This window comes from Pseudomonas moraviensis subsp. stanleyae (assembly GCF_036283065.1).
Classification (GTDB): domain Bacteria; phylum Pseudomonadota; class Gammaproteobacteria; order Pseudomonadales; family Pseudomonadaceae; genus Aquipseudomonas; species Aquipseudomonas stanleyae.
The window spans coordinates 57,044-112,499 of sequence record NZ_JAADJI010000012.1 but is presented as its reverse complement, the minus strand read 5'-3'; the positions used below and the strand labels follow the sequence as shown (position 1 = coordinate 112,499).

Sequence of the window (55,456 nt, the reverse complement as noted above, 5' to 3'; positions counted from 1 at the left end):
CCAGACCTCGAGCACTGTAGAACCGCGCCGCCAGTTCGTTGGCCAGCGCTTCGATATGAAGCAAACCATTGTCTTGGGCCAACTGAATGGCTTGCTCGTACTGCAACTCGGCTTCGAGCAACTGCCCGGTGATGCGCGCCACTTCCGCGCCGACCAGCGCCACCTGACTGGCGAAGGTTTCCGCACACAGGCGCGCCCACGTCTGCAACTGCGCATGGTGCTGGCCCAGGCGCTGCAACGCATCGCCATGAGTTTCGCCGTGCGCCGTCAAGGTCAGCGCCGCATAAAAATGGTATTCGGCCTCCTCGAAAAACGCCGAAATCACCCACAACAGTCCCTGCGCCTGTGCCGCGCACTCAGCGGCCGCCGCGTAATCTCCCGCCAGGTAGCGCGCCTGCAACTTGCGCACCCAGTACTTGCCGCGCGCCAGCGCCAGATCTGCCGAGCTGGCCAGATGCACCTCGACAGCTGTTTCGTCGAATCCGTCATCGTTGAAACAGCCAAAGTGCGGCGTCTGTCCGCGCATCGTGCGGATCAGTGCCAACTGGCAGCGCATGAAATCCGCCACCAACCCGAAACCGACCTTCTGCGCATAGGCCAGCCCTGCTTCAGCCTGAGCCTGCACCTCGGGCAGCGGCTCGCCGATATACAGCAGATCGGAAATCAGGCTGTTTCCGGCAAACGCTGCATATGGCAGATCCCCGCTGCGATGGGCCGCGTTGAGTGCACGGCGCAACAGCTCACGGCACTCGCGCACTGGCCGCATCCAGCGCACCACGAAGATCGAGAAACACAAATAGGTGCTCGCCTCGTAACGCGTGAGCCCACGTCGATCAACCAGATCGCAGCCCAGACGGCCAAATCGATAGCCGGCGGCATAATCGCCAAAACGCGGCCCCGACACGCGGCCGAAATTGGCGTAGAGCAGGCACGAGGCGTCACAGTTGCCATATTGCAGGCTCAGGCTGATCGCTTTGCAGATGGTCAGGCTGGCGAGGTTCAAGTTCGATTGCACTGCCGGCGCGAACAGTTTGCCCAGCGCATCGAGGGTCACCCGTGCGGCGGAGTCCTCCATCGGCGGCAAGTCGATCATCTGCTCGATAGCGCGTCCGTGCAGATGGGTCCAGACCTGCTGATACTCATCGTGTACCAGGGCATCGTCCGGATGCGCTGACCAATCGATGCCGACCTGACGCAGATAGGCCAGACACACCGCCACCGCACGGTCACTGCGATCAAGCAGCAGATAGACATCCATTTGCAGGCAGGCCACCGCCGCGCGCTCGACGGTGGTCACGGCGCGCTCGGCCAATGTCGCCAGGCGCGTGTCGGCCAGCGCCAATTGGCCGGTGAGAAATTCGCATTCGGCGCGGTTCAGCTCCAGAGCAAAACCCAGTTCATGACGACTGTCATAGCCCTGCTCGCCCAGCAGCTCTGCGCCGGCACCCAGATAGGTAAGCGCCGAGGTGTAGGCGGTCGAGGCCTTGGCGCGCTGACCAGCGAGCAGGTTGAATTCGGCGAGCTGCTCACGTTCGGCGCGCAGGCTGATCAGGTGCGCACCGCGATTTAGCTGGCCGACAATTTCGAAGATCGCTTCCTCGCGCCGCTCACCCTGTGTTTGTAGCGCCAGCAGGCGGCCGATGCGCAGATGCATTTGCGCCCGTTCGGTCTCAGCGATCAGCGAATACGCTGCTTCCTGGATGCGGTCATGCACAAACCTGTAGGCACCGTCCTGCCTCTCGACCAGCTCCAGCCGCACCGCCGGCCATATCGCCGCGTGGACGCGAGGTACCGGCAGGTCGAGGACAGTGGGCAGCGTGTCGAAACGTGCGACGTTGCCCAGGCAGGCCAGTTGTTGCAGGGCCAGGCGGGTCTCCAGCGGCAGCCGCGCCAATTTGCCGACCATCAGATCGACGACGTTGTCGGTGTAGCCCTTGCCGTTGATCAGGTGCACATCCCAACGCCAGCGATTGCGCTCAGGCTCGTAGATCAGCAGTTTTTCCTCGGCCAGGGCGTGGAAAAACTGGATGACGAAAAACGGATTGCCGGCAGTCTTGTCCAGCACCAGCCGCGCCAACGCGACGATACTCGCCGGCGGGCAGCGCAACGACTCGCTGATCAATTGTTCGATGTGCGCGCCAGCCAGAGGCGTCAGACGAATCTCGTCAATCTGCACGCCGGCATGACGCAGAGTGTTGAGGGTGCGGCTGAGTGGGTGATCGCAATCCACCTCGTTGTCGCGATAGGCGCCGACCAGCAGCAGATGAGGAATCTCGGCGCGGCTGAGCAAATCTTCAAGCAGATCGAGCGTGGCCGCGTCGAGCCACTGCAGGTCGTCAAGGAATAGTGCCAGCGGGTGCTCGGCCTGGGCGAACACACCGATGAACCGCTGCAAGGCCAGGAGGAAGCGCTGCTGCGCCTGCTGCGGTTCCAGCTCTGGCACGGCGGGCGGCTCGCCGATGATCAGCTTCAGCTCGGGGATCAGATCGGTGATCAATCGTGCATTCGGTTCCAGCGCCCGCACCAGTGTTGCGCGCCATTCAGCCAGCACTTCGGCGCGCTTGCCCAAAAGCGTGCGCACCAGGCCCTGAAACGCCTGCACCAATGTCGAATACGGCACGTCGCGCTGGTACTGGTCGAACTTGCCGGCGGCGAACAGGCCACGTGAAGGCACCAGCACTTTGTGCAGTTCACTGACCACCGACGATTTGCCGATGCCGGAGTAACCGGAAACCAGCACCAGCGCCGGCGCGCCTGTTTGCACCACACTGGCGAAGGCATCGATCAGTGTTTGCACTTCGTGTTCGCGGCCGTAGAGTTTTTCCGGGATCAGCAAGCGCTCGAAGGCGCCCTGCTCGTTCAGCGTAAAGGTCTCGATCTGCCGCGCCCGGCGCCATTCGTCGAGGCACCGGCGCAAGTCATGCTCGACGCCGGCTGCGGTCTGATAGCGTTCCTCGGCGGTCTTGGCCAGCAGCTTCATGACCACCCGGGAAAGCATCGCCGGCACCGTTGCCACTCTTTCGCACGCTGGCATCGGCAGCCGAGCGATGTGGCAATGCACCCACTCCATCGGCTCATTGGCGCTGAACGGCAGCGAACCGGTGAGCATCTGGTAAAGCGTTACGCCGAAGGCATACAGGTCACTGCGTGAATCGATCGAGCGATTCATCCGCCCGGTTTGCTCCGGCGCCATGTAGGCCAGCGTGCCGGCGATGGTCTCCGGCGGCGTGGGCGCTTGCCGTTCGCGGGGCAAGCGCGAGGCCAGACCGAAGCCGGTCAACCGCGCCGCGCCATCACGGCAATGGACGACGATGTGCTGTGGTTTCAGATCTTTGTGCACCAGACCACGCTGATGCAGATGGCCCAGCGCCCTGGCAATGTTCGCAGCCAGTTCCGGGCAGGTTTCGATGCCCAGCGGTGCGACCAGCAATCGCGACAACGGCTCGCCGCCCGGATCATCGAACAGCAGGCGAACCCGTGTGCCCGCGCGCTCGAAAGCAGTCGGCCGCAATGCCCAGGCAGGATCGAGGTCTTCCTTGAGGCTGTATTCGTGCGCGAGCCGGTCGAGGGTCGCCGGCAAAGGCTGACCCAGCGCCGGACGCATCGCCAATACGCTGCCCTCTCCCGAACCGCGCTCACGGGACAGCACCCGCTCGCCGTCGTCCCACAAAATCTGTTTTCTGCTGGCCATCTGCGTCGACACTGCTCAAGGTTCTTCTGCCGCACGGTGGCAAGACCTGCGGTTGCTCAACGATGCCTGTGATGCTCAGGGGCTGCGCTGCACAGGCTCGATGCCCAGCGCTTCAGCGATACGCACCAGATCGGCCACCGAACGCGCGGCCAGTTTGCGCATGACCTGACCGCGATGGACTTTGACCGTGACCTCACTGAGGTTGAGTTGCCCGGCAATCTGCTTGTTCATCAGTCCGGCAATGACGAAAGCGAGCACTTCGCGCTCACGGATGGTCAGGGTTTCGTAAGCCCGACGCAGTACGGCGCCGGAGTGTTCGGCGTCCAGCCGCGCACGGTCGCGGGCCAATGCACTGGCCACCGCATCGAGCATGTCCTGATCACGGAACGGCTTGGCCAGAAAATCTACCGCACCGGCCTTCATCGCCTTGACGCTCATGGCGATATCGCCGTGGCCAGTCATGAAGACCACGGGGATGCGCAAGCCGTTTTTTTCCATCTGCTCTTGAAAAGTCAGACCGCTTTCGCCGCGCAAGCGCACGTCGAGCACCAGACAACCGGGCACCTCACGTTGCGCTTGCGCGAGGAAATCCGCGGCACTGTCGAAGGTCTGCACTCGCAGACCGATCGAGCGCAGCAAGCTGTCGAGTGCCTGGCGCATCGAGGTGTCGTCATCGACCACGTACACCACCGGTTCGCTGAGCACAGCGGGACTTTGCGCAGGGCTGGAATGCGACCACACGGTCATGGTTTCTCCTCGGCGAGATCGCAGCACGCATCGGGCTGGTCAACAAATCTAGTTCAGGATGGCGACCGCAGCCAGCCACCGGCCGGACGGTCAGCGATCAGGCTAACAGTCGTCGCCATTGCCGGCCGGCCAGAAACCCCTGAAAATCGGCCAGGCTGAGGCAGTCCCGCCTTCGGCACTGCAAACAGGCAGGCCCGCGATGTCCACCCACCCCTCTTTTCCCTCTGCCCCGCGCGACGTGGTGTTCATCGCCTACCCGCGCATGAGCCTGCTCGATCTCAGCGGTGCGCAGACCGTGTTCTGGGCGGCGGGCAAAGCCCTGACTGAACGCGGTCAGCCCGGCTATCAACTGCACACCGCCAGCCTCAACGGCGGCATGATCCAGACCGTCGAAGGTCTGCCCATCGATACCCGGGCGTTGAGCACGCTCGACAGCGCCGCGCTGGACACGCTGGTCGTGCCCGGCGCGCCGGACATCTGCCAAAGCCTCGACGAGCACCGCGAACTGAGCGACTGGCTACGAGATCATGCCCACCGCGCCCGCCGCGTGGTTTCGGTGTGCAGCGGCGCCTTCCTGCTGGCCCAGGCCGGTTTGCTCGACGGCCGCCGCGCCGCCACCCACTGGGCGATGTGCGACGCTCTGCGCAATCGCTTTCCAGCGATCGAGGTGGATACTGATGCGATTTTCATTCAGCAAGGCAAGGTCTGGACCTCGGCCGGAGTCACCGCCGGCATCGATCTGGCGCTGGCGCTGGTCGAGGCAGATTGCGGCCGCGAAGTGACGCTGCAGGTCGCGCGGGAACTGGTGGTTTACATCAAACGCCCCGGCGGTCAGGCGCAATACAGCACGCTGCTGCAATCGCAGGCGCAGGACGGTTCGCTGTTCGATGATCTGCACCTGTGGTTGATGGACCGCCTCGGCGATCCCAACCTGACCGTGCAACGTCTGGCCGAGCAAGCCGCGATGAGCCTGCGCAACTTCACGCGCGTCTACAAAGCACGCACCGGGCGCACGCCCTCGAAAGCGCTCGAGCTGTTCCGACTCGAAGCGGCCAAACGCCTGCTGGAAAACTCCCCGCACAAAATCGAACGAATCGCCCGCCTGTGCGGCTTCAGCGATGAAGAACGCCTGCGCGCCTGCTTCCAGCGACACCTGTCGATTTCCCCACGCGACTACCGCAGCCGCTTCAGCCGCGATGGCTGAGCCGCTATACCTAGGTATAGTTTTGCCCGCAGGCCATCGGCGTATGGTGCAAGAACGACAGGAGTCACCAGCTCGGCCACCCGGCCCGGGAGCGTTATGCACAAGACGCATGTCATTGCGGTAGTGGACGACGACGAGGCAATGCGAACGTCGCTGAGCAGCCTGCTGCGGGCGTCGGGTTACCAGGTGCTCAGCTACGTCGGACCAGTGCAATACCTGGAATCCGAGGGGCCGGCGCAGACCGATTGTCTGATTTCCGATATTCAGATGCCGGGCATGACGGGTTTGCAGATGCATGCTGTGCTGCAGGCTCGAGGATTTGGCGTGCCGGTGATTTTTGTATCGGCGCATGCGGGCGATTTGCCTACCAGTGTGAACGGCGTCATTGCATGTCTGGCGAAGCCTTTTCTGGCCGAGCGTCTGCTCGCCTGCCTGGAGCACGCGCTGGGTTGACCCCGTCGCTTCATACCTTCGTATACCCCCCTTCCACCCATGCATACCCCCCCCCACACCGATGGACAACTGCGCCCGCCGCCTCCCCGCCCTAGCATGACTCTCGACAGCGAACGATTGAGCGCCAGGCAGTACGGCAAGCAGTTGCGGCGGCCAGTGATCGTCACGCCAGAGTCCGGATCGGGCTCGGGTTCATCCATCCATCAGCGTCAGGGAGCACATTATGAAACAGCAATTATTGGTGATCGGTGCGGGGTTCGGCGGGCTGTGGAGTGCGTTGAGCGCCGCGCGTTTGCTGGACATGCATGACCGTCAGGACGTGGAGATCACACTGCTCGCCCCGCAAGCTGAATTGCGCATTCGCCCGCGCTTCTACGAGCCGGACGTGCACAGCATGTACGCGCCGCTGGACGCGTTGTTCGATGCGGTGGGTGTGCGTTTCGTCAAAGGCACCGCTGACAGCATCGACGCCGAGGCGCGCCGAATCGGTTACCGCGACGAGGCCGGGCGTCCGGGTCAACTGAGCTACGACCGGCTGGTTCTCGCCAGCGGCAGCCAGCTCGCACGGCCGCCGGTTCCAGGGCTGAAGGAGCATGCGTTCGATGTCGATCAAATCGAATCCTCCGCGCGTCTGGAACGCCATCTCATCGCCCTCGCCGACCAACCGACCAGCGTTGGGCGCAACACCGTGGTGGTCGCCGGTGGCGGTTTCACCGGGATTGAAACCGCGACAGAAATGCCGGCGCGCCTGCGCGCGATTCTCGGTGAGGATCAAGACCTGCGCGTGATCATTGTTGATCGCAGCAAGGACATCGCCGCGACCATGGGCGACGGTATTCGTCCATCAATCATCGAAGCGTCAAACGAACTGGGTATCGAATGGATCGTCGACGCCAGCGTTGCCGCCGTGGATGCCAATGGCGTCACCCTCGCCGATCGCCGCCACATCGAAAGCCACACTGTTATCTGGACCGTGGGTTTCCGCGCCAGCCCGCTCACTGAACAGCTCGACGCCGAACGCGATACTCAGGGCCGCCTGCATGTCGACGGCAATCTCAAAGTACAAGGCATCGATCATGTATTCGCCGCCGGAGATGTCGCTCGCGCCGCCACTGATGACCTCGGCAACTACGCGGCAATGTCCTGCCAGCACGCCATCAGCCTCGGTCGTTACGCCGGCAACAACGCGGCGGCCGATCTGCTCGGCGTGGCTCCGACCACCTACCGCCAGCCGAAGTACGTGACGTGCCTTGACCTTGGCGCCTGGGGCGCGGTGTACACCGAGGGTTGGGATCGACAGCTGAAACTGGTCGGAGCCGAAGCCAAAGAGCTGAAGACACAAATCAACACTGTGTGGATCTACCCGCCGGCCGCCGATCGTCGCACCGCCCTCGCGGCTGCCGACCCGTTGATCCCGGTAGCCTGATTTCGCCCTCCGCTTTTGCCCTGAAAACAAGGAGAACACCATGACCCTGCATCTGGATTCCTTCACCGCCAATCGCGCCGTGACCCTGCAAACCCCGAGCGAAGAACTGGTGCCGTCGCGCTACGCACTGCGCCTGGGCGACATCGATGTGATGGTGATCAGCGACGGTGTTTTGCCGCTGCCGACCCAGACCATGTCGACCAACGCCGATCCCGCCGACCGTGCCGCCTGGTTCAAGGACATGTACCTGGGCCCCGATGCTTTCGACTGGGCGCTCAACGTGCTGGTGGTGCGCAGCGGCGAGCAAGTCATCCTCGTCGACGCCGGACTCGGTGGCCAGTTCCCCGGTTTCCCGCGCGCCGGGCAGTTTCCCAAGCGCCTGGCCGCTGCCGGTGTCGACCTCGCCGACATCACCGACATCGTCATCACCCACATGCACATGGACCATATCGGCGGCCTGCTGGTCGACTCGGTGAAAAGCCGTTTGCGCGACGACGTGCGCATCCACGTCACCGCCGCCGAAGTGAATTTCTGGACCACGCCGGATTTCACTTACACCGACATGCCCGCGCCGGTGCCGGACGTCCTGCGCAGCACCGCCAACGCGTTCATCGATCACTATGAAAGCAAGCTGCAGATCTTCGAAGACGAATGTCAGGTGGCACCCGGCGTGGTCGCCAGACTCACCGGCGGGCATACGCCAGGACACTGCGTGGTCTACGTCGACTCTGGCGGCGAGCGGCTGACCTTTGCCGGCGATGCGCTGTTCCCGGTCGCGTTCGATCATCCTGATTGGCACAACGGTTTCGAACACGACCCGGCCAAATCGGTGGAGGTGCGCGTACGTCTGCTCAAGGAAGCCGCCGCCAGCGGCGAGCTGTTCGTCGCCACGCACCTGGCCTTCCCTTCGGTGGGTCGGGTCGCGGTCAACGGTGATGCTTTCCGCTGGATTCCGGCGATCTGGGACTACTAGAGAGCGCCTGAAAGTCTTCGCCCGGCACCGGTCGGGCGAAGCTGTTTCCACCGCTGATGCTACCTGCAGCCGTGCGGGCGGTGACCCACCCTCGGTAGCTGTGTACCATTTCTGCATCAAACAAATCTGTGCAGAGGACAGAGCGTTGGCATATCTGGATTGGGTGCAATGGCCGGCGATGCTGGTCACCGTACTGGCCGCCTGGCTGATCGGTTCGCAACGACCGCAACGGCGCATGAGCGGCTTCGTTTTTTTCAGTCTGAGCAATTTGCTGTGGGTGATCTGGGGCGTCTATGCCGGGGCTTACGCGCTGATCGTTCTGCAGCTTTGCCTGTTCCTGATGAACCTGCGCGGCTTCATGAAGAACCGCGTTTTAGAGCGCTGAGTGACGCTGATCATCTGGCCAGAAAATCCTTTGAATTTTTCTTGTCGGACAAAATCATTTACGTATGAGCGTAAGGAGGAACTCATGCGTAGCACCGATATTTTCGTCATCGAATACAAACATCACGACCAGCCAAAATCATTCGTCATCCGCGCCAAGAGTATGCGCAACGCCGACGCTTGGCATTGGGCGAGCTGTGACGCCGGTATTGCGCCGATTCCGAAACCGGGTAAACCACCGTTGAAAGTGGTTTCCAAACCCCAGGCCGAGCGCTATGGGATCACCGAGGTGAAGTGGCGCGAAACCGCTGCGCTGAACTGGACGGAGGCTTAGGCAAACCGAATTGTTCAACTGATTTTGCAGGTCAGCCATGCGCCCCAGAACAGACTGCTGAAAAACCGGGTCACGTCGCCGAATCCGGCGTCATGCAACAACGCCTGAACCGCCGCCTCCGAGTGCGGCGGATCAGCGCCCTGCAAGATCTTCCCGAGTTTCGCCTGCACCTCGTCGGCGGTTGCGCCCTGCTGTCGCCAGCGCTGGCTCCAGGCTTGCAGCAGCAACGGTTGACTTGTGTAAGCGTAATGATTGCCGGCCACGATCAACGGCGCGCCGGGCTTGAGACGAGCCTGAATGGAGTGCAGGATTTGCTGCTTGGCTGCGTCGCCGCCCAAGTGGTGGAGCACGCCGATCAGCGTGGCGGCGTCAAATGACGCTTGCGCTGGCAAGTCCTCGACGTGGCCCAGATGTATCTGAGTTCTGTGCAATAAATCATTAGCGCGCAGATGCTCGGTTGCAGCCTCCAGCATCGGCTCGGAAGGATCGACCGCAGTGAAGCGCCATTCCGGCTCCAGCGCGGCCATGGCGATGATTTCCTGCGCGGTGCCGCCCGCGCCCACCACCAGCACGTTTGCCGAACGCGACGGACCGAGGCTGGCGGCGAGCATGCAGGCGGACAAGTCGTGACAAGCATCGTAACCCGCCAGGGCAATGCGGCTTTGTCGGGCGTATTCGTTGGCGCGAGAGGTGTCGAATTTGGCGGTGGAATCAGTGGCAGGTTGGGTCATGGCGATGCTCCTTGTCTTCACGGCACGCTACGCCGTGGGAGCGGAGATGAAAAATCCAATGTTTTCATAGGGGGCATTCCGCTGGGGAATGTGCAGTTGTTTAAATGGTTCGGCGCTGCTGTTTAAAAGACACGCCGCGTTACCGGCGCAAGACTACAACGTCTTGCGCCGCTACCTACGACTACGCCAGAATCCGCCGGCTTGTGCGTCTGGAGGCCCATCGGTAACTTGATTCGCGTCACTGATTTCCAGTGATCGGGTTTAGTAGCCCATGGCAAAAGAAGGTTGCACCGGTGTTCGTCACACAGGCTTTTTCAGGCCTGCACTTGATGGCGGCTGTGCGTAGGGCGCTTTCGGGCGCGCCGGCTTTCTTCTTTTCCCCGGTCTACTAACCTGCGTACAGCTGCCACCCCCTGTTTAGTAGCTCGGAGTGGCCGCTTCCAGACAGGAAAAAGAAGATCATGTTCAAACCCACACCGAATCCACCTGAAACAGACCCCACCTCCCCCTACGAATCCCTCGATTCAAAAAAACTCCACGAAGCCGCCGACCGCGCCCTCGACCATTACCTCTGCCCGCCCGGCTCCACCCCACCGCCGCAAAGCCCGCGCGCCATGTACGCCGTCACCGCCGACACCAAAAACGAAGATCTGCTGGCCAACGCCTGCGAAACCCTCGCCTCGGCGAAAACCATCGCCAAGGAATTCGCCGGGCTGATGAAGCCGTCGCAGCGCCGGACATTGATGGGAATTGCACAGCTGATCATGCTCAGTGAGCTAGCGGTAAATCGGGTGCTGGATAATCTTGAGTTGACGGGGTAATGCCGGCCGGCTGAGTTATTCGCTGTTCAAGCCGGCCTCTTCGCGAGCAGGCTCGCTCCCACAGTTTGACCGCGTTCCAGAGTGGGAGCGTGCCTGCTCGCGATGGACACATGAACAGGTTGACGGCTGTGCGCCGCTTCAGCGCCTGCGCGTGACCACTTTTCGGTGACAGTCGGCCGGGGTCAGCACCACGCCGGCCCTGGAGCGCACGGCGATGGTCTCAACGGGCTCGGCCCGTTCGTTGTCGAGCAGAATCGAGTGCTCCTCACCCTCCGCAAACAGAAAGCGCTCGCCCCACTGCCGCAGGCTGACGACGATGGGAAAGACCGCGCGGCCCATGTCGGTGAGCACGTACTCCTTGTAGGCACTGCCGTCCGACGCCGGTTGAATCTGCAGCACACCCAGCTCGACAAGCATTTTCAGTTTGACCGTGAGGATGTTCTTGGCCAGGCCCAGACGTTTCTGGAATTCGCTGAAACGGCGCACGTCATCGAACGCATCGCGGATGATCATCAACGCCCAGCGATCGCCGATGGCTTCAAGGGTTCGGGCCACCGGGCATTCGCTTTGGGCCAGTAATTGCTGTCGGGCCATGTTGCTCCAGGCTTGCTTTGACGGCTGAATGTGGTTGCATTTAACAACCTGAATGGATAAAGATCAACGCATCGGTTTCAATTCAAAACCACACTACGAGGAAGCAAGGATGCCCTGGCAGACGCAAACCCTGGTCAATGCGCAAGCCGCAGCTGGCAGCACAACGATTGGGCTGAGTCGCTTGCAGACTTTTCTCTTTGCAATCACCTGCGCCATGGCGGTGGCCAATGTTTACTTCGCCCAGCCGTTGCTGGAATCGATGGCCGCCAGCCTTGGGGTTTCGCCGGGAGCGATCGGCGTCGTGGTCACGGCGACACAGCTCGGATATGCCGCAGGCCTGTTGTTCATTGTGCCGCTGGGGGATCTGCTCGATCGCAAGAAACTCATCGTCAGCCAGTTGCTTTTGTCAGCGCTGGCGCTGTGTGCAGTCGGCCTGGCCGCGAGCTGGACCATGCTGCTCGGCGCGATGGTGCTGGTGGGTCTGCTGGCGGTGGTGGTGCAAGTGGTGGTCGCCTGTACCGCCAGCCTCGCAAACCCGGAGCAGCGCGGCGCCGCCGTGGGTACCGTCACCAGTGGCGTGGTGCTGGGGATATTGCTGGCGCGCTTCGTTTCCGGCGTAGTGGCTGATCTGGCCGGATGGCGCGCCGTGTATTTTGTCTCGGCAGGCATGATGATCGGCATGGCTTTGGTGCTTTGGCGCACCCTGCCCGCCTCGGCAAAACCGCCCGCGCAGGGCAGTTACTGGCAATTGCTGCGCTCGGTATTCCAACTGTTTTTGACTGAGCGGGTATTACGCATCCGCGGCATTTTCGCCCTGCTGATCTTCGCCGCATTCAGTGTGTTGTGGACGTCGATGGTACTGCCGCTCAGCGCGCCGCCCCTGTCGTTGTCCCATACGCAGATCGGCCTGTTCGGTCTGGCCGGGGTGGCAGGCGCGCTCGCCGCCGCCCGGGCCGGGCGACTTGCCGATCGCGGTTTGGGCAATCGCACTACTGGCATCGCATTGACCCTGTTGACGTTGTCCTGGCTGCCCATCGCATTTGTCGACCGTTCGCTGCTGGCGATGGCCGTCGGGGTGATCCTGCTCGACTTTGCCGTGCAAGCGGTGCACGTCACCAATCAAAGCCTGATCTTCGCCGCACGGCCCGATGCGCAGAGCCGACTGGTGGGCGCTTACATGTGTTTCTACTCGGTGGGCAGTGGTCTGGGGGCGATTGCGGCGACGTATACCTATGCGCAATCTGGCTGGGTCGCGGTGTGTTTTCTCGGGGGCGGGATCAGTGCTGTGGCGCTGCTGTACTGGGCATGGCTGGAATACGGCTACTCGAACTGAACCAGTGTGGGAGCGAGGCTGCTCGCGAAGACGGAGCATCCAGTCAGCAGCGAATTGTCTGACCTGACGCCTTCGCGAGCAGGCTCGCTCCCACAGGGATTATTTGCCAGCAGTTACTTGCTCTCCTCGGGCTTGTCGGTCTGCATTTGCACGGATGGCTTGCTCTTGTCGCCGTCCTTGTTCGGCGCATCGTTGGAATCGAAGCAGCCGCTCAACAGAAACATTGAGCAGAACCCCAGACACACACAGATTTTTTTCATGACGATCTCCTTTCAGCAGTGGTAGTGCCACCCGGTTCAAGCTTGACCTAGCATCGTTCACCTTCTTCCGGGATGTGCGCAAATTCATTCCAGGAATGCATCAGATTTTCAGCCCTTGCTGTGCTCCGGCGAAGAAGGCCCTTCCTTGATGCCCCGCGGCCCGGCGACGCCCCACACGATCAGGCCGAGCACCGGGAACACGATCAGACCGATCGCCCAAGCGGCTTTGACGCCGACGCTCTTGTTGCTGCGAAACACACTGACAATCGCCCACAGGTCGACCAGCAGAATGATCACCGCCACGGCGATGGAAAAATAACTCGCTGCCTCGTTCATTTCGCAATCCTCCGATGACTTGTAAGCATTGGGCTGCGAGGCGATTTCAGCGTTCAAAAAAAATGCGACCGCGCGGTACTAAAGGCTCAGCCGCCTTCCGGCTCCTGGCGGATCACCGAAATCTTGCCGTTGCGCTCGATGATCGCGAATTTGATCTGCTCGATGGTTTCTATGCCCTGACTGGAGCGCGCCGCCTCCATGACGTCCGCCTCGACCAGCCGCGCATGGCGCAGTCGGCGGTGCAACAGCTTGCCGTTCTCGACAATGATCGTCGGCTCGCCATCGATCAGCCGCGAGACCCAGCTCGAACGTTGCTTGAGCAGGGAAAAACCGACATCCACGGCAATCAGCGTAATGATCACCAGAAACGCATTGGTCAGGGAAAAATCATCGCCCAGCAACGCTTGCTGGGTGGCTTCGCCGATGATCATCAGCAAGACGAAATCGAACGTCGTCAGCTCGGCCAGCGAACGCCGGCCGGCAATTTTGAACAGCACCATCAGTGCCAGATACATCGCGAGGGCGCGCAAGACCGAATCCATGGGTCACCTATGGGTAAATGAATTGAGTGAGCTTCACTTCGCTGGAGCCCGGCGCCCGGATATGGCTGCGATACAGGCCCAGGCCGTCGCCGCGCAGGGTCAGGTAAAGCGTCGCCTGGCCCTGGGCATCCGCCTGCAACCACAAACGCATGCCCTGCGCTGAGCTGCGCATACGCACGGGTGCCGGTTGCATGGTTTCAATGCTGAAGCCATCGAGCATCTCACCGCCGATGTCCAGTTCGACGGTGGCTTCAGGCGTTGCGTGCACGCTGAGTTTCAGCGGATTGGTCGACCCATTGCGATGGAACATCTCGTATTCGACCTGGACTTTGCCATCATCGCTGCGGGCGTCCTGCGAACTGAGCACGCCACGGGAAAACAGCCCCAACAGGCCCAGCAGCATGCACACCACCAACAGATACCAACCGATGTGCTCGAAGCGCCAGACCTTCAGTTGGTAGGCCATGTCCTCCTGCACCGGGAAGTGCCTGCTGCGCAGATCGGGATGGTCAGTATCATCCTTCATGGGTGCCACCCTCCTTCACCGCGCAAGGCACGACGATGAAAACCCGGCAACTGCTGCAAGGCGAATTCCGAGGCTCGGGTCTGCACTTCGCTGCGCGATCCGGGAAACCATTGCCGGGTGCTGAACAGAAAATGTCGGTCATCGAACTGAAACGCCCAGGCGAAACACACCGTACCGGCCTTGATGCCGTCCATATCGTCGGGGCCGAGAATGCCGGTGGTGGCGACCGCGACGTTGGCGGTGCTGTCGCGCAGCGCACCGATGGCCATTTCACTGGCAACTTCAACGCTGGTCAGGTTGAAGATTTCCATGGTCGTCGGGCTGACGTGGAGCAAGCGCTGCTTGGCCTGCGGCGAATAGACCACGTAGCCGCATTCGATCAATTCACCGCTGCCGGGCACTTCCGACAGCAGCATGACGATTTCTCCTGCCGTACAGGACTCGGCGGTAGTGATCATCAGCGAATGTTGGCGCAGGTATTCAATCGTATCGTTGGCAATGGACATGGCGGCCTCTCGAAGCTTTTATTGCCGGTTGACCGCTCGCTGCGCTGATCATTCCGCCGGATTTGCCGGGCGTGCAAACGCCTCTTTCGAGAAAGTTTTCCGCCCCGTCCGGCGCGATCACCTACCCTCATAGACTGTGTGATCCATTCGAGCCCGCCGTCCCCATGCTTCGTTTATTCAAGTCTTTGTTTTTTGTCCTGTTCCTGCTGTCGATGGCGGGCAGCGCTGCGCTGTCGGCGGCGGACCTTCCGCCACCGGCAAACTCGAGCGCAGCGCCGTTACCGGTGATTTCGCAAAGTGATCTGCAAGCCCTGCAACAACGGCTCGACGGGCTCAAGCAGCAGATTTCGGCGGCGAACAATTACAACCAGCTCGAAGGCCCGCAGGATCGGGTGCAGGCGTTCATTCTCGACGTTGATCGGCTGTCGGCAGCGTTATTGCCGCAACAGGCGCAACTGGCGGTGCAACTGGGCGTGTTGGGGCCGGCGCCGGATGCCGAGGTGGGCGCCGAACAAGCCGATATCGTCAGGCAGCGGGCGGCACTGGCGGAGCAGAAAAGCAAGGTCGATGGCACGCTGAAAAGCCTCGCCGGACTGAAACAGAATGCTGCCGACCTGATCACGCAGATCGCCGGCATCCGCCGTACGTTGCTGGAAAGCGAACTGACCCTGAGCACCCGCAGCGTGCTGAGTCCGCATTTCTGGGCGCCCCTGATCAACCCAAGCGCGGACGACCGCCAGCGGCTGCGCCTGTTCGTTGCGCAGGTGGGTGACGTCTGGGCCACGGTCTGGGCGCCGGGCGAGCGGTTTTATACCTGCGTGTTGGTGCTGTTGGCGCTGCTCATCTGGACCTTCGGTCGACGTCTGGCTGAGCGCGGCCTGACCTGGTTCTGTATTCACCGCGTGGCGGAGGGCCGCTTGCGCCGCAGTGCCCTGGCTTTCGCCTCAGCCATCGCAACCTTCATCACCACCGCCATCGCCCTGAAACTGCTGTTCTACGCCTGCACCCGCCACGATGCCCTGCCGCCGGTGCTGGAAACCTTCTCCGAAGAGTTCGAAAAAGTCGTCTATGCCTGCGTGCTGATTACCGGGCTCAGCCGTGCATTGCTGTCGACAGAGCATCCATCCTGGCGCCTGCCGTCGATTGCCGATCCGGTGGCGCTGGCCCTCAAGCCTTATCCACGGATTCTCGCCTGTTCTTTGCTGATATTGGTGACGCTGGTGCAGGTCGGCAACGCCACGGGCATGAGCAGCCACATCGTAATGACCGGGCGCGGCGTGATTTCGATGGTGGTGCTGGCGATCATCGGCACCCTGCTTCTGCGCGTCGGCAAAGTGCGCAAGGCACTGGTGGCGGCCAATGACGCCTCTGCGGTAAACAGCATGTTCGCCGGGCTGATCTACAGCGTCGCCAGCGTCTCGATGTTTGTCACGGCCATTGCGCTGCTTGCCGGTTATGTGTCGCTGGCGCGGTTCATCAGCTATGAACTGGTCTGGAGCTACATCGTGCTGTCGGGCTTCTACTTGTTGATTCAGCTGGTCAAGGACGCCTGCGAACATCTGTTTTCACCGAAACACGCGAGCGGCCAGGCGCTCAAGCAACTGCTCGGAGTCAGTGATCGGCGCCTCGAGCAGACCTCGATCCTGTTGTCCGGCGTCAGCCGCGCGGGGCTGATGCTGATGGCGCTGATTTCGTTGTTTGTCGGCGGCATCGGCACCACGCTCGGTCAACTGCTCACCAACATCATGTCGATCCTCGGCGGCGCCGGTTTGCGCAAACTGAACATCGTCCCCGCGCATCTGCTCAATGCGTTGCTGGCGCTGCTGATCGGCATCTGGCTGATCCGCGCATTGAGCCGCTGGCTCGACAACGAGTTCCTGCCCAAGACCGACATGGATCCGGGCATGTGCGCGTCGCTGAGCACGCTGTTTTCCAACATCGGCTACGCCTTTGTGATCCTGCTGACGCTGTCGTCGCTGGGTGTGCAGTGGACGAATCTGGCGTGGATCGTCAGTGCGCTGTCGGTGGGCATTGGCTTTGGCCTGCAAGAGATCGTCAAGAACTTCGTCTCCGGCCTGATTCTGCTCACCGAGCGCCCGGTCAAGGTCGGCGACCTGATCAGCATCAGCGGCGTTGAGGGCGACATCCGCCGGATCAACGTGCGCGCCACGGAAATCCAGCTCAGCGACCGTTCGATCGTGATCGTGCCCAACTCGCAGTTGATCTCGCAGAACCTGCGCAACGTCACCCTCGGCGGCAGTGCACAGGGCGTGGCGTCGCTGGAGCTGATGTTTCCGCTGGATATCGACCCGGAGGAAGTCAAACAGCTGCTGCTCGATGCTTATCACGAAAATGAAACCATCCTCGATAAACCGGCGCCGTTCGTGCGCTTCAGCAAGTTGTCGCCGGACGGGATTACCTTGACGGTCACCGGGTATGTCGGCAGTCCGAGGATCGTCGGGCTGACCAAAAGTGATCTGTTGTTCGAAGTGCTCAAGCGCTTGGGCGCCGCGGGGATTGCGCTGGCGAAGCCGGCGGCGTGATTCGGTTAGCGCTTGCCCGAATTGTCGATGCTGGCGGTGCTGCTGCGTGGCGTCAGTTCAAACGGCAGGATGACATGCGTCTCTGCCAGCGGCCGTTTCTCGATCAGGGCAATCAGCAGCTCGACGGCTTTGGTCCCGAAGGCCTCGGCCGGCTGCGAAATGGTGGTCAGCGGCGGATCGCAGTACGCGGCCATGGGAATGTCGTCGAAGCCGACCAGGGAAATGTCCTCAGGCACACGCAATCCCGCTTGGCGGATGCGCTTGAGCGCACCGATGGCCATTTCATCGTTTTCACAGAACAGCGCCGTGGGCCGCTCAGCCATTGCGAGCATTTTTTCCGCGCCTGCGAAGCCGGCCTCGAGGGTGAAGTTGCCATGGCAGATCAGTGCCTCGTCGAAGGCGATATCGGCTTCGCGCAATGCCGCTTCGTAGCCTGCCAGGCGATCTAGGGTCAGCGGGCTGTTTTTCGAGCCTTTGATCAGGCCAATGCGGCGGTGTCCCAGTGCGATCAGGTGCTCGGTCATGGCTTTGGCGGCGGCGACGTTGTCCAGACTGATGGTTGGATAACGTCCGGCCTTGATCACTTCGCAGGCGTTGACGATGGGCGGCAGATCGGCGTCGGCCGGTGCGTTTTCGAACGGGTCGTAGGCGCGCAACTGGATGACGCCGTCGGCTTGATAGGCGTATACCAACTCGGCGAACTGCCGCTCCAGTTCTTCCCGGCCCTGGGTGTCGCAAAGCAGCAAGCGATAGCCGGCCGCCTGCGCCGCTTGCTGCGCGCCGCTGATCACCCGGGCGAAAAAGGTGTTGGCGATGGTCGGCACCAGAATCACCAGATTGCCGGTGCGCCGCGAACGGAACTGCACGGCCATCAGGTTCGGCCGATAGCCGGCCTGCTCCACCGCAGCCATCACACGCTCACGGGTTGGCGCGAGGACGCGCTCAGGGGACTTCAATGTCCTCGACACCGTCGCCACGGAAACGCCTGCCAGCCGGGCCACTTCGCGGATATTGGACAAAACCACCTCGTTGTTTCATGCCGATCAGGCGCGGAGCTTACCGCAGGCGACGCGCGTTCGAAACGCTGTCGATCATCCGCTGGCATTTGACACCAGGCTAATTCACGCCTAGATTTCGCCCACGATGTAACCGGTTACATCGCTCATCAGAATTGCATCCTGCTACCGAGACGACTGCCATGTACGCTGCCGCAACAAAAATAAGAATGGGTTTTGTCGGCGGCGGTGAAGGCTCCTTCATCGCCCGCGCCCACCGGCAAGCCGCCGGCCTCGATGGACGCTTCGAACTGGTCTGCGGCGCGTTCAGCCGCGACTCTGAAAATAACCAGCGCACCGCTGCTACGTTGGGTGTAGCCGCCGAGCGTTGTTACGACGATTGGCAAACCCTGCTCGCCCGCGAGGCCGCCCTGCCCGCCGAGCAGCGCATGCAATTGCTGATCATCGTCACGCCCAATCATTTGCACGCACCGATTGCCCATGAGGCCTTGAGCGGCGGTTTTCATGTGTTCAGTGAGAAACCGGCCGCGTTGAACCTGGCCGAGGTGCAGGCGCTGCATTCGGTAGTCATCAACAGCCAGCGCATCTATGGGCTGGCGCATACCTACCTCGGCTATGCGATGGTCTGGCAGGCCCGCGAGATGGTCGCCAGCGGCGTGCTCGGGCGCGTGCGCAAAGTCATCGTCGAGTACCCGCAAGGCTGGCTCAGCACCGACATTGCCGGGCAAGGCAACAAACAGGCCGGCTGGCGCGACGACCCGGCGCAATCCGGGATCGGCGGCTGCATCGGCGATATCGGCACCCATGCGTTTTCTCTTGCGGAATTCGTTGCCGGACAGTCCATCCAGTTCATCAGCGCGTTGCTCGGCTCGCATGTCGAGGGTCGGCAACTGGATGACGATGTGGCGATGCTATTCAAGATGCGCGATGGCGCCAGTGGCGTGTTGCTTGCCAGCCAGGTCTGCGCCGGTGAAGAGAATCCGCTGAAGATCCGCGTCTACGGCGACAAGGGTGGGCTGGAGTGGCGTCAGGAGGAGCCGGCCAGCCTGATTCATCGACCGCTGAACGAGCCGATGCGCATTCTGCGATCCGGAGTCGGTCAGCCGTGGTTATGTGCCGCCGCAACCCAGCGCATGCGCCTGCCCGCCGGGCATCCCGAAGGTTATCTGGAAGCCATGGCCAATCTGTACGGCGACCTCGCCGAGGCGATTTTACAAGGCGCCGAAGGCCGTCAGGCGCCGGGGGTTCCGGGCATTGAAACAGGCCTGCGCGGCATGGCGTTTATCGAAACCGCCATCGCCAATCACCTTGGCAACGAGAAGTGGAGCGAGATCCCCGGCCAACTGACAGGAGCCCCGCACAATGAACAGTAATCAGCAGAACGCCGCAGGTATGAAAGGCCCCGGCATCTTCCTCGCGCAGTTCATCGCTGACGAAGCGCCGTTCCACTCGCTCGCCAACATCGCCGAATGGGCGGCGTCGCAAGGCTACAAAGCCATCCAGGTACCGACCCTCGGCACTCGCTTCATCGATTTGCAGCGCGCCGCTGAAAGCCAGGATTATTGCGACGAGCTTATCGCCGTTTGCGCCCGTGCCGGCGTGGTCATCAGTGAGCTGTCGACGCACCTGCAAGGGCAACTGGTGGCGGTACATCCGGCGTTCGACAGCCTGTTCGACGACTTCGCCCCGTCCGCGCTCCGTGGCAAACCCCGCGAGCGCACCGAGTGGGCCATCGAGCAGTTGAAACTGGCCGCCCGCGCCAGCCAGCGTCTTGGGCTCACCGCCCACGCAACCTTTTCCGGCGCCCTGCTCTGGCCTTACGTTTACCCGTGGCCACAACGCCCGGCTGGACTGGTCGAGCAAGGCTTCGCCGAACTGGGCAAGCGCTGGCTGCCGATCCTCGACTGCTTCGAAGAGGCTGGCGTTGATCTGTGCTACGAAATCCACCCTGGCGAAGACTTGCATGATGGCGCGTCGTTCGAGCAGTTTCTCGAAGCGGTGAATCATCACCCCCGCGCCGCGATTCTCTACGACCCGAGTCATCTGCTGCTGCAGCAAATGGACTACCTCGGCTTCATCGATCGCTACCACCAGCGCATTCGCATGTTTCACGTCAAGGATGCCGAGTTCCGGCCCGATGCGCGCTCCGGCGTCTACGGCGGTTATCAGGGCTGGGTCGAACGTCCCGGGCGATTCCGCTCGCTGGGCGACGGCCAGATCGATTTCAAATCGATCTTCAGCAAATTGTGCCAATACGACTTCAACGGCTGGGCGGTGCTGGAATGGGAGTGCTGCCTCAAAGACTCTGCGCAGGGTGCCGCTGAAGGCGCGGCATTCATTGAGCAGCACATGATCCGCAAGACCGCCAAGGCCTTCGACGATTTCGCCGGGGTCAGCGCCGATGCTGCTTCGAACCGGCGCCTGCTCGGCCTGGCTGACGACTGATTCATCCGCGTTACCGACATAAAAACAATACGGTGATCTGAAATGAACGTAATGAATGCGCGACTCAGCGTGATGATGTTTTTGCAGTTCTTTATCTGGGGTGGCTGGTTCGTCACCCTCGGCACTTTTCTGGCGACAACGCTGGCTGCCAGCGGCGGTCAGGTCGGCATGGCCTTCGCCACGCAATCCTGGGGCGCGATTGTGGCGCCGTTTGTCATCGGCCTGATCGCCGACCGTTTCTTCAATGCCGAACGCATTCTGGCGGTGCTGCATCTGCTCGGCGCGGTGCTGCTCTTTCAGCTTTATCGCGCAGCGGATTTCAGTGCGTTTTATCCCTTTGTGCTCGCTTACATGATGGTCTACATGCCGACGCTGGCACTGGTCAACGCCGTGGCGTTCCGCCAGATCAAGGACCCGGCCCTGGAGTTCTCGCGCATTCGCGTGTGGGGCACAGTGGGCTGGATTGTCGCCGGTGTGGTGATCAGCTTCGTCTTCGCCTGGGACTCGCAGCAAAGCATTGCGGCGGGAGGCTTGCGCAACACTTTCCTGATGTCCGCCGTCGCGTCGCTGCTGTTAGGGCTTTACAGCTTCAGTCTGCCGAACACTGCGCCGCTGAAAACTGCAGCAGGCGCATCGAGCCTCAAGCAGATGCTCGGCGTCGATGCGTTGGGTTTGCTCAAGGATCGCAGCTATCTGGTGTTCTTCCTCGCCTCGATCCTGATCTGCATTCCGCTGGCCTTCTACTACCAGAATGCCAATCCGTTTCTGGCTGAGATCGGTGTGACTAATCCGACAGCGAAAATGGCCATCGGTCAGGTCTCGGAAGTGCTGTTCATGTTGCTGCTGCCGTTGTTCATCCATCGCTTCGGCATCAAGATCGCCCTGCTGGTCGGCATGGCTGCCTGGGCGTTGCGCTACGTGCTGTTTGCCTTCGGCAATAACGACGATCAGGCATTCATGCTGCTGATCGGTATTGCCCTGCACGGTGTTTGCTATGACTTCTTCTTCGTGTCCGGGCAGATCTACACCGATGCCAAGGCACCGGAACGCTTCCGCAGCTCGGCGCAAGGCTTGATCACTTTGGCCACGTACGGATTGGGCATGTTGATCGGGTTCTGGATTGCGGGACGGATCACTGACCACTTCACTTCAAGTGCGGGTCATGACTGGACAAGTATCTGGCTGTTTCCCGCCGGCTTTTCCGTGGCGGTGCTGCTGTGTTTCTGGGCGACATTCAAGGGCCGCGATCGCGACAAGGCTGTGTTGCCGAGTGCGGTTTAGAGCAGAGTGGTAATGCTTGAATAGAACGAATGCCGCCTGTGGTTGAGGCGGCATTCGTTATTGATGCTCATCGTCACGCTCAAGCAGTGCGGCGTTCGAGCAGACGGTCAGCGCCACCTTCGGCGACCCGATTGCCTTGCAGGTGGTCGGCACCGTCAGAGGCTACTGCATCGCTGAACAGTGGATCGGTTTCGGTCGCGGCTACGGCGTCGCTGAACAGCGGGTCGGTTTCGGTGGCGGCTACGGCGTCGCTGAACAGACGGTCTGTTTGAGTAGCGGCGACCGCGTCGCTGAACAGCGGGTCGGTTTCAGTGGCGGCGAAGGCATTCAGTGCAAAAACCGAGAAAGCGATACCGAGGATAGTCTGGCGTTTCATGATGATGTGCTCCGAGTTGCAGGGGTTGGGTATGGAGCCGATCTTACGCGGCGCCATGGATATGAGAACTTCATTGACTTAATGGTTGTTATTGAAGCAATCAATGATTGACCAAAGGCAGGCCGCTGTTCATCCCACCGGTAAGCTGTTGCTTACGTATCCAGGCGAAACGCCCTACAACATGGAAAGCGTAAAACTGACAAGTCGTATTTCTGACAGTTTTACTCGAGCAAAAAAAGACCCGAATCGATCGAAACCGAAACGGGTCTTCCCCACTCAGACGAGCCTTATTTCAGGTCGTCAAAGCGGTCTCGCAGGAACTCGTCAAAGCGCAAGGCTTTCAACAATCTCCATACAAGGCTCAGCGTACGCAGCAAAAGCTTCATACGTTTTGGCCTCCAGGGCTGGCGGCCAAACCTCCAGCAAACTTACCGGACCATGCGTGCTTTCAGCCTACATGTTGGTGTGGCTAGTGAGGCGGCCGGTTGAAATCCCTCCGAGACATCATTCCGGCGCGGGTGCGAATCCGCGTCAGAGGGCATGAAACCTTTTGCGCCCCCCAGCCAAACCTCACTGCTCTACCAACAAGATGAGCGCGGGCATCTTAACGCAGAAATCGGAAGAGAAAACCCGAGTAACCAAGGTTATCCTGCGGCTACGCCCGAACCTTTGTAAAATCGTATTTCTGACAATGTTTATTGACAGACCTGTATTCAGTTGCATGCGCTGGACGTTCCGAAAAAATGTCGCACGTCACGCTAAACCTACGTTGCACTGACGGGAGAAACTCAATACCATGCGCGGACATGTTGGTGTGGCTAGTGAAGCACACGACCTCGGCTCCAAACCGAGGTATGGAAGAACCGCCCCGCGAAGGCGGTTTTTTTTCGTCTGCGTTTTCTTGCGAAGTCCTCTCCCATCGCCTCACCCATCTCGATTACCCCATTCCACCTGCACAAATCTTCTAAACACTCTCCTCCCCCACGCGGTATGTTAAAAAACGCACCTGCTCAACCGCCCTCGGAGTACTCCCATGGACAAACGCAACTGGATCTCCCTGTCCCAGGATGTCGATACCGGGATCGAGTCGATTCGTGCGCATTTCCGTGGGCATGCCTACGATCCGCACTGGCATGACAGCTTTCTCGTCGGGGTCACCGAGCAAGGCGTGCAGCAGTTCAATTGCCGCCGCGTGCGTCATCGCAGTACGCCGGGGCATGTGTTCCTGCTCGAGCCGGGTGAAATCCACGATGGCCATGCGCCGACCGAGGATGGCTTTACCTATTCGATGCTGTATCTGGATCCACACTGGCTGGAGCGCGAACTGCACGCGCTGTTCGAAGAGGCGCCCGCTGACAGTCAGCCGGGCTTTGCCGACACCCTGAGCCACGATCCGCGCCTGTCGACGGCGATCGTGCAAGCCTTCCACGCGTTACATGACGGCGATCTGCGCATCGTCCGACAGACTGCGCTGGATGGCCTGCTGGCTTCCCTCACCCGCCATCTCGACTGGCGCAAGCGCCAGGATTTCGATCCGCGTCTGCCATTGGTTGCGCAGTTCGCGCGGGACTATCTGCATGCCCACACCTATGAAGACATCGGCCTCGATGATCTTGCGCAAGCCTGTGGCGTGGACCGCTTTCGCCTGACCCGCGCGTTCAAGGCCGCTTTCGGCCTGGCACCCCATGCTTACCTGATCCAGCTGCGCCTGGCCAAGGCGCGACAATTGCTCGCGCGCGGTGAGACACCGGCGCAGGTCGCCAGCGTGCTCGGTTTTGCCGACCAGAGCCATCTTGGTCGCTGGTTCCGCCGCGCCTATCAACTGACCCCGGCGGACTACCGCAAACGCTGCTCAAATCTTCCAGACTGAGGCCCCGCCGCTGACGATCATGGTGTCCTGTTTCGACTTTCAGGAATCTGCACCATGGCTTCTTTACTGCCCTTTCTGCTGTTCGCTTTCGTTGCCTCGATCACGCCGGGGCCGACCAATATTCTGGTGTTGAGCCACAGCTCGCGGCGCGGGCTGATCGCGACGTTGCCGATCATTTTTGGCGCCTGTGGGGCGGCGGCATTGATCGTGCTGGTGGTCGGGCTCGGTGCTGGCGAAACCCTGTTGCGCTTTCCCCGTGTGCAGCAAGCGATGGCCTGGGCGGGTGTGCTCTGGCTGAGCTGGCTGGCGTGGCAGATCTTTCGCAGCCCGCCACCATCGCTGGACCCGAGTGCCGCGCAGGAACAAGGCTTGAGCGTATTCGGCGCGGCGCTGCTGCAACTGGTCAATCCCAAGGTGTGGATGATGGCGGTGGCCGTGGTCAGCGTATTTGTCGGCGGTGGCGACAAGACGCTGCGCCTGCTGGTGTTATCGCTGGCGTTTTTGCTGGTATCGCTGCCGTGCATGACGATCTGGGCGTTGCTCGGCGTCGGCAGCGCACGGCTGCTCGGTTCACCGCAGGCATTCAAGCGAATGAACGCGGCACTTGCCTTTCTCCTGTTGCTCTCGGCCTGGCTGGCCGTGTTGGTCTAATGACCGGTCGCCTGGCGATATTCACGCGGGGTAAACCCGGTCGAGGCCTTGAACTGACGGGTAAAAGCGCTGTGATCGGTGTAGCCGCATTGCAGCGCAACCTCGGTGATCGGCAAGTCGCTGTGCAGCAATCGATGCGCATGCTCCAGACGGACTTTCTGAATCATCTGCCGTGGCGTCAGGTGAAAAACCCGCTTGCAGTAGCGCTCCAGTTGCGCCACAGAAATCCCGGCGATTCGTGTCAGCTCACTCAGGGTGACCCGTCGATTGAAGTTGGCGCGAATGTATTCATCGACAGCCGCCAGGCGCTCGAACGCCGGATGGGTTTCACTGGCTGATTGCAGATCCACCGAGATCCCTGCCAGGCCGATGATCAGCCCTTCTCGATCATGGATCGGACGTTTGTGAGTAAGACACCAGCCCGGTTCGCGACTGCCGTACAGGTGTAGTTCGAGCTGATCCTCCAGCACAAAACCTTCCTCCAGCACCTTGCGATCCTGCTCGGTGTAGCCCGGGCCCAACTGCGCCGGGAACACCTGCGCACTGGTTTTGCCGAGCAGCGGGCGCAGGTCCTTCAAGCCACAACGCTGCACCAGCGTGCGGTTGGCCAGCACATAGCGCGCGTGCAGATCCTTGATGAAGATCGCCGCGTTGGGGATCACATCGAGTATCGGCAACAGCTGCGCGGCAGCGGCGACCACTTCTTCGAGGGTCTGCGGACGCAGGCCATCCGTGCCTTGGCACAGGATCGAAAACGCAGACTGCATCAAAGACTTCCTCCTCAAGATGAACCACCAGAAAAGCTGTCCGCGAGCAGATTGCAGCAACGCCGCGGCCCTGTCGAGGCCGCGCATTCATCGCTGCCACTGTGCTGAATTCGTCATCGATCCCTGGGTAAAACATCAATCGCCGCTGCCGTCGACCGGTGCAAAGTCTGGTCGTCCCCGTGACACAACTGCCTATCCAATAACTCACAAGAAGGCGATGCCATGTCAGGCCAAGGCAAGTTCAAAAAACAGCTTTCATTGATCGACCTCACCTTTATCGGACTCGGCGCGATCTTCGGGTCTGGCTGGTTGTTCGCCGCCAGCCATGTCTCGGCGATTGCCGGTCCGGCGGGGATCTTCTCCTGGCTGCTGGGCGGTTTCGCCGTGTTGCTGCTGGGCATCGTCTACTGCGAACTCGGCGCCGCATTGCCACGGGCCGGCGGCGTGGTGCGCTACCCGGTTTACTCGCACGGGCCGCTGCTCGGCTACCTGATGGGCTTCATCACGCTGATTGCGTTTTCCAGCTTGGTGGCGATTGAAGTGGTCGCCTCGCGCCAGTATGCGGCGGCGTGGTTTCCCGGCCTGACCAAGGCCGGCAGCGGCGATCCGACGATCATCGGCTGGCTGGTGCAGTTCGGCCTGCTCTGCGTGTTTTTCCTGCTCAACTACCGCAGCGTGAAGACCTTCGCCAAGGCCAACAATCTGGTCAGCGTGTTCAAATTCATCGTGCCGCTGCTGGTGATCGGCGTGCTGTTCACCTTCTTCAAACCGGAGAACTTCCAGGTTCAGGGATTCGCTCCATTCGGCCTGTCCGGCGTGGAGATGGCGGTCTCTGCCGGGGGGATCATCTTTGCCTACCTGGGCCTGACGCCGATCATTTCCGTGGCCAGCGAAGTGAAGAATCCACAGCGCACCATTCCCATCGCGCTGATTCTCTCGGTGCTGCTGTCGACCCTGATCTACGTGCTGCTGCAAATGGCCTTTCTCGGCAGCATTCCAACGGAAATGCTCGCCAACGGCTGGGCCAGTATCAGCAAGGAATTCGCCCTGCCCTATCGCGACATCGCCCTGGCGCTCGGTGTCGGCTGGCTGGCGTATCTGGTGGTCGCCGATGCGGTGATCTCGCCGAGCGGCTGCGGCAACATCTACATGAACGCCACGCCCCGAGTGATCTACGGCTGGGCGCAGACCGGTACCTTCTTCAAGGTCTTCACCCACATCGACGAAAAGTCCGGCATTCCGCGTCCGGCGCTGTGGCTGACCTTCGCCCTGTCGGTGTTCTGGACCCTGCCGTTTCCATCGTGGGAAGCGCTGATCAACGTGGTCTCCGCGGCGCTGGTGTTGAGCTATGCGGTGGCGCCGGTCTCGGTTGCAGCGCTGCGCCGCAATGCGCCGGACATGCCGCGCCCGTTCCGGGTCAAGAGCATGGGCCTGCTCGGGCCGGTGTCGTTCATCATCGCCGCGCTGATCGTCTACTGGTCGGGCTGGAACACCGTGTCGTGGCTGCTTGGCCTGCAGATTCTGATGTTTGTCATCTACCTGTTCTGCGGCCGGTTTGTGCCGACCGCACACCTGAGTCTGGCGCGGCAGGTGCGATCTTCGGCCTGGCTGATCGCCTTCTACGCGGTGACCATCGTGCTATCAAAACTCGGCACTTTCGGCGGCCTGGGCATCCTCGCTCATCCGTTCGACACGATCGTCGTCGCCGCTTGCGCCACCGGCATTTACTACTGGGGCGCGGCGACCGGTGTGCCGGCGCATCTGCTGCGCCTGGACGACGAGGATGAGGAAAGCGAAAACCCTGCACCCTCGCCCACCGTCAACGCCCGCCCTGCCGGCGCCTACTGAAATCATCCAACGGGAGCTCTTCATGAAACGAGTACACGTCATTGATTCCCACACCGGCGGCGAACCGACGCGCCTGGTGATGAGCGGCTTCCCCGAGCTGCCCGGCAACAGCATGGCCGAGAAACGCGATGCCCTGCGCACCCAGCACGATCAGTGGCGGCGCGCCTGTCTGCTCGAACCGCGCGGTAACGATGTGTTGGTCGGCGCGCTGTATTGCCCGCCGGTGTCGGCGGACGCTACCTGCGGGGTGATCTTCTTCAACAACGCCGGATATCTGGGCATGTGCGGCCACGGCACCATTGGCCTGATCAATTCGTTGCAGCATCTGGGAAAAATCCAGCCGGGCGAGCACAAGATCGATACCCCGGTGGGGCAAGTCAGCGCGACGCTGCACAACGATGGCTCGGTCACCCTGGGCAACGTGCCCGCCTACCGCTATCGCAAACAGGTGCCGGTGGAGGTGCCGGGTTTCGGCCGCGTGGTCGGCGATATCGCTTATGGCGGCAACTGGTTTTTCCTGGTTTCCGAGCATGGCCAGACACTGACCATGGACAACGTCGAACACCTGACGGCGTACACCTGGGCGATGCTCAAAGCGCTGGAAGATCAGGGCATCTGCGGCGAGGACGGCGCGGTCATCGACCACATCGAACTGTTCGCCGATGACGATCAGGCCGACAGCCGCAACTTCGTCATGTGCCCCGGCAAAGCCTACGACCGCTCACCGTGCGGCACCGGCACCAGCGCCAAACTCGCCTGCCTGGCCGCAGACGACAAGTTGCAACCCGGCGCGCCGTGGATCCAGGCGAGCATCACCGGCAGCCAGTTCGAAGGCCGTTTCGAATGGGAGGGCGAGCGCATTCGCCCGTTCATCACCGGCCGCGCCTACATGACCGCCGACAGCACCCTGCTGATCGATGACAGCGACCCGTTCGCGTGGGGCATCTGAGCCGCCACGCCGATTTTTCACCTCGAATCCAACGAAATGCCAAGGAGTTGAACCATGAGCGACAACATCTTCACCGGTTGCATGCCGGCCCTGATGACCCCGTGCACTGCCCAGCGCAAACCGGACTTCGATGCGCTGGTGGCCAAGGGTCGCGAGCTGATCGATATCGGCATGAGCGCCGTGGTCTATTGCGGCTCGATGGGCGACTGGCCGCTGCTCACCGAAGCCGAGCGCCAGGAAGGCGTGGCACGGCTGGTGGCCGCTGGGGTGCCCACCATCGTCGGCACTGGCGCGGTGAACTCCCGTGAGGCGGTTTCCCATGCAGCGCATGCGGCGAAAGTCGGCGCGCAAGGCTTGATGGTCATTCCGCGCGTCCTCTCCCGTGGTGCTTCCGCGACGGCGCAAAAGGCGCACTTCGCCGCCATCCTGCAAGCCGCGCCGAATCTGCCGGCGGTGATCTACAACAGCCCTTACTACGGCTTCGCCACCCGCGCCGAGCTGTTTTTCGAACTGCGTCGTGAATACCCGAACCTGATCGGCTTCAAGGAATTCGGCGGCGGCGCGGACCTGCGCTACGCGGCTGAGAACATCACCTCCAAGGACGACGACGTGACGTTGATGGTCGGCGTCGATACGCAAGTGGTGCACGGTTTCGTCAACTGCAACGCCACCGGCGCCATCACCGGCATCGGCAACGCCCTGCCCCGCGAAGTGCTGCAACTGGTGGCGCTGAGCAAGCAAGCCGCACAAGGCGATGCCAAGGCCCGGCGCCAGGCGCGCGAGTTGGAATCGGCGCTCGCAGTGTTGTCGTCGTTTGATGAGGGTTGCGATCTGGTGCTGTATTACAAGCATCTGATGGTGCTCAACGGCGACAAGGAATACACCCTGCACTTCAACGAAACCGATGTGTTGAGCGACTCGCAACGGCGCTATGCCGAGAAGCAGTATTCGCTGTTCCGTCACTGGTACGAAAACTGGTCCGCCGAGCAGAACTTCGCCTGACCGCCACCTGCCGCGAGCCATCACGATTCGCGGCAGGCCTCGCTCATTTCACAGGAAGACACCATGACTCTGACGGGCAACATGCTGATCGGCCAACACTCCGTGGCGGGCAATCGTCCAGCCTTTCGCGGAATCAATCCGGCGACCAACCAGGCACTTGAACCAGAGTACGCCGGCGCGTCGGCCGAACAGGTGGAACAGGCCTGCGCCCTGGCCTGGGAAGCACAAGACGAATATCGCGAAACCAGCCTGAGCGCCCGTGGCGAATTTCTCGAAAGCATTGCCGAGCACATCGAAAACCTCGGTGATGAACTGATCGAGCGCGCCCACGCCGAAACGGGTTTGCCGCACTCACGCCTCCAGGGCGAGCGCGGGCGCACTTGCCAGCAACTGCGCCTGTTCGCTCGCACGGTGCGCGCCGGTGAATGGCTGGACGTGCGCGTCGACAACGCGCAACCGCAACGCCAACCGCTGCCGCGTTCCGACCTGCGCCAGCGGCAGATTGCCTTGGGGCCGGTGACGGTGTTTGGCGCGAGCAATTTTCCGCTGGCGTTCTCCATGGCCGGGGGCGATACCGCTGCGGCGTTGGCCGCCGGTTGCCCGGTGATCGTCAAGGCGCACAGCGCCCATCCCGGCACCAGCGAACTGGTCGGCCGCGCGGTGGCGCAAGCGGTAAAGGCCTGCGATTTGCCCGAGGGCGTGTTTTCCCTGTTGTTCGATTCCGGGTACGAAGTCGGCATCGCACTGGTCAGCGACTGGCGCATCAAAGCCGCTGGTTTCACCGGCTCGCGTGCCGGCGGGCTGGCCTTGATGAAAGCCGCGCAGGCGCGCCCGGAGCCAATTCCGGTGTATGCGGAAATGAGTTCGATCAACCCGGTTCTGCTGTTTCCCGCTGCGCTGGAAAATCGGACGCAGGCGCTGGCCGAAGGGTTTGTCGCGTCGCTGACATTGGGCGCCGGGCAGTTCTGCACCAACCCGGGATTGCTGATTGCCCGCAAAGGTCCGGCGCTCGACAGGTTTGCTGGCGCGGTGGCTGAACTGATCCCGCGCGGTGCGGCGCAAACCATGCTTACGCCCGGCATCTTCAAGGCTTATGAAACGGGCGTGGCCGCTTTGCAGGACAATCCCCATACGCGCGCGGTCGCGGCTGGCCAACCCGGCAACGGCCCGAATCAATGTCAGGCACAGGTGTTCAGCACCGAGGCGGCGGACTTTCTTGCCGATCAGCGTTTGCAGGCTGAGGTGTTCGGCGCTGCATCGCTGATCGTGCAATGCAGCAGCGACGAAGAAATCCGTAAGGTCTGCGCACACCTCGAAGGCCAACTGACCGCGACCCTGCACATCGACGACGCCGACCTTGCACTGGCGCGCGCGTTGCTGCCAACCCTGGAGCGCAAGGCCGGGCGCCTGCTGGTCAACGGCTGGCCGACTGGCGTGGAAGTCTGCGAGGCGATGGTCCATGGCGGGCCTTACCCGGCGACCGCGGATGCGCGCAGCACCTCGGTGGGCACTGCGGCGATTCAGCGTTTCCTGCGGCCGGTGTGCTATCAGGATTTCCCCGACAGTTTGCTGCCGACGGCACTGCAACAGACCAATCCGCTACGCCTGCAGCGGCTGCTCGATGGCCAACGGGAAGCGACACGCCATGGCGAATAATCCTTCGCACGACATCGCCGTGGTCGGCGCGGGGATCATCGGCGTCGCTTGCGCACTGCGTCTGGCACGCCAGGGTTTGCGCGTGGTGGTCATCGATCAGCAGGACCCGGGGCACGGCGCTTCGTTCGGCAACGCCGGGCATCTGGCTACCGAGCAGGTATTCCCAATCGCTGACGTGTCGATTCTCAAGCGTTTGCCGGCCATGCTGATGGACCCGATGGGGCCGCTGCGTCTGGACTGGAAATACCTGCCGCGCGCCCTGCCGTGGTTCACCCGATTGCTGCTGAATCTGCGGCCTGAGCCTTTTCAGAAAACCGTTGCAGGTTTGCGTGCGCTCAATGAAAGCAGCCTGGATGCATGGCAGCGCTTGCTCGCAGATATCCAGCGCGCGGATCTGCTGAAAATTGACGGATCCTTACTGGTCTTTGAAAAAGCTGAATCCCGGCAGGCCATCGAAGCCTTGCAGACTCGCCTGAAGCAGCAGCAAGTGCCGGTCGATTACTGGCAGGCCGGGGCAATCCGCGAGACGGCGCCGCAGCTCAGCGAGCAGATTCAGGGTGGACTGTTTTTCCCGCGCACCGGGCATTTCCTCGATCCCTATCGGGTGGTGTGTGCACTGGTCGAGGCGGCTCAAAGCTGCGGCGTGAGTTTTCTCAAGCAGCAAGTTCAGGGCGGCTACGTGCAGGAAAACGGCGTCTTGTTGGTCACCGGCAATGGCGGGGTAAAGGCCAGCCGAGTGTTACTGGCCTGCGGTGCACACTCGGCGAAACTCACCGCTGCGCTGACTGGCAAGCAGGTGCCGCTGGACACCGAGCGCGGCTATCACCTGATGCTGCCGCACGAGCATGATCGCCTGCCCTTCCCCGTCACCTCGCTGGAACGCAAGTTCATCATGACGCCCATGAGCGAGGGCCTGCGCCTGGCCGGCACGGTCGAGTTCGCCGGGCTGGAGCGGCCTGCCAACATGGCGCGCGCCTGGCAGTTGCAGCGCTTGAGCCAAGGCCTGTTCCGCCATGACCTGAATGCTGATGGCGCGATACCGTGGATGGGCTTTCGACCGTCACTGCCCGATTCGCTACCGGTGATCGATCAGGTTTGCGACGGCAAGGTCTTGCTTGCCTTCGGTCATCAGCATCTGGGACTGACCCAGGCGGCGGTCACAGCGGAGATGATCGGGCAGATGATCTCTGACGCCACCGTGTCGTTGCCGGACATCGAACCCTACCGACTCGCGCGCTTCTAAGCGTGCTTCAGCGCGTCGCCGTGATGCATGGCCAGGTGACCGGTCTTGTCGCTCTTGACCTCGTATTGCGGGGCGTCTTTCGAGGCCGGGCGGTGACGGCCCATGAACTCGGTGTCACGGGTGTGCACCTTGACCACTTTGCCGTGGATCTCGCCGGCCTCGGAATTCCAGCGCACCGCGTCACCGACCTTGAATGAGCTGCTCATCATTGCGTCCTCGCCTCTGGCTTGTTGGTGTATGGAACCGCACGCGCCGGAGAAATTCCGCTTTTCTGCGAGGCGACCATTGGCAGGCAAAAAAATCGAACGGTGAAAATCGCCCGCACCTCCAACCTGCACAAGCCGTAGAAAACGGCCAAAGCGAGGTGTGAGATGAACAACGACCAAGGCAAGCAAGGTGACGATCCGCTCCCAACCACGCCCGACCCGCTGAGTCCGGGGCGTACCGAGGTCGATCCGATGAAGGAGCGCGGCATCGACGAACTGCCCGACAACGAAGGCGAAATCCCCCTGGATGATGACGATGCGGGACTGGATCCCGAGCGTGTACGTCAGGAAACCGATAACGCCGAGATGGACAATCAGCCTAATCCGCGTTGAGCCTTGAAAGGCAGCCGTCCCTACGACTGCCTTTCGGTTCTTCAGTCAACGGCAGAATCAGGCAAGCATTTCACAGAAATGCACTATTTCGTTCGCGGACGCAGGCGCAACAATGGGCGTCCGACTACCCCATGGAGGATGCTCACATGCTCGTACAAGCTTACGGCGCCCACGCTGGCGACAAACCCCTTGAGCCCTTGCAGATCAACCGCCGCGCCCCGGCGGCGCATGATGTGCAGATCGATATCGCCTTCTGCGGCATCTGCCATTCCGACCTGCACCAAGTGCGCGCGGAATGGGCTGGCACGCAGTTTCCCTGCGTTCCCGGCCATGAAATCGTTGGCCGCGTCTCGGCGGTCGGTAATCACGTCAAAGACTACAAGGTCGGCGATCTGGTCGGTGTCGGTTGCATCGTCGACAGTTGCAAGCACTGCGATGACTGCGAGTCCGGTCTGGAAAATTACTGCGACGGCATGATCGGCACCTACAATTTCCCAACTCCGGACGCACCGGGCTGGACCCTCGGCGGCTACTCGCAGAACATCGTCGTGCACGAGCGCTATGTGTTGCGCATCCGTCATCCCGAGGCGCAACTGGCCGCCGTCGCGCCGCTGCTCTGCGCCGGCATCACCACATACTCGCCGCTGCGTCAGTGGCACGCCGGCCCCGGCAAGAAAGTCGGCGTGGTCGGCATCGGTGGCCTCGGTCACATGGGCATCAAACTGGCCCACGCCATGGGCGCCCATGTCGTCGCCTTCACCACCTCCGAATCCAAGCGCGAAGCGGCCAGGGCACTTGGCGCGGACGAAGTGGTGGTGTCGCGCAATGCCGAGGAAATGGCGGCACACGCCAAAAGCTTCGACATGATCCTCAATACCGTCGCCGCGCCGCATGATCTCGACGCCTTCCTCGTCCTGCTCAAACGCGACGGCGCCTTGACCCTGGTCGGCGCGCCCGCCTCGCCGCACCCATCGCCGAATGTGTTCAACCTGATCATGAAGCGCCGCACCATCGCCGGCTCGATGATCGGCGGCATTCCAGAAACCCAGGAGATGCTGGATTTCTGCGCCGAGCACGGCATCGTTTCCGACATCGAACTGATCCGCGCCGACCAGATCAACGAGTCCTACGAGCGCATGCTCAAGGGCGATGTGAAATACCGCTTCGTCATCGACAACGCAACCCTCGCCGGCTAAGCGCAAGCAGCCATCGGCAGCGCTGTGCTGCCGATGGCACGAGGGATTTCATCGGCGCGATTTGACAGCGCCACCGTTGCTCGCCAGAGTCGCACCCCTTTTTCCACCGTTGGGTGAACAGGGGTCGCCGTTGAACCAACAGACATTGTCCATGCGCCTTGAACGCGTCGCCGCTCATGTGCCGCTTGGCGCACGACTGGCCGATATCGGCTCCGATCACGGTTATCTGCCGGTAGCCCTGATGCGTCGGGGCCTGATTGCAACGGCGGTCGCTGGCGAGGTCGCGTTGACGCCGTTCCACGCAGCGCAACGCTCCGTCAATGACAACGACCTGCACGGCCAGATCAGCGTGCGCCTGGCCGATGGTCTGGCGGCGATCAGAGCTGACGATGCGATCAGCGCCATCACCCTCTGTGGCATGGGTGGCGAAACCATCCGCGATATTTTCGACGGCGGCAAATCCCACCTTAATGGCAACGAACGGCTGATCCTGCAGCCCAACGGCGGCGAGCAGGCGTTGCGCCGGTGGCTGATGGACAATGGCTATCGGATCATCTGTGAGGAGGTGCTGCACGAGAACCGCTTTGACTATGAAATCATCGTTGCCGAGCGGGCCTTTGAGCCGGTGACTTACGATGCCAGGCAACTGTTTTTCGGACCGCTGCATCTGCAGACGCGCAGCCCGGCATTTCTGCACAAATGGCAACGCAGGCTGAAGCAGCGGCAGAAGACGTTGGGGCAGTTTACGAGAGCGCAACAGGTGTTGCCGCACGACAAAGTGCACGCGATCAAGCAAGAGGTGCGGTGGATCAGCGAATTGCTCGGGTGACTGTGCCGCCGCCTTCGCGAGCAGGCTCGCTCCCACAGGAAATTGCATTTCTCCTGAGCAAACATAATCAACTGTGGGAGCGAGCCTGCTCGCGAAAGCGGTGTGTCACGCTACAGAGCAACCAAATGGCCGCATCCGTCCGAAAAACAAAAAGCCTGCTGTTGAAAGCAGGCTTTTTCATGGGTGGTGAACTTACTTCTGCTGCGTCAGCGCCGAGTAGCTGTTCATCAGGTTGCGGTAGTTGGGAATTCGCTGCGACAGCAGATTACCCAGGCCTTCAATGTCGTTGCGCCAGTCGCGGTGCAGCTCACAGGCGACCGAGAACCAGTTCATCATTTGTGCGCCGGCCTGGGTCATACGGCTCCACGCCGCTTGCTGCACGGTGGTGTTGAAAGTGCCGGATGCATCGGTGACCACAAACACATCAAAACCTTCCGCCAGTGCTGACAGGGTCGGGAACGCGACACACACATCGGTCACCACACCGGCAATGATGATCTGCTTGCGCCCTGTGGCCTTGATCGCCTTGACGAAATCTTCGTTGTCCCAAGCGTTGATCTGGCCGGGGCGAGCGATGTAAGGAGCATCCGGGAACATCTCTTTCAGCTCCGGCACCAGCGGGCCGTTCGGGCCTTGTTCGAAGCTGGTGGTGAGGATCGTCGGCAGGTCGAAGAATTTAGCCAGATCCGCCAGCGCCAACACGTTGTTCTTGAACTCGTTCGGCGAGAAGTCCTGCACCAGCGAGATCAGACCGGTCTGGTGGTCAACCAGCAGCACGATTGCGTCGTCTTTGTTCAGGCGGTTGTAGGTTGGAGTGGTCATGGTGTGCGTCCCTTTTCAAGTTTGAAGTTTTGTTGTTGCGTTCAAGTTGGGTACAGATTACTGACGCACAGCAAAGGGATAAATCGGCTGAAAAGCGTTTCACCGTCCACTCAAACAGGACAATCGAAAGGAGCCCCCTGCAGGAGTGAGCCTGCTCGCGATAGCGTCATGTCAGCTAACATTTTTTTCGATTGAAATGACGCCATCGCGAGCAGGCTCACTCCTACAAACGCACCCTGATTAGATACACCGAAGTACAAATGATGTACCTGCGCCCCCATTTATCAACTCGTCGCAACTTCCTAAAGTCCTCTCCAACAGCCACCCGCCATCCTGACGGGCCGGCGACAGAGGAAATCATCATGAGCACATCGAAAAAAGTAGTTGTCATCACCGGCGCCTCGCAAGGCATTGGCGCAGGTCTGGTCGAAGGCTTTCGCGCCCTTGGCCATCAAGTGGTCGCGACCTCGCGTTCGATCAAAGAATCGAGCGACCCGGATATTCTGGCCGTCGCCGGTGACATCGCCGATCCACAAACCGCCGAACGAGTGATTCGCGCCGCAGTGGAACGTTTTGGTCGCGTCGATACGCTGGTCAACAATGCCGGAATCTTCCTGGCCAAGCCGTTTACCGCTTACAGCCAGGCGGACTATGCCCAGGTCGTGGCGACCAACATGAGCGGCTTCTTCTACATCTCGCAACTGGCCATCGCCGAGATGGAAAAGCACGGCAGCGGCCACGTCGTCAGCGTGACCACCAGTCTGGTCGATCATGCGGTTGATGGCGTGCCTTCGGTATTGGCATCGCTGACCAAGGGCGGCATCAACGCCGCGACCAAATCCCTGGCCATCGAGTACGCCAAGCGCGGCATTCGGGCCAATGCCGTGTCGCCGGGCATCATCAAGACGCCGATGCACGCCGAGGAAACCCATCAGGCGCTGGGCAGCCTGCACCCGGTCGGCCACATGGGTGAAATCGACGACATCGTGCAAGCGATCCTCTATCTCGACAGCGCGAAGTTCGTCACTGGCGAGATCCTGCATGTCGACGGTGGCCAGAGCGCCGGCCATTGATTGAATCCCCTCCGACGCCGCCGGTGGATACCGGCGGCGTCGTGGGTTGTGGTACACAGAGGGTGAACGTCCGTCGATCTTCGGTGCGAGCCACAATGAAACGTCATTTTGAAGACTTGCAGTTAGGCAGTATCGAACTGTTCTGCCTGGCCGCCGAAGCCGGCAGCTTCACCGCCGCCGCGCAACTGGCCGGGGTCACGCCTGCGGCTGTCAGCCGCTCGATTCTGCGTCTGGAGCAACGCCTCGGTTCACGCCTGTTCGCGCGCACCACGCGCAGCATCCGCCTCACCGACGCCGGCCGCAGCTTCTTCGAACAATGCAGCCAGGCCCTGACGCAACTGGTCGAAGCGCAGCAGGAAGTCATGGGCGCGCAGACTTCGCCGTCGGGGCGGCTGCGCATCAGCCTGCCAACTACCTACGGGCATCACCGCATCCTGCCGCTGCTGCCGAAATTTCGGGCGTTGTACCCCGAGGTCACAGTCGACGTGCACCTGGGCAATCGCAATATCGACTTCGTCGAGGAAGGCTACGACCTGGCGATACGCGTGCGCGCGCAACCGGACTCGACCCTGATCGCGCGCCTGCTGGAAGACGCCAGCCTGGTGGTGGTCGCCTCCCCCGAATATCTCCAGAGAGCCGGCACGCCGCAGACCCTCGACGACTTGATCGAGCATGAGTGCATCCAGTTCGAATTGCCCAGCAGTGGTCGGCGGATTTCCTGGTTGTTTCAGGAAAACGGCCGGGACCGCGAAGTGATTACCGACGGTGGCTATTCCTGCTCCGACGATGTGCTCGGCGGTGTGACACTGGCCAAACACGGCGCCGGGCTGTTTCAGACTTACCGATTCATCGTCGAGCAAGAACTCGCCGATGGCCGGCTGATTGAAGTGCTGCAGCCGTACACTGGCCGTTCGCGGCCGTATACCCTGCTCTACCCGCACGGCCGCTATGTGCCGCAACGGGTGCGGGCATTTGTGGATTTCCTGTTGGGGTTTCGGGATGAATGGGCTGCTTCTGGCAGTCCGTCGGCATTCACTGCGCCGGGTCGTACTCGTTAACGTTCGGCACCTGTGCATGCAGGCGCCCGAGCAGTTCGATCAGCGTATCGACTTCCGCTTCCGACAAGCCGCTGAGCAAACGCCGCTCGCGCTCCAATGCCACTTTCAGCACGCGCGCATGCAGTGCCTTGCCGCTCGCGGTGAGGCTGACCGTATTGCGCCGCGCGTCCTTCGCGTCGACCTGACTGCGGACGTGCCCGGCTTTCTCCAGCGCCTGCAATGAACGACTGACCGCGCTCTTGTCGAGACCAATGGTTTGCGAAATGCGGTTGGCGGTGATGTCGTTTTCCACCGCCAGCATCGAGAGCATGCGCCACTCGACCACGCCGATGCCGAAGTGCTTGCGATAGCACTGCGAAGCGCCCGCGGAGAGCTTGTTGGAAAGGAAATTCAACAACGCGGGAACATAACGAGACAGATTCAGTTGCGGTTCTGCAGACATCGAAAATTTACTCGAAAACGACGAAACGCCGGATTATTGGTTGACACCGCAACTAAATAATCAGAGGATTTCCCTGCCGAACGTTGCGGGCGATTTGGCTGAATGATAGGCCGTCGCTCGCGTCATAAAAATAATTATCAGGTGTTGGTCATGAACCCTTTCATTTGTGCGTGCGTCGAGTGGCCAAATTCGGCGATCACCTCGCCGCCGCCCGCCCCCGGCTGATCCTTTCCCCCCTTATCCCATAAGTCTTTTTTCAGCAGCCACTTCAATGTGGAGGGACAGGTCATGCTCAACGTCATCGTCACCGGCAAAACCTGCGAAGCCGAAGGCATCTGCAGTTTCGAATTAAGCGCCGCGGATGGCACCGAGTTGCCGCCGTTTGAAGCGGGCGCGCACATTGATGTTCATCTGGCCGGCGGCCTGGTCCGCCAATACTCCCTGTGCAACGACCCGAGAGAGCGCCAGCGCTATCTGATCAGCGTGCTCAAGGATCCACAATCCCGTGGCGGTTCGCAGGCCATGCACGAGCAGATCCTCACCGGGCAAAAGCTGATGATCAGCGCCCCGCGCAATCTGTTCGCGCTTGAACTCACCGCCTCGCGACATTTGCTGTTTGCCGGCGGCATCGGCATCACGCCGATGCTGGCGATGGCTTATACCCTGGCTCAGCAAGACGTGCCTTTCGAACTGCATTACTGCTTTCGCTCCAGCGAGCGTGCAGCGTTTCTGCCGCTGCTGGCGCAAGCTCCTTTTGCCGGGCGCGTGATTCTGCATGATGACAGTGGCGCGCCGTCGCAGAAGCTCGACGCCGCAGCGCTGCTCGCCTCGCCCGAGGCAGGCAGTCACCTGTACGTCTGCGGCCCAAGCGGATTCATGAATCACGTCATCGACACCGCGCAGCATGCCGGATGGCCTGCACACCGAGTCCACCGCGAGTTCTTCGCCGCCGCACCCATCGATCACAGCGCCGATGCAGCTTTCGAAGTCGAGCTCGCCCGCAGCGGGCAGATCTTCCAGATCCCGGCCGACCGCACTGTGTTCGAAGTGCTCGACGAGGCCGGTGTGGCCATCGCCTCATCCTGCGAGCAAGGCATCTGCGGCAGTTGCGTCACCCGCGTGCTCAGCGGCATCCCCGAGCATCGCGACCAGTTCCTCAGTGCCGCCGAACAGGCTGCCAACGATCAATTCACGCCGTGCTGCTCGCGGGCCAGGACGCCACGCCTGGTGCTCGATCTCTGACCAACAAAAACAATCGGCTCGACAGGAGAATCCCATGATCACGTCCACACCGGAATCACTCGCCAGCGAACTCTCAGCCCCAGCTCTGCCCGAGTTCCCGCTGAATCAATGGTACGTCGCCGCCCTCGGCTGGGAGCTTAAGGACAAACCGCTGGGCCGGACCTTGCTGAACCACCCGGTGGTGCTGTTTCGCAAATCCGACGGCACGGTCGCGGCCCTCGAAGACCGTTGCTGCCATCGCGCCCTACCGTTATCCAACGGCACGCTGGAAGCCTCCGGCATCCGCTGCGGCTACCACGGACTGCTGTTCGACGCCGCCGGCAAGTGCGTGGAGATTCCCGGGCAGGACAAGATCCCGAGCAAGGCCAAAGTCCCGGCCTATCACGTGCGCGAGCAGGACCAGATCGTCTGGATCTGGTTCGGCAGCGCGGCGCGGCCCGAGCCCGATTGCGAACCGCCGCACTACGCCGTGCACAGCAGCGGCCAATACCTGTTCGACGGCAGCGTCTATCACTACGAGGCGCCGTATCAGCTGATTCACGACAACCTGATGGACCTGAGTCACCTGGGCTACGTGCATCTGCGCACCATCGGCGGCAACGCGAGCATCCACATGAACGCGCGGATGAGCGTGGAAAGTGAAGGCAACGTGGTGCGCGTCGTGCGCCATATGCCGGACTCGGTGCCACCGCCGACCTACACCGCCGCCTACCCGTTCAAGGGCAGCGTCGACCGTTGGCAGGAAATCGAATTCCACGTCAGCCATCTGCGCATCTGGACCGGTGCGGTGGATGCCGGCAGCGACTCGCTGGACGACCCTGAGCGCGGTGGTTTTCATATGCGTGGCTTTCATGGCGTGACCCCGGAAACCGCGACCACCAGTCATTATTTCTGGACCATCGCCACCAACCCGGCGAGCGATCCGCAGGCGATCAAGGACAAGGTCGTCGAGCAGACCATCCTGACCTTCGATGAGGACAAGCAAGTGATCGAAGCGCAGTACCGCAATCTCTGCCGATTCGGTGCACGGCCGATGATCGACATTCACGTCGACGTCGGCGCCAACCGCGCCCGGCGGATCATCGAGCAACTGCGCCAGGCGTGAGCCGCTTCAGCCGGTCTGGCGCAGGCGGCTGAGTTCCTTCGATGGCGGGCAGCCGAACTGGCGGTTGTATTCGCGGCTGAACTGCGAAGCGCTTTCGTAGCCGACGCGGTAACAGGCGCTGGACACGTCCAGCCCTTCGTTGATGATCAGCCGGCGCGCTTCCTGCAAGCGCAACTGTTTTTGATACTGCAGCGGGCTCATGGCGGTGACGGCTTTGAAGCGATGGTGCAGCGCCGAACTGCTCAGGTTGGCCACCTGCGCCAGGGCGTCGATGCGCAGCGGCTCGGTGAAATTCCTGTTCAGCCAGTCGATGGCCCGCGTGACCCGATGGGTCTGCGAATCGCTGACGGCGATTTCATACAGCAAATGCCCGTGCTGACCACGCAGCAGGCGGTAATACAGCTCGCGCAGCGCCATCGGTGCGAGCATGCCGATGTCGCGCGGGTTATCCAGCAGGCGCACCAGTCGCAGCATGGTGTCGAGCAGGGTCACGTCGATCTTGTCGAGAAACATCCCGCGCCCGGTTTCCTGCGGCACCCCGGTCAGCGGCGATTCGGCTATCAGTTGCGTGAGTTGCGCCGGGTCGAAATCCAGGCGGACGCAAAAATACGGTGCCTCGGGCGAGGCTTCGATCACCCGGCCCGATACCGGCAACGTCACCGACACCACCAGGTAATTCAACGGATCGTAGAGGAAGCGTTCGTCGCCCAACCCGACCTCTTTGCGCCCCTGCACAATCAGGCACAGCGCCGGACGGTGCACGACATGGATCAGCTCGGACGGCCCATCGAGACGGATCACGTGCAGCGGCGCAATCGCGGTTTCGTAGGTGCCCGGCGCGTCGAAACGCTGAGTCAGCAGGCGCACCAGTTCGGCGCGATACACCGCCGTGTCGTGAAGGATGGAAGCGTCGTGGTTATCCATGCAAAGGGCCTCGAAAGCAGACGAAGGTGGGTCAACTGCGGATGAAGATTAGCCAGTTTTACCCAGCGTCGACTAGATCAAAGATGCTGCAGATTTGCCTGATTCTGCGTCGGTCGGATCGTGTTAAAGCCATGGGCACGTGATCGCACGCGCCCATGGCTTGCCACGCCGCTATCAGCCTGCGGTTACCGTCATGCCGCCATCGGCCATGACCACCGAGCCGACCATGAAGCTGGCGCGGTCGGAGGCGAGAAAGGTGACGATTTCGGCGATCTCTTCCGGCTGCGCCGCGCGACCGATCGGTGCCGCTTCACCGTGTTGCGCAAGGAATCCCGGGCCGTCCTCGACCACATCATTGAGGATATTGGTCACCACGTCGCCGACGCCGATGGCATTGACGCGAATGCCGTGCTCGATGACTTCCAGCGCCAGCGTGCGGGTCAGTTGTGCCAGCGCACCTTTCGAGGCGGTGTAGGCGGCAATCGTCGGGAAGGCGAAGTACGAGGCATAGGAAGCGATATTGACGATTGCACCGGACTTGTTCGGGATCATTGCCTTGACCGCTTCGCGGCAGTGCAGGAAGGCCGCCGTGGCATTCACTGCCTGGATCTTTTCCCAGTCGTCGCGGCTCATGTCGATCACCGCTTTGTTGATGATGATCCCGGCGTTGTTGACCAGAATATCCAGGCGCCCGAACTGCTCGACGGCAAGGCCGACTGCGCGTTCGGCGGCGCCGTCCTCGGTGATGTCCGCTACCAGCGGCAGCAGATCGGGACGAGCCAGTTCTTCGACAGCCGGGTTGAGGTCTTCGGCAATCACCTTGGCGCCGCGAGCATGCAGCATCAGCGCGATGGCCTTGCCGATGCCGCTGGCTGCGCCAGTGACCAGTGCAACTTTACCGGCAACTTCTTTTGGCAGGGTGTGGTTGAGATCAGTCATGGTTCTTACTCCTCGATAGCGAATCGGTGTTGCGCCGCTGCGGCGCATTCGTAAACACGGCTTCACTGTCGCGCACTCTCCGCCGCCGGGCTTTCGCGCGATTGCCGGGACTGTCGGAGTTTTGCGCTGGAGTTTCCTGTCCACCCGCCCTAATCTTCGAAACCATCCGCAGCCGAAGCTTTTCATGGAGTGTCCCGTGCCGTCTGCCAGCCCTGCTACGCCGCCAATCAGCCAGCCCGCGCGCATCGCCGCCGAAGCCATGCCGGAGCACTTGCCCGGTGTCGCGGAAACGACGACGCCGCGGCCGCAGATCAAGGATGCAGTGGTGCAGCTGTTCCGCCATCAGACCCTGCTCGAACCGATCCGCGTGCCATGCGTGGCCGAACCGTTGCTGGTGCTGGTATTGGCGGGCACTGCCCGGGTCGAGGAACGTTCATTGGGTGGAGAATGGCAGGCGAGCCAGGTCACGGCGGGCGATTTCTTCCTGACCAACACCCGCGAACCTTATGAAATGCGTTGGCAGACCGAAGGCTGCGAGGTCTTCGAAGTGATGCACCTTTACCTCGGTCTGGGCCTGATCGAACAAGCGGCCCGCGAAGCTTTCGGCGAACACGCCGGCGCGGTGACGTTCATCGACGTGTCCGGTGCGCGTGACGAGCAGGTCAGCTTCATCCTTGAGCAACTGCGCATCGAACTGACCGAGCAACGCCAGCCCAGCACACTGCTGGTGCACAGCCTGGCTCAGGCGTTGGCGATCCATCTGCTGCGCCACTATCTCGACCCGGACAGCAACCCGCGCCGCGACAACGCCCTGCCCGCCTACAAACTGCGCCGGGTGCTTGAAGCGATGAATGCGAATCTGGCGGAGGATTTCAGCCTCGCTCATCTGGCCGGCATCGCCGAGTTGAGCGACTACCACTTCAGCCGCACCTTCAAGCGCGCCACCGGCTTATCACCCTCGCAATACTTCATCCGCCTGCGCATGAGCCGCGCGCGTCATCTGTTACTGGAGACCGCGCGCAGCGTGATTGATATTGGCCTGGAGGTTGGCTACTCCAGCCCCAGCCATTTTTCCCAAGTGTTCCGCCGCGAAGTTGGCGTCACGCCTAGTGCCTACCGCGATGCGCCACGGGGCGCCTGAAAAGGCCTCGAAAGCGATGCAGCAGAATTGGGCAAATTCCGTGGAGGAATCGATTAATAGCCCATGAGCCGCCGCGCTTAACCTTCTTCCAAGCCCACTCCCGGGCACTGCGAAGAGGACGACATCATGCTGAACATTCAAGACAAAGTGATCGTGATTACTGGCGCCAGCAGCGGCATCGGCGAAGCCACCGCACGCCTGCTCGCCGAACGTGGCGCCAAAGTGGTGTTGGGCGCGCGGCGCACCGAGCGTCTGGCGCTGATTGCCGAAGAGATCAACGGCGCCGGTGGCCACGCGCAGTTCCGCGCACTGGACGTCACCGATCAGCAGGATGTGCAGCGCTTCGTTGATTTCGCCGTCGAGCATTACGGCCGCGTCGATGTGCTGGTCAACAACGCTGGGGTCATGCCGTTGTCGCGGCTGGACGCGCTGAAGGTCGATGAGTGGAACCGCATGATCGACGTCAACATCCGTGGCGTACTCCACGGCATCGCCGCCAGCCTGCCCTTGATGCAGCGCCAGCGCGCCGGGCAGATCATCAACATCGCCTCGATCGGCGCCTACGCCGTCAGCCCCACCGCAGCGGTGTATTGCGCGACCAAATACGCAGTACGGGCGATTTCCGAAGGCTTGCGCCAGGAAGTCGGCGGCGATATCCGCGTCACCGTCATCGCACCGGGCGTGACTGAATCGGAACTCGCCGACAGCATCTCCGACGAAGGCGGCCGCGCTGAAATGAAGTCTTTCCGCAAGATCGCCATCCCCGCCGAAGCCATCGCCCGCGCGATTGCCTACGCCGTCGAACAACCGGCAGATGTCGACGTCAGCGAACTTATCGTACGCCCAACGGCGAGCCCTTACTGAGACCAGGAGTCAATCTGTGGGAGCGAGCCTGCTCGCGAAAGCGCTGGGTCAGGCGAATATGATGTTGAATGTGCCGCCGCATTCGCGAGCAGGCTCGCTCCCACAGAGGGTTGTAGCACCACCAAATCATTGGTCAACACGGAACATTGTGGGAGCGAGCCTGCTCGCGATAGCGCTGGGTCAGGCGCATATGATGTTGAATGTGCCGCCGCATTCGCGAGCAGGCTCGCTCCCACAGGGAATCGCGGTGCCGCTGACGAAACGGGCTGGCACTCATATCTAACCTAATGCGCCCCCGGCCCGATCAACATGCTTTCGATCTCGGCGCCGGGCATCATTTGCTGCAGGCCTTCGATGAGCTTGTCGCCCGCCTCGGTCAGCGCTTCCAGCGGCATGGCCGGCAGGCTTTCGAGGATGAACCACATGTGCCGGGCCTGCGCATCGAGGCGGGTTCGCACGCCCTGGCGCCAGTTCCAGCGCCGGCAGGTCACACCCTGATCATCGCGCCAGACCACTTCGCCGGCGTCCGGGAATTCATGCGCGGGCTGGCCCTCCTTCATCGTGTCGAACGGCTCGCTGCCATCGGCCACTACCAGACGCGGCGAGCCGACGTAGGCCTCGGCATTCTCACCCCCGACAGGAATCGCGTATTCGAGGCTGATGGCGTTGTACAGATCGACCACCGGATCGATGCTCGGCAACCCGCCGTCGCGCAATACGCGCTTGCGCAGTGCCTCGGCCGAGCAAGGCGTGCGCTGCGGCTTGGCGCCAAACTGGCGAAAGACATCGGCCCAGGCCTGTAGATGTGCAGGCGCCCACGCCGGAGCACCGGCGGCGACGGCCTGACAGGCTCTGGCCAGCGTACGAGCTGCCACCTCAGCGTTAATAATCGGCGCGGCTTGCACGACAATACTCAGCGCTCTGAACCCCGGCGCCAGTTGCGCAACAGTCGGATCGATTGACGGCACGGCAGACAGCATCCCAGAATCCCCCTCATACCCGAATTTCAAACGATGCTAGCGATCAATGACCAATAAAGTCAATATAACGACCGAAGCCGGCGCCGACGTTCAGACTGTCAGTGCAGCGGTTTCCCGCACGCTCAAACAGACGCGCAAACAACAGAGCATCACCCTCGACGAACTATCCCGACGCTCGGGCGTGAGCAAAGGCATGGTGGTCGAGATCGAGAAAGGCTCGGCCAACCCGAGCATCGCGACCCTGTGCAAGATCGCCGCGGCGCTGGGCTTGTCCGTGGCGGACTTCGTCAATGTCGCCGCCACACCGGCGGCGCATTTGATCGACAGTGAGGACATCCCCACGCTGTGGTCCGGTGAACTGGGCGGATCGGCGCGCCTGCTGGCCGGTACCAGCGGGCCGAACATGCTTGAGTTGTGGCGCTGGGAGCTGTTTCCTGGCGAGTCGTTTTCTTCAGCCGGTCACCCGAATGGCACCACCGAGTTGTTTCATGTCGAGAAAGGCACGTTGCATCTGAAAGTTGGCGATGCCGAGCTGATTGTCGGGCCTGGGTGTTCGGCGGTGGCGAGGACGGATGTTGCGCATGGGTATGCCAACCATGGGCGCTCGAAACTGGTGTTCACGATGTCGGTGACTGAACTGCATCAGGGTGCCAGGGAAAGCCCCTCACCCTAGCCCTCTCCCAAGGGAGAGGGAACTGACCGAGTTGATTGCGCTAGCTACATCGACCTGAAATTTCTCAGTCGAACTCAGATTTCGAAAAGCATGAAGATCGGCTCCCTTCCCCCTCGCCCCTCTGGGGGAGAGGGCTGGGGTGAGGGGGATCGATTTCAGCAACGCCACCAAACTCGCGGCAGAAAATCGATCAATCTCCCCCAGGAAACACCACCCCAACCCGCCGCGCATACGCCATCCACGCGGCCTTCAACCGCTCAACCGTCTGCGGCTGCGTCGCCGCCAGATCAGTCGTTTCGCCACGATCCAGCGCCACATCGAACAACTGCCACTGCACCGGCTGTGCAGCGTCACCCATCCCCGCCTGCGGGCGCATCCCCAGCAACTTTAAATCACCCTCGCGGTAGTAGGCATTGCCAAAGAGTTCACCGGCCAATGCGCCTGCGACGTGCGGACTGCCCTCGCCCGCCAGCATCGGCATCAATGACCGCCCGGTAATCGGCTGCTTGCCAGCCTCATCGGGTACGGCAATCCCGGCGATCTCGAGAAAGGTCGGCGCCAGGTCATCAACCCGCGCCACTCCACGCTCAATGCCCTGACGACGCAACGCCTTGGGCAATTGAATGATCGCCGGCACGCTGATGCCGCCCTCGGCCGTGGTGCCTTTGAACAAGTGAAACGGTGTGGCGCTGACTTCGGCCCAACGCAGGCCATAGTCGATCTGCGACCCCGCACGCCCGAGGTTGCGCAGGCTGTTGTCGGTACGCGGCCCCGGCGGATAGAACTGCGCGTGGTTCTCGCCCGCCGCGCCGTTGTCGGACATGAACACGATCAGCGTGTTGTCGTACTGGCCGCTCTGGCGCAGGTAATCGAGCAGGCGGCCGATGTTGGCATCGAGGTTGTCGACCATTGCCGCGTAGATTTCCATTTTTCGCGCGGCGACCTTGCGCTGCTCCGGGCTCAGTTGTTCCCAGCCCGGCAGCTTCGGATTGACCGGCAGCGGTTGCGCCGGTTGCGTATCGGCGGCGAGCAGGCCGAGCTTTTTCATCCGCTCGATCCGCGACAGGCGCACGCTGTCGTAACCCTCGTCGAACCGCCCACGGTACTTGTCGAGATACGCCTGCGGAGCCTGCAACGGCCAGTGCGGCGAGGTATACGCAGCGTAGGCAAAGAACGGTTTGCCGTCCTGTTGCACGTTGTGCAGATAGCCGATCAGTTTGTCGGTGTAGAAATCCGTGGAGTAGAAATCTTCAGGCACCTGCACTGGCTGGCCGTTTTCGCGGTAATGCACCTGTTCGATCTTTGTCGGGTCGACAGTCTGCGGTTTGAAGTGTGTCGCGCCGCCCTCAAGCAGGCTGAACGACTGGGCGAAGCCGCGCCGATCCGGGCCTTGATCGGCATCCAGGCCCAAATGCCATTTACCCGCCATCAATGTGTGATACCCGCCATGCTGCAACAGCTCGGCGACCGACCAGGCGCGCTGGTTCAGATAACCCTCATACCCCGGTTTGCCACGCTGAAACGGCCGCAATGCCTCGGCCATGGTGCCGAGCCCGACCAGATGATTGTCGGTACCCGACAGCAGCATCGAGCGGGTGATCGAACAGGTCGGCGCCGCGTACAGGCTGGTGAACTGCAAGCCTTCGCGGGCCAGTTGATCGAGGCTCGGCGTGTGGATCTCGCCGCCGTAACTGCCGAGGTCGGAGTAACCCAGATCGTCGGCAACGATCAGCAGTATATTCGGCTTCGTCAAAGCATCGGCAGCCAGCGCCGCACCGCTGCCAAGGGTCAGCGCCGCGCAGAGCACGGGCCACAACGTTCGCAATACAGGCATAAGGACTCTCTTGTCATTGGTCAGTCTTCGAAAATTGCCACCGCGCGGACAAACCCTGCCGAAGCATGTTTGATCTTGTACGGGAAGCACGACACGCTGAAACCGCTGGCCGGCAATTGCTCGAGATTGGCGAGTTTTTCCATCTGCCCGTAACCGATGTCGCGCCCGGCCTTGTGCCCTTCCCAGATGATCGAAGCGTCGCCGCTGGCAGCGAATCGTTCGCGGGTGTATTTGAACGGCGCGTCCCAGCTCCAGGCGTCGGTGCCGACCACCCGCACCCCGCGTTCGAGCAGATACAGCGTCGCTTCGCGGCCGATGCCGACACCGGCATCCAGATAACCCGGCTGGCCGAACAGCGCGCCGGCGCGGGTGTTGACCAGCACGATATCCAGCGCTTGCAGGACATGCCCGATGCGCGCCAGCTCGGCTTCGACCTCGGCGGCAGTCACCACATGGCCGTCAGGCAAATCACGGAAATCCAGTTTCACCCCCGGTTGCAGGCACCAGTCCAGCGGCAGTTCGTCGATGCCGAAGGCCGGTGCGCCGCCGTCGGTGGTCGAGGCGTAATGCCACGGCGCATCCATGTGCGTGCCGCTGTGGGTGGTGATGTTCAGGCGCTCGGCAGCCCAGGATTCGTTGCCGGGCATCTGCTCCAGTTGCAGGCCGGGAAACATCGCGGCCATTTCCGGCCAGCCTTGCTGGTGATCCATGTAATCGATCTTCGGCAGCAGCGGTGGCGGGTCCGTGTAAGGGTTGTTGTCGAGGGTCACCGACAGGTCGACCAGACGACGTTTACGCGCGATGGGCTGTGACATGGGAAGTCTCTCCGGGCTGGGGCAGATGCCGATATGGGGCGGGATTCAAGGCGTTGCGCAGCAGCGCGGCGACGTTGCCGTCATGGCTGAAGCCGGCCGCGCGGGCCTGCGGGGTTTTCATTGGCGGCAGGCATCCGAACAGCGCTTGCAGGTCCGCGTCGGGCGCAAAACTGATCAACGAGCGGCGCTGCTCGCCATAGGTCGCCGCCAGTGCATCGATCACCTGGGCAATCGACAACTGCAACACCGGCAGTTGCCAGACCCGCGGTTGCGCCACGCTTCCGTCCAGTTCGGCAGCGTGAATCAGGTTGTGCACGCAACAACGCGCCGACATCCACCACGCCGTCGCTTCGGGTGATACCGGGCAGCAATAATCGACGCCTTCGGCAAAGGCGCGCAGCAGGTCGCTCATGAAGGCCGAGCGCAAACCGTTGGGCTCACGTGGGCGCGCGACGATTCCCGGCAGGCGTACGGCGCGGCCGTCGACTTCGCCGCGCCGGGCCAGATCGATCAGCGCCTGCTCGACCATCGCCTTGTGCGTGCCGTACGACAATTGCGGGCGCAGCGCGGCCTGCTCGTTCATCTTCGCGGGCAGGTCGGCGCCGTACACCGCGACGCTGCTGGCATACACCAGCACTGGTGGGCGCGCCTTGTTGCGCAATTGGTCGAGCAGCTCCAGGCTCGCCAGCAGGTTGACCTGATAGCCCGCCTCGTAGTGCTGTTCTGCCGCGCCGCCGGGAACGCTCACCAGATGAAACACCACGTCGATGCCATCGGCGAGCACCCGGCGCATCAACGCCGCGTCGGTCACGCTGCCGCTGTGTCGCCGCAAACGCGGGTCGTCGGGCAAACCCTGTATGTCGGTGTCCAGCACCAGCAACGAACGAATGACTTGCCCACGCATACTGCCTCGCGCGAGCAGACAGCGCAGCAGTTCACGGCCGACGAAACCGTTGGCGCCGGTAATCAATACACGCATGGGCGTTCCTCAGCCACGGGCCTTGACGACGCGCTGGTCGATGGCGCCGAACAACGAGCAGCCATCGCTGCCAATCACATCCATGCGCACCCGATCACCGAAACGCATGAAGCCGGTTTGCGCAGCGCCCTGCTCGATCATTTCGATCGCGCGGCGCTCGGCGATGCATGCCGAACCGGCACTGCGTTCGGCATTCGACACAGTGCCGGAGCCGATCAGCGTGCCGGCACGCAGACGCCTCGTCAGCGCGGCGTGGGCGATCAGTTCACCGAAGTGAAAATTCATCTGTCCCCCGTGGGGCTGGCCGAAGCGTTCGCCGTTCCACTCAACCTGCAGCGGCAGATGCATGCGGCCGTCACGCCATGCCTCACCGAGTTCGTCGGGAGTGACCGCCAGCGGCGCAAAACTCGACGATGGCTTGGCCTGGAGAAAGCCGAACCCGGTGCGCATTTCCCGTGGCGCCAGGGCGCGCAGGCTGACGTCGTTGATCTGCAGAATCAGCCTGATATGCCCCAAGGCGTCTTCAGCCGAGCAGCCCATCGGTACGTCGTCGACCAGCACGACAAACTCGCCTTCGAAGTCGATGCCCTGGCTTTCACTCGGCAGCTCGATGTCATCGCGCGGACCGATGAAATCATCGCCGGCGCCCTGATACATCAACGGTGTGCGGTCTGCACCTTCGATCGGCTCGAGGTTGAAGGCTTTCTGCATCAGCGCGCCGTGGCTGAGAAACGCCGAGCCGTCGCACCACTGATAAGCGCGCGGCAATGGCGCCATGGCTTGCGCGGGATCGAAGGCGATCGCCTGGCTGCCGTCGCCCTCCTCCAACTGCTGCGCCAGGGCCTGCAAGCGCGGCTCGACGTCCGACCAGTTTTCGATGGCGTATTGCAGAGTCGGCGCGACAGCACTGGCGTCCAGCGCGCGGGCCATGTCACGCGAGACGACGAGCAATTGGCCGTCACGACTGCCGTTTTTCAATGTGGCGAGTTTCATGTTCTGTCTCCCTGACCGTGTGGCAGTTCGCGTTTGAAGGGGGTAAGCATTTGCATGGAAAATCCTCGTTCAATGGCCGTTGCCGATGGAGTCGTGACCGCTGACAGGCGCGCGCGGCAACAGACCGCCGAGCCTCGGCACCGACAGGCAAAACAGCGCCACCACCAATTGCAGCGAACCGATGACGGTCAAGGCTTGTGGCAGGACAGAAACAGCGCCGGCGGTGATGGCGAGCACCACCAACGGACTGATGAATTCACCGGCGAAAATCGCTGCGGTAAAACAACCGGCGGCGCGCCCGCGTTGCTCGAAACCCACCTGCGCCATGATCCAGGTGATCAGCGTTGGCAACATCAGACCGATGCCCAGACCGTTGACCAGCACCGCCACCACCACTTGCACATGGCTGCTCGCACCGGCCATCAGCAAACCGCCGACACCCGCCAGCCCGTAGGCGATCAACAGCAGATGCTGGCTGCGCAAACCACTGAGCAGGCGAAAGCTCAGCGCCCCGACCAGCACGCCGAGCTGGTTGGCGCCCATGGTCATGCCGATCTGCTGCGGCGCATCGACGTGCAGCAGATTGAGCAGATAACCGGCCTGCACCGGCACGATGAACAGGCTTAGCCCCGCCAGCAGCGACAGCACATACATCGGCGTCAGCGCGCGCCAGGGGAAAGCGCGTTTCAGCGGCTGCGCCACGGTCGCCGCCACAGGCACGCGTGGTTGCGGTTCCCAGAGCTGCCACGCCATCAGCGGCAGAAAGATCAGCCCCACTGCGTACAGCGCGAATGGCGTGCGCCAGTCGTTCTGGCCGAGGAAACCGCCGAGGGCGATGAACACCGCTGCCGACAGTGATGTCGCGACCATCTGCAAGGCGAACAGGCGTTCACGCCGCGCGCCGTTGTAGTAGTCGCCCACCAACGTCGTGCAGCAGGTCATGATCCCCGCCTCCGCCAGACCGATGCCCGCGCGGCTGGCGACAATCGCCGGCAACGACTCGAGCCACAACGGCAGCACCCCGCACAGCACGTAGAGCGCCATGCTCGCCAGCAACAGCGGCTTGCGTCCGAGGCGATCGGCGATCATCCCGGCAAATGGCGCGAGTATGGCAATCATCAACGCCGGCAGGGTCAGCACGATCGGCACCAGCACGGTACTGCCCGGCACCTCGGCGAAATGCGCCTGCATGCGCGGTAACACCGGCGCGAGCAACACCGCGCCGAGCACCGGCAGACAACTGCCGAGCAGCAACAGTAGCGATTGCGCGAGGCCGGCCTCACGGCGGTGGTTTGGCACTGTAGATTCAACGGCCATGGCAGGTCTCCCGATGCCGCGATTGATGAACGTCGGCGGCCACGGCGCTGGGTGGCGGCGCCACACTGACCACCTCGACCGCCGCCTCGGCGCCGCGTTGAGTGCGCTGCGCCGGCAGCAGGAAATACGCCAGCGCTGGCAGCAGGACCAACGCGCCGACCATGTTCCAGATGAACATGAAGGCCAGCAGCACGCCCATGTCGGCCTGGAATTTGATCGGCGAGAAAATCCATGTCGCTACGCCGATCGCCAGGGTGATGCCGGTGAGCATCACCACTTTGCCGGTCGATACCAGCGCGCGGTAATACGCTTCGGACAGGCTCGCGCCCTGGCGCAAATGGCCGAGCAGAATGCTCATCACGTACAGCGCGTAATCGACGCCGATGCCGACACCGAGGGCAATCACCGGCAAGGTCGCAACCTTGACGCCGATGTTCAGCCAGACCATCAGCGCTTCGCAGAGGATCGAGGTGACCATCAACGGAATCACCGCGCACAGCGTCGCGCGCCAGGAACGGAAGGTGATCAGGCAGAGGATGATCACCGCGCCATAGACCCAGAAGAGCATTTCGCGGTTGGCCTGTTTCACCACAATGTTGGTCGCCGCTTCGATGCCGGCATTGCCGGCGGCGAGGAGAAATTGCACATCCTGATTGTTGTTGGCAGCGGCGAATTGTTCGACGTGCTCGACCAGCCGCGTCAGGGTTTCAGCCTTGTGATCGGTGAGGTAGGCGTACAGCGTCAGCAGGCTGCAATCCTCGTTGTACAGGCCACGCGGGGCGCTGGCGGTGATCATGTTGAGCATCGCCTGATTGTTCTGCAGCTCGTACCACTTGAAATTGCCTTCACTCAGGCCGACCAGCATGCGTCGGTTGAGCAAGGCCAGCGAGTTGGTCGAGTCCACCCCCGGCAACGCGCGCAGTTGCCAGTCCAGCGCATCGACCTTGGCCAGAATGTCGTAACGCGCACATTGCCCCGGTGGAGTCTTGACCATCACTGCGAACAGATCGCTGCTGGCGCCGTAGTGTCGGGTCAGGAACGCGTCGTCCTGGTTGTAGCGCGAGTCGGCGCGCAGCTCCGGGGCACCGGCATCGAGGTCACCGATCTGCAATTGCAGGCTGACGACAAAGCCCAGCGCCGCCAGCGCCAGGCTGATGGCGATGCACAGGCTGGCCCAACGCCTGTGGGTGAACAGGTCGAGAAAACGCCAGAAACCATGACGGCGCTGGCCGGCCTGTTCGCCCTGCTCGCTCTTCAGGCTCAACTGCGCCGCCCGTGGTGTGACGCCGACATAGGAAAGCAGCACCGGCAGCAGGATCAGGTTGGTGAAAATCAGCACCGCCACGCCGATGCTGGCGATGACTGCCAGATCCTGAATCACCTGGATCCTGATCAGCATCAGCACGGCAAAACCCACCGCATCACACAACAGCGCGGTCAGCCCGGCGAGGAACAGCCGGCGAAAGGTGAACCGCGCGGCGACTACACGATGCATGCCACGGCCGATGTCCTGCATGATGCCGTTCATTTTCTGCGCGCCGTGGCTCATACCAATAGCGAACACCAGAAACGGCACCAGCACTGAGTACGGATCGAGCTTATAGTCGAGCAGCGGCAACAGGCCGAGCTGCCAGACCACCGCCACCAGTGAGCAGAACACCACCAGCACGGTGCTGCGCAGGCAGCGGGTGTACCAGAACAGCACCGCCGTGGTGATCAGGATGGCCACGGCAAAGAACAGCAGAATCTGCTTGAGCCCGGCAATCAGGTCGCCGACTTTCTTGGCGAAACCAGTGATGTGGATACCGATTTTGTCGCTCTGGTATTCGCTGCGCAGCGACTCGAGCTGTTCGGATAACACTGAGTAATTCAGCGCTTGGCCATCGCTGGTGGTCGCCAGCAAAGGCACGTAAATGATGCTCGACGTCTGGTCGAACGCCACCAGTTGCCCGAGTTCGTTGGAGCGCTGCACATTGCGGCGCAAGGCGTCGAGGTTGGCTGGCGTGCCGGCGTAATCGTCGGGGATTACCGGACCGCCATCCAGACCGTCTTCGGTTACCGCGACCCAACGGGTGGCCGGTGTCCACAAGGACTTCATGTAGGCGCGATCGACACCGGGCAACAGGTACAGCCTGTCACTCAGCGCCTGCAGGGTTTTCAGGTAGTCGGCGTCGTAGATATCGCCCTGACGATTGGCGACGACGATGCGCAGCGAGTTGCCCAGCCCGCTGAGCTGTTTCTGGTGCTCAAGGTAATTGGCAATGTACGGCTGCTGCGTCGGAATCATCTTCTCGAAACTGGCATTGAGTTCGATGCGCGTGGCCTGATAACCCAGCACCAGCGTGGTGACCAGACACACCAGCAACACCCACAGGCGATGGTTGAACAGCGTGCGTTCCACCAGCGAACCGGAGCGCGGATCGAAACTCGCCAGGCTTGCCGTGGCGTTGTCGAATGACTTCATGACTCACTCCGAAGCAATAGCGGTGGGTGGCGCCAGACGCGTCAACCCGGTGAACCCGGCCAGCACCAGGCTGCCGTCGGCGGCCTGCACGACGCTGGCGACCGGTTTGCCCAATGGCGCGCCATAAGGCTGCAACTGCGCATCGGCCTGAGTGCGGAACAGTGCGCCGCCCTGATTGACCAGCAGCAACTGGCCGTCGACGGTGCGTATCGCGTCGCTGAAGGACACGGGCATCGGCACCGGCGCCGGGACAAAACTGCCGCCGTTGTCGCCGGAAACGAAGGCGTTGCCCTTCAATCCCGCCACGAGCAGAGTGCCGTCGTCGCGCACTTGCGCGGCGAAGAAACTGCCGCTGTAGGGACTGTCGAGGGACGCGAAGGACTGTCCGCCATCGTCGGAGCGGGCCAGATAACCCTGCTCGCCGGCGATGAACCACTGCGCGCCGTGCGCCGCGAGTGCATACAGATGGGCGCCCGCCGGGTTGTCGATCTGGCCGATCAGCGATTGCCAGCTCGCCCCGCCGTCCGCGGTTTTGAACGCAAGGCCGTAGGCGCCGACGATCAAGCCGTGGCGGGCATCGCTGAATTTCAATGCGAGAAAGGGTTTGTCCGCACCTTCAGCGACCAGGCGCTCAGCGTTTTGCACCCGCGCCGCATCGG

55 protein-coding genes (2 of these 55 cut by a window edge) are annotated in these 55,456 nt (G+C 61.8%); 29 read left to right on the top strand and 26 right to left on the bottom strand.

The genetic code is table 11. From position 1 onward, the window contains the following. Both GXB78_RS21985 and GXB78_RS21980 read right to left on the bottom strand, forming a co-directional pair. Positions 1-3,691: the 5' portion of a trifunctional serine/threonine-protein kinase/ATP-binding protein/sensor histidine kinase gene (locus GXB78_RS21985; protein WP_329516967.1), read on the bottom strand. 1,784 nt of this gene lie to the left of the window's left edge; the window shows 3,691 of its 5,475 coding nt (coding positions 1-3,691); it begins with the start codon at positions 3,689-3,691; its stop codon lies off the left edge, out of view. 75 nt (positions 3,692-3,766) lie between these two features. Then, on the bottom strand, positions 3,767-4,438 hold the full coding sequence (locus tag GXB78_RS21980; protein WP_329516966.1) for a response regulator transcription factor: 672 nt from the start codon (positions 4,436-4,438) through the stop codon (positions 3,767-3,769). 199 nt (positions 4,439-4,637) lie between these two features. Here GXB78_RS21980 and GXB78_RS21975 point away from each other — a divergent pair, with 199 nt between their 5' ends. The 6 genes from GXB78_RS21975 (at position 4,638) to GXB78_RS21950 (ending at position 9,212) form a co-directional block, all read left to right on the top strand. Further along, the gene (locus tag GXB78_RS21975; RefSeq protein WP_329516965.1) at positions 4,638-5,642 is read left to right on the top strand and encodes a GlxA family transcriptional regulator; all 1,005 of its coding nucleotides are present in this window, start codon (positions 4,638-4,640) and stop codon (positions 5,640-5,642) included. 96 nt (positions 5,643-5,738) lie between these two features. Continuing rightward, positions 5,739-6,095, top strand: a complete 357-nt coding sequence (locus GXB78_RS21970) for a response regulator transcription factor (protein ID WP_329516964.1) — start codon at positions 5,739-5,741, stop codon at positions 6,093-6,095. Positions 6,096-6,318: 223 nt separating this feature from the next. Next, complete coding sequence (locus GXB78_RS21965) at positions 6,319-7,521, top strand: NAD(P)/FAD-dependent oxidoreductase (RefSeq protein ID WP_329516963.1); 1,203 nt, start codon at positions 6,319-6,321, stop codon at positions 7,519-7,521. 40 nt (positions 7,522-7,561) lie between these two features. Continuing rightward, positions 7,562-8,494 (top strand): MBL fold metallo-hydrolase, encoded by a 933-nt coding sequence (locus GXB78_RS21960; protein ID WP_329516962.1) that lies wholly within the window; start codon positions 7,562-7,564, stop codon positions 8,492-8,494. A gap of 178 nt (positions 8,495-8,672) precedes the next feature. Then, entirely contained in the window at positions 8,673-8,879 is a 207-nt protein-coding gene (locus tag GXB78_RS21955; RefSeq protein ID WP_408005150.1) for a hypothetical protein, read from the top strand. A gap of 84 nt (positions 8,880-8,963) precedes the next feature. Continuing rightward, entirely contained in the window at positions 8,964-9,212 is a 249-nt protein-coding gene (locus tag GXB78_RS21950; protein WP_329516960.1) for a DUF6555 family protein, read from the top strand. A gap of 14 nt (positions 9,213-9,226) precedes the next feature. Here GXB78_RS21950 and GXB78_RS21945 read toward each other — a convergent pair whose 3' ends face one another. Beyond that, entirely contained in the window at positions 9,227-9,943 is a 717-nt protein-coding gene (locus GXB78_RS21945) for a class I SAM-dependent methyltransferase (protein WP_329516959.1), read from the bottom strand. A 461-nt stretch (positions 9,944-10,404) separates the two neighbouring features. On the opposite strand from GXB78_RS21945, the gene GXB78_RS21940 reads away from it, so the two are divergent. Continuing rightward, positions 10,405-10,764, top strand: coding sequence for a DUF6124 family protein (locus GXB78_RS21940; RefSeq protein ID WP_329516958.1), 360 nt, complete (start codon positions 10,405-10,407; stop codon positions 10,762-10,764). A 138-nt stretch (positions 10,765-10,902) separates the two neighbouring features. On the opposite strand, the gene GXB78_RS21935 is transcribed toward GXB78_RS21940, so the two are convergent. Continuing rightward, on the bottom strand, positions 10,903-11,358 hold the full coding sequence (locus tag GXB78_RS21935; protein WP_329516957.1) for a winged helix-turn-helix transcriptional regulator: 456 nt from the start codon (positions 11,356-11,358) through the stop codon (positions 10,903-10,905). Positions 11,359-11,467: 109 nt separating this feature from the next. Between GXB78_RS21935 and GXB78_RS21930 the strand changes: the two genes are divergently transcribed. Next, positions 11,468-12,691 (top strand): MFS transporter, encoded by a 1,224-nt coding sequence (locus tag GXB78_RS21930; RefSeq protein WP_329516956.1) that lies wholly within the window; start codon positions 11,468-11,470, stop codon positions 12,689-12,691. Between the two features lie 113 nt (positions 12,692-12,804). Here the strand turns inward: GXB78_RS21930 and GXB78_RS21925 are convergent, their stop codons facing one another. The 5 genes from GXB78_RS21925 to GXB78_RS21905 form a co-directional block, all read right to left on the bottom strand. After that, complete coding sequence (locus tag GXB78_RS21925) at positions 12,805-12,951, bottom strand: hypothetical protein (RefSeq protein WP_329516955.1); 147 nt, start codon at positions 12,949-12,951, stop codon at positions 12,805-12,807. A 108-nt stretch (positions 12,952-13,059) separates the two neighbouring features. Beyond that, positions 13,060-13,287, bottom strand: a complete 228-nt coding sequence (locus GXB78_RS21920; RefSeq protein WP_329516954.1) for a PLD nuclease N-terminal domain-containing protein — start codon at positions 13,285-13,287, stop codon at positions 13,060-13,062. A gap of 86 nt (positions 13,288-13,373) precedes the next feature. Then, a complete protein-coding gene (locus GXB78_RS21915; protein WP_329516953.1) occupies positions 13,374-13,829 on the bottom strand; it encodes a DUF421 domain-containing protein in 456 nt (151 codons plus the stop codon). Between the two features lie 7 nt (positions 13,830-13,836). Further along, the gene (locus tag GXB78_RS21910) at positions 13,837-14,355 is read right to left on the bottom strand and encodes a hypothetical protein (RefSeq protein WP_329516952.1); all 519 of its coding nucleotides are present in this window, start codon (positions 14,353-14,355) and stop codon (positions 13,837-13,839) included. Beyond that, positions 14,352-14,861 (bottom strand): CinA family protein, encoded by a 510-nt coding sequence (locus GXB78_RS21905; protein WP_329516951.1) that lies wholly within the window; start codon positions 14,859-14,861, stop codon positions 14,352-14,354. The genes GXB78_RS21910 and GXB78_RS21905 overlap by 4 nt, the downstream gene beginning before the upstream one ends. A 164-nt stretch (positions 14,862-15,025) precedes the next feature. Between GXB78_RS21905 and GXB78_RS21900 the strand changes: the two genes are divergently transcribed. Continuing rightward, positions 15,026-17,404, top strand: coding sequence for a DUF3772 domain-containing protein (locus GXB78_RS21900; RefSeq protein ID WP_329516950.1), 2,379 nt, complete (start codon positions 15,026-15,028; stop codon positions 17,402-17,404). A gap of 5 nt (positions 17,405-17,409) precedes the next feature. Here the strand turns inward: GXB78_RS21900 and GXB78_RS21895 are convergent, their stop codons facing one another. Beyond that, a complete protein-coding gene (locus GXB78_RS21895) occupies positions 17,410-18,423 on the bottom strand; it encodes a LacI family DNA-binding transcriptional regulator (protein ID WP_329516949.1) in 1,014 nt (337 codons plus the stop codon). A 179-nt stretch (positions 18,424-18,602) separates the two neighbouring features. Here GXB78_RS21895 and GXB78_RS21890 point away from each other — a divergent pair, with 179 nt between their 5' ends. From GXB78_RS21890 to GXB78_RS21880, 3 genes are read left to right on the top strand one after another with little or no spacing between them, the layout of a single operon-like run. Beyond that, positions 18,603-19,793: a Gfo/Idh/MocA family protein gene (locus GXB78_RS21890; RefSeq protein WP_329516948.1), complete on the top strand. Its 1,191-nt coding sequence runs from the start codon at positions 18,603-18,605 to the stop codon at positions 19,791-19,793. Then, positions 19,783-20,865 (top strand): sugar phosphate isomerase/epimerase family protein, encoded by a 1,083-nt coding sequence (locus GXB78_RS21885; RefSeq protein ID WP_329516947.1) that lies wholly within the window; start codon positions 19,783-19,785, stop codon positions 20,863-20,865. Before GXB78_RS21890 ends, GXB78_RS21885 begins: the two co-directional genes overlap by 11 nt. A 42-nt stretch (positions 20,866-20,907) precedes the next feature. After that, on the top strand, positions 20,908-22,146 hold the full coding sequence (locus GXB78_RS21880; protein ID WP_329516946.1) for a nucleoside permease: 1,239 nt from the start codon (positions 20,908-20,910) through the stop codon (positions 22,144-22,146). A 79-nt stretch (positions 22,147-22,225) separates the two neighbouring features. Here the strand turns inward: GXB78_RS21880 and GXB78_RS21875 are convergent, their stop codons facing one another. Next, positions 22,226-22,522: a hypothetical protein gene (locus tag GXB78_RS21875; protein WP_252875983.1), complete on the bottom strand. Its 297-nt coding sequence runs from the start codon at positions 22,520-22,522 to the stop codon at positions 22,226-22,228. A gap of 1,033 nt (positions 22,523-23,555) precedes the next feature. Between GXB78_RS21875 and GXB78_RS21870 the strand changes: the two genes are divergently transcribed. Next, a complete protein-coding gene (locus GXB78_RS21870; protein ID WP_329516945.1) occupies positions 23,556-24,392 on the top strand; it encodes an AraC family transcriptional regulator in 837 nt (278 codons plus the stop codon). 54 nt (positions 24,393-24,446) lie between these two features. Beyond that, a complete protein-coding gene (locus GXB78_RS21865) occupies positions 24,447-25,043 on the top strand; it encodes a LysE family translocator (protein WP_329516944.1) in 597 nt (198 codons plus the stop codon). Here the strand turns inward: GXB78_RS21865 and GXB78_RS21860 are convergent. Next, on the bottom strand, positions 25,040-25,810 hold the full coding sequence (locus GXB78_RS21860; RefSeq protein ID WP_329516943.1) for an AraC family transcriptional regulator: 771 nt from the start codon (positions 25,808-25,810) through the stop codon (positions 25,040-25,042). The two genes, GXB78_RS21865 and GXB78_RS21860, sit on opposite strands and share 4 nt — an antisense overlap. A 222-nt stretch (positions 25,811-26,032) precedes the next feature. On the opposite strand from GXB78_RS21860, the gene GXB78_RS21855 reads away from it, so the two are divergent. The 5 genes from GXB78_RS21855 (at position 26,033) to GXB78_RS21835 (ending at position 32,508) form a co-directional block, all read left to right on the top strand. Beyond that, a complete protein-coding gene (locus GXB78_RS21855; protein ID WP_329516942.1) occupies positions 26,033-27,658 on the top strand; it encodes an APC family permease in 1,626 nt (541 codons plus the stop codon). A 22-nt stretch (positions 27,659-27,680) separates the two neighbouring features. Continuing rightward, positions 27,681-28,607: a 4-hydroxyproline epimerase gene (locus tag GXB78_RS21850; protein ID WP_329516941.1), complete on the top strand. Its 927-nt coding sequence runs from the start codon at positions 27,681-27,683 to the stop codon at positions 28,605-28,607. Positions 28,608-28,661: 54 nt separating this feature from the next. After that, on the top strand, positions 28,662-29,609 hold the full coding sequence (locus tag GXB78_RS21845; protein ID WP_123418531.1) for a dihydrodipicolinate synthase family protein: 948 nt from the start codon (positions 28,662-28,664) through the stop codon (positions 29,607-29,609). A gap of 63 nt (positions 29,610-29,672) precedes the next feature. Beyond that, entirely contained in the window at positions 29,673-31,265 is a 1,593-nt protein-coding gene (locus GXB78_RS21840) for an aldehyde dehydrogenase (NADP(+)) (protein WP_329516940.1), read from the top strand. Continuing rightward, a complete protein-coding gene (locus GXB78_RS21835; protein ID WP_329516939.1) occupies positions 31,255-32,508 on the top strand; it encodes an NAD(P)/FAD-dependent oxidoreductase in 1,254 nt (417 codons plus the stop codon). Before GXB78_RS21840 ends, GXB78_RS21835 begins: the two co-directional genes overlap by 11 nt. On the opposite strand, the gene GXB78_RS21830 is transcribed toward GXB78_RS21835, so the two are convergent. Beyond that, complete coding sequence (locus tag GXB78_RS21830; RefSeq protein ID WP_051600414.1) at positions 32,505-32,714, bottom strand: hypervirulence associated TUDOR domain-containing protein; 210 nt, start codon at positions 32,712-32,714, stop codon at positions 32,505-32,507. The two genes, GXB78_RS21835 and GXB78_RS21830, sit on opposite strands and share 4 nt — an antisense overlap. Positions 32,715-32,879: 165 nt before the next feature. On the opposite strand from GXB78_RS21830, the gene GXB78_RS21825 reads away from it, so the two are divergent. The 3 genes from GXB78_RS21825 to GXB78_RS21815 all read left to right on the top strand — a co-directional run bounded on the left by GXB78_RS21825 (position 32,880) and on the right by GXB78_RS21815 (position 35,132). Then, positions 32,880-33,107, top strand: coding sequence for a hypothetical protein (locus tag GXB78_RS21825; protein WP_329516938.1), 228 nt, complete (start codon positions 32,880-32,882; stop codon positions 33,105-33,107). 146 nt (positions 33,108-33,253) lie between these two features. Further along, complete coding sequence (locus GXB78_RS21820) at positions 33,254-34,303, top strand: NAD(P)-dependent alcohol dehydrogenase (protein ID WP_329516937.1); 1,050 nt, start codon at positions 33,254-33,256, stop codon at positions 34,301-34,303. Positions 34,304-34,433: 130 nt separating this feature from the next. After that, on the top strand, positions 34,434-35,132 hold the full coding sequence (locus tag GXB78_RS21815) for a tRNA (adenine(22)-N(1))-methyltransferase (protein ID WP_329516936.1): 699 nt from the start codon (positions 34,434-34,436) through the stop codon (positions 35,130-35,132). Positions 35,133-35,324: 192 nt separating this feature from the next. On the opposite strand, the gene ycaC is transcribed toward GXB78_RS21815, so the two are convergent. After that, the gene (ycaC, locus tag GXB78_RS21810; RefSeq protein ID WP_016774235.1) at positions 35,325-35,954 is read right to left on the bottom strand and encodes an isochorismate family cysteine hydrolase YcaC; all 630 of its coding nucleotides are present in this window, start codon (positions 35,952-35,954) and stop codon (positions 35,325-35,327) included. Positions 35,955-36,316: 362 nt separating this feature from the next. Here ycaC and GXB78_RS21805 point away from each other — a divergent pair, with 362 nt between their 5' ends. Both GXB78_RS21805 and GXB78_RS21800 read left to right on the top strand, forming a co-directional pair. After that, positions 36,317-37,027 carry an SDR family NAD(P)-dependent oxidoreductase gene (locus tag GXB78_RS21805; protein WP_329516935.1) on the top strand — a complete coding sequence of 237 codons (711 nt, stop codon included), beginning with the start codon at positions 36,317-36,319 and terminating at the stop codon, positions 37,025-37,027. 95 nt (positions 37,028-37,122) lie between these two features. Next, positions 37,123-38,085, top strand: a complete 963-nt coding sequence (locus tag GXB78_RS21800) for a LysR family transcriptional regulator (protein WP_329516934.1) — start codon at positions 37,123-37,125, stop codon at positions 38,083-38,085. Here GXB78_RS21800 and GXB78_RS21795 read toward each other — a convergent pair. Both GXB78_RS21795 and GXB78_RS21790 read right to left on the bottom strand, forming a co-directional pair. Further along, positions 38,060-38,527, bottom strand: a complete 468-nt coding sequence (locus tag GXB78_RS21795) for a MarR family winged helix-turn-helix transcriptional regulator (protein WP_329516933.1) — start codon at positions 38,525-38,527, stop codon at positions 38,060-38,062. The two genes, GXB78_RS21800 and GXB78_RS21795, sit on opposite strands and share 26 nt — an antisense overlap. A 137-nt stretch (positions 38,528-38,664) precedes the next feature. Next, the gene (locus GXB78_RS21790) at positions 38,665-38,817 is read right to left on the bottom strand and encodes a hypothetical protein (RefSeq protein ID WP_329516932.1); all 153 of its coding nucleotides are present in this window, start codon (positions 38,815-38,817) and stop codon (positions 38,665-38,667) included. Here GXB78_RS21790 and GXB78_RS21785 point away from each other — a divergent pair. Both GXB78_RS21785 and GXB78_RS21780 read left to right on the top strand, forming a co-directional pair. Beyond that, a complete protein-coding gene (locus GXB78_RS21785) occupies positions 38,816-39,769 on the top strand; it encodes a PDR/VanB family oxidoreductase (protein WP_329516931.1) in 954 nt (317 codons plus the stop codon). The two genes, GXB78_RS21790 and GXB78_RS21785, sit on opposite strands and share 2 nt — an antisense overlap. Before the next feature lie 34 nt (positions 39,770-39,803). Beyond that, positions 39,804-40,874, top strand: a complete 1,071-nt coding sequence (locus tag GXB78_RS21780) for an aromatic ring-hydroxylating dioxygenase subunit alpha (protein WP_329516930.1) — start codon at positions 39,804-39,806, stop codon at positions 40,872-40,874. 6 nt (positions 40,875-40,880) lie between these two features. Here GXB78_RS21780 and GXB78_RS21775 read toward each other — a convergent pair whose 3' ends face one another. Together GXB78_RS21775 and GXB78_RS21770 are read right to left on the bottom strand one after the other, a co-directional pair. After that, the gene (locus GXB78_RS21775; RefSeq protein WP_329516929.1) at positions 40,881-41,798 is read right to left on the bottom strand and encodes an AraC family transcriptional regulator; all 918 of its coding nucleotides are present in this window, start codon (positions 41,796-41,798) and stop codon (positions 40,881-40,883) included. Positions 41,799-41,972: 174 nt separating this feature from the next. Then, positions 41,973-42,737, bottom strand: coding sequence for an SDR family NAD(P)-dependent oxidoreductase (locus GXB78_RS21770; RefSeq protein ID WP_329516928.1), 765 nt, complete (start codon positions 42,735-42,737; stop codon positions 41,973-41,975). 259 nt (positions 42,738-42,996) lie between these two features. Between GXB78_RS21770 and GXB78_RS21765 the strand changes: the two genes are divergently transcribed. Together GXB78_RS21765 and GXB78_RS21760 are read left to right on the top strand one after the other, a co-directional pair. After that, positions 42,997-43,878, top strand: a complete 882-nt coding sequence (locus GXB78_RS21765) for an AraC family transcriptional regulator (protein WP_329517084.1) — start codon at positions 42,997-42,999, stop codon at positions 43,876-43,878. 126 nt (positions 43,879-44,004) lie between these two features. Further along, positions 44,005-44,742, top strand: a complete 738-nt coding sequence (locus GXB78_RS21760) for an SDR family oxidoreductase (protein WP_329516927.1) — start codon at positions 44,005-44,007, stop codon at positions 44,740-44,742. A gap of 284 nt (positions 44,743-45,026) precedes the next feature. Here GXB78_RS21760 and GXB78_RS21755 read toward each other — a convergent pair whose 3' ends face one another. Then, positions 45,027-45,722 (bottom strand): B3/B4 domain-containing protein, encoded by a 696-nt coding sequence (locus GXB78_RS21755; protein ID WP_329516926.1) that lies wholly within the window; start codon positions 45,720-45,722, stop codon positions 45,027-45,029. Between the two features lie 46 nt (positions 45,723-45,768). Between GXB78_RS21755 and GXB78_RS21750 the strand changes: the two genes are divergently transcribed. Beyond that, positions 45,769-46,395, top strand: a complete 627-nt coding sequence (locus GXB78_RS21750; RefSeq protein ID WP_329516925.1) for a helix-turn-helix domain-containing protein — start codon at positions 45,769-45,771, stop codon at positions 46,393-46,395. Positions 46,396-46,585: 190 nt separating this feature from the next. Here the strand turns inward: GXB78_RS21750 and GXB78_RS21745 are convergent, their stop codons facing one another. The 7 genes from GXB78_RS21745 to GXB78_RS21715 form a co-directional block, all read right to left on the bottom strand. Then, positions 46,586-48,229 (bottom strand): arylsulfatase, encoded by a 1,644-nt coding sequence (locus GXB78_RS21745; RefSeq protein ID WP_329516924.1) that lies wholly within the window; start codon positions 48,227-48,229, stop codon positions 46,586-46,588. Positions 48,230-48,249: 20 nt separating this feature from the next. Beyond that, positions 48,250-49,044 carry a cyclase family protein gene (locus tag GXB78_RS21740; RefSeq protein WP_329516923.1) on the bottom strand — a complete coding sequence of 265 codons (795 nt, stop codon included), beginning with the start codon at positions 49,042-49,044 and terminating at the stop codon, positions 48,250-48,252. Further along, positions 49,022-50,023, bottom strand: a complete 1,002-nt coding sequence (locus GXB78_RS21735; protein ID WP_329516922.1) for an NAD-dependent epimerase/dehydratase family protein — start codon at positions 50,021-50,023, stop codon at positions 49,022-49,024. Before GXB78_RS21735 ends, GXB78_RS21740 begins: the two co-directional genes overlap by 23 nt. A 9-nt stretch (positions 50,024-50,032) precedes the next feature. Next, entirely contained in the window at positions 50,033-51,016 is a 984-nt protein-coding gene (locus tag GXB78_RS21730) for a fumarylacetoacetate hydrolase family protein (RefSeq protein WP_329516921.1), read from the bottom strand. Positions 51,017-51,085: 69 nt separating this feature from the next. Next, positions 51,086-52,333 carry an MFS transporter gene (locus GXB78_RS21725; RefSeq protein ID WP_329516920.1) on the bottom strand — a complete coding sequence of 416 codons (1,248 nt, stop codon included), beginning with the start codon at positions 52,331-52,333 and terminating at the stop codon, positions 51,086-51,088. Then, a complete protein-coding gene (locus GXB78_RS21720; protein WP_329516919.1) occupies positions 52,323-54,797 on the bottom strand; it encodes an efflux RND transporter permease subunit in 2,475 nt (824 codons plus the stop codon). The genes GXB78_RS21725 and GXB78_RS21720 overlap by 11 nt, the downstream gene beginning before the upstream one ends. A gap of 3 nt (positions 54,798-54,800) precedes the next feature. Next, positions 54,801-55,456, bottom strand: partial view of a WD40/YVTN/BNR-like repeat-containing protein gene (locus GXB78_RS21715; protein WP_329516918.1) — the 3' portion only. Its footprint extends 436 nt past the window's final position; 656 of the gene's 1,092 nt are visible here — the last part of the coding sequence; its start codon lies off the right edge, out of view — the gene reads right to left on this strand; the stop codon is at positions 54,801-54,803.

What these genes read in the sequence shown, in the direction of transcription:
- GXB78_RS21980 (WP_329516966.1), bottom strand. Translation starts at nt 4,438, where the DNA reads ATGACCGTGTGGTCGCATTCCAGCCCTGCGCAAAGTCCCGCTGTGCTC.
- GXB78_RS21975 (WP_329516965.1), top strand. Translation starts at nt 4,638, where the DNA reads ATGTCCACCCACCCCTCTTTTCCCTCTGCCCCGCGCGACGTGGTGTTC.
- GXB78_RS21970 (WP_329516964.1), top strand. Translation starts at nt 5,739, where the DNA reads ATGCACAAGACGCATGTCATTGCGGTAGTGGACGACGACGAGGCAATG.
- GXB78_RS21965 (WP_329516963.1), top strand. Translation starts at nt 6,319, where the DNA reads ATGAAACAGCAATTATTGGTGATCGGTGCGGGGTTCGGCGGGCTGTGG.
- GXB78_RS21960 (WP_329516962.1), top strand. Translation starts at nt 7,562, where the DNA reads ATGACCCTGCATCTGGATTCCTTCACCGCCAATCGCGCCGTGACCCTG.
- GXB78_RS21955 (WP_408005150.1), top strand. Translation starts at nt 8,673, where the DNA reads ATGCTGGTCACCGTACTGGCCGCCTGGCTGATCGGTTCGCAACGACCG.
- GXB78_RS21950 (WP_329516960.1), top strand. Translation starts at nt 8,964, where the DNA reads ATGCGTAGCACCGATATTTTCGTCATCGAATACAAACATCACGACCAG.
- GXB78_RS21945 (WP_329516959.1), bottom strand. Translation starts at nt 9,943, where the DNA reads ATGACCCAACCTGCCACTGATTCCACCGCCAAATTCGACACCTCTCGC.
- GXB78_RS21940 (WP_329516958.1), top strand. Translation starts at nt 10,405, where the DNA reads ATGTTCAAACCCACACCGAATCCACCTGAAACAGACCCCACCTCCCCC.
- GXB78_RS21935 (WP_329516957.1), bottom strand. Translation starts at nt 11,358, where the DNA reads ATGGCCCGACAGCAATTACTGGCCCAAAGCGAATGCCCGGTGGCCCGA.
- GXB78_RS21930 (WP_329516956.1), top strand. Translation starts at nt 11,468, where the DNA reads ATGCCCTGGCAGACGCAAACCCTGGTCAATGCGCAAGCCGCAGCTGGC.
- GXB78_RS21925 (WP_329516955.1), bottom strand. Translation starts at nt 12,951, where the DNA reads ATGAAAAAAATCTGTGTGTGTCTGGGGTTCTGCTCAATGTTTCTGTTG.
- GXB78_RS21920 (WP_329516954.1), bottom strand. Translation starts at nt 13,287, where the DNA reads ATGAACGAGGCAGCGAGTTATTTTTCCATCGCCGTGGCGGTGATCATT.
- GXB78_RS21915 (WP_329516953.1), bottom strand. Translation starts at nt 13,829, where the DNA reads ATGGATTCGGTCTTGCGCGCCCTCGCGATGTATCTGGCACTGATGGTG.
- GXB78_RS21910 (WP_329516952.1), bottom strand. Translation starts at nt 14,355, where the DNA reads ATGAAGGATGATACTGACCATCCCGATCTGCGCAGCAGGCACTTCCCG.
- GXB78_RS21905 (WP_329516951.1), bottom strand. Translation starts at nt 14,861, where the DNA reads ATGTCCATTGCCAACGATACGATTGAATACCTGCGCCAACATTCGCTG.
- GXB78_RS21900 (WP_329516950.1), top strand. Translation starts at nt 15,026, where the DNA reads ATGCTTCGTTTATTCAAGTCTTTGTTTTTTGTCCTGTTCCTGCTGTCG.
- GXB78_RS21890 (WP_329516948.1), top strand. Translation starts at nt 18,603, where the DNA reads ATGTACGCTGCCGCAACAAAAATAAGAATGGGTTTTGTCGGCGGCGGT.
- GXB78_RS21885 (WP_329516947.1), top strand. Translation starts at nt 19,783, where the DNA reads ATGAACAGTAATCAGCAGAACGCCGCAGGTATGAAAGGCCCCGGCATC.
- GXB78_RS21880 (WP_329516946.1), top strand. Translation starts at nt 20,908, where the DNA reads ATGAACGTAATGAATGCGCGACTCAGCGTGATGATGTTTTTGCAGTTC.
- GXB78_RS21875 (WP_252875983.1), bottom strand. Translation starts at nt 22,522, where the DNA reads ATGAAACGCCAGACTATCCTCGGTATCGCTTTCTCGGTTTTTGCACTG.
- GXB78_RS21870 (WP_329516945.1), top strand. Translation starts at nt 23,556, where the DNA reads ATGGACAAACGCAACTGGATCTCCCTGTCCCAGGATGTCGATACCGGG.
- GXB78_RS21865 (WP_329516944.1), top strand. Translation starts at nt 24,447, where the DNA reads ATGGCTTCTTTACTGCCCTTTCTGCTGTTCGCTTTCGTTGCCTCGATC.
- GXB78_RS21860 (WP_329516943.1), bottom strand. Translation starts at nt 25,810, where the DNA reads ATGCAGTCTGCGTTTTCGATCCTGTGCCAAGGCACGGATGGCCTGCGT.
- GXB78_RS21855 (WP_329516942.1), top strand. Translation starts at nt 26,033, where the DNA reads ATGTCAGGCCAAGGCAAGTTCAAAAAACAGCTTTCATTGATCGACCTC.
- GXB78_RS21850 (WP_329516941.1), top strand. Translation starts at nt 27,681, where the DNA reads ATGAAACGAGTACACGTCATTGATTCCCACACCGGCGGCGAACCGACG.
- GXB78_RS21845 (WP_123418531.1), top strand. Translation starts at nt 28,662, where the DNA reads ATGAGCGACAACATCTTCACCGGTTGCATGCCGGCCCTGATGACCCCG.
- GXB78_RS21840 (WP_329516940.1), top strand. Translation starts at nt 29,673, where the DNA reads ATGACTCTGACGGGCAACATGCTGATCGGCCAACACTCCGTGGCGGGC.
- GXB78_RS21835 (WP_329516939.1), top strand. Translation starts at nt 31,255, where the DNA reads ATGGCGAATAATCCTTCGCACGACATCGCCGTGGTCGGCGCGGGGATC.
- GXB78_RS21830 (WP_051600414.1), bottom strand. Translation starts at nt 32,714, where the DNA reads ATGAGCAGCTCATTCAAGGTCGGTGACGCGGTGCGCTGGAATTCCGAG.
- GXB78_RS21825 (WP_329516938.1), top strand. Translation starts at nt 32,880, where the DNA reads ATGAACAACGACCAAGGCAAGCAAGGTGACGATCCGCTCCCAACCACG.
- GXB78_RS21820 (WP_329516937.1), top strand. Translation starts at nt 33,254, where the DNA reads ATGCTCGTACAAGCTTACGGCGCCCACGCTGGCGACAAACCCCTTGAG.
- ycaC (WP_016774235.1), bottom strand. Translation starts at nt 35,954, where the DNA reads ATGACCACTCCAACCTACAACCGCCTGAACAAAGACGACGCAATCGTG.
- GXB78_RS21805 (WP_329516935.1), top strand. Translation starts at nt 36,317, where the DNA reads ATGAGCACATCGAAAAAAGTAGTTGTCATCACCGGCGCCTCGCAAGGC.
- GXB78_RS21800 (WP_329516934.1), top strand. Translation starts at nt 37,123, where the DNA reads ATGAAACGTCATTTTGAAGACTTGCAGTTAGGCAGTATCGAACTGTTC.
- GXB78_RS21795 (WP_329516933.1), bottom strand. Translation starts at nt 38,527, where the DNA reads ATGTCTGCAGAACCGCAACTGAATCTGTCTCGTTATGTTCCCGCGTTG.
- GXB78_RS21785 (WP_329516931.1), top strand. Translation starts at nt 38,816, where the DNA reads ATGCTCAACGTCATCGTCACCGGCAAAACCTGCGAAGCCGAAGGCATC.
- GXB78_RS21790 (WP_329516932.1), bottom strand. Translation starts at nt 38,817, where the DNA reads ATGACCTGTCCCTCCACATTGAAGTGGCTGCTGAAAAAAGACTTATGG.
- GXB78_RS21780 (WP_329516930.1), top strand. Translation starts at nt 39,804, where the DNA reads ATGATCACGTCCACACCGGAATCACTCGCCAGCGAACTCTCAGCCCCA.
- GXB78_RS21775 (WP_329516929.1), bottom strand. Translation starts at nt 41,798, where the DNA reads ATGGATAACCACGACGCTTCCATCCTTCACGACACGGCGGTGTATCGC.
- GXB78_RS21770 (WP_329516928.1), bottom strand. Translation starts at nt 42,737, where the DNA reads ATGACTGATCTCAACCACACCCTGCCAAAAGAAGTTGCCGGTAAAGTT.
- GXB78_RS21765 (WP_329517084.1), top strand. Translation starts at nt 42,997, where the DNA reads ATGCCGGAGCACTTGCCCGGTGTCGCGGAAACGACGACGCCGCGGCCG.
- GXB78_RS21760 (WP_329516927.1), top strand. Translation starts at nt 44,005, where the DNA reads ATGCTGAACATTCAAGACAAAGTGATCGTGATTACTGGCGCCAGCAGC.
- GXB78_RS21755 (WP_329516926.1), bottom strand. Translation starts at nt 45,722, where the DNA reads ATGCTGTCTGCCGTGCCGTCAATCGATCCGACTGTTGCGCAACTGGCG.
- GXB78_RS21750 (WP_329516925.1), top strand. Translation starts at nt 45,769, where the DNA reads ATGACCAATAAAGTCAATATAACGACCGAAGCCGGCGCCGACGTTCAG.
- GXB78_RS21745 (WP_329516924.1), bottom strand. Translation starts at nt 48,229, where the DNA reads ATGCCTGTATTGCGAACGTTGTGGCCCGTGCTCTGCGCGGCGCTGACC.
- GXB78_RS21740 (WP_329516923.1), bottom strand. Translation starts at nt 49,044, where the DNA reads ATGTCACAGCCCATCGCGCGTAAACGTCGTCTGGTCGACCTGTCGGTG.
- GXB78_RS21735 (WP_329516922.1), bottom strand. Translation starts at nt 50,023, where the DNA reads ATGCGTGTATTGATTACCGGCGCCAACGGTTTCGTCGGCCGTGAACTG.
- GXB78_RS21730 (WP_329516921.1), bottom strand. Translation starts at nt 51,016, where the DNA reads ATGAAACTCGCCACATTGAAAAACGGCAGTCGTGACGGCCAATTGCTC.
- GXB78_RS21725 (WP_329516920.1), bottom strand. Translation starts at nt 52,333, where the DNA reads ATGGCCGTTGAATCTACAGTGCCAAACCACCGCCGTGAGGCCGGCCTC.
- GXB78_RS21720 (WP_329516919.1), bottom strand. Translation starts at nt 54,797, where the DNA reads ATGAAGTCATTCGACAACGCCACGGCAAGCCTGGCGAGTTTCGATCCG.